We start from the raw sequence: 53,573 nt of genomic DNA on the forward strand, positions 1-53,573 counted from the left end.
GGGCCCCGCAGGCCCGACCACTGCCACGCGCATGGACGGCTTTACCGAGATGATGCTGTCCCAGACTGGTCTGATCGCCATGGTGGGCAAGGCCGAGCGCGGCCCGGTCGCCATCGAGGCCATCAAGAAGCACCAGAGCGCCTACCTGATGGCCGTGGGCGGTGCGGCCTACCTGGTCTCCAAGGCCATCAAGACCGCCAAGGTCGTGGGCTTTGCCGACCTGGGCATGGAAGCCATCTACGAATTCGACGTGGTGGACATGCCCGTGACCGTGGCCGTGGACGCCGGTGGCACCAGCGCCCACATCACCGGCCCGGCCGAATGGCAAAAGCGCATCGCCTCGGGCGAGTTCAAGGGCATCGGCGTCGCTGCGGCCTGAGGTCCCATCCGGTCGCCCCGGCGCCAGCGCTCGGCTCTGGCGCCAGGGCAATGACTCTCCTAACCGCCTTCGGGCGGTTTTTCTTTTGGGTCCAACCCTCTGCGGCACGAAGGCTGCGTCTTTCCTACAATCCACGCTTTCGTCCAACTGCCAGAGCTTGGTTCCTCGATGCCGCAGGCCTCTTTTCCCATCGGTGTTTTTGACAGTGGCGTCGGTGGGCTGAGCGTGCTGCGCGCCCTGCTGGCCGCCATGCCCCACGAGCGTTTCGTGTACCTGGCAGACAGCGCCAACGCACCCTATGGCGAGCGCGGCGACGCCTTTGTGGCCGCCCGCACCCATGCCATCACGCAGTACCTGCGCGAGCAGCACCACATCAAGGCCTTGGTGGTGGCCTGCAACACCGCCACGGCGGCGGCCATCCACGAGGTGCGCAGCAGCCACCCGGACTTGCCCCTGGTGGGCCTGGAACCCGCCATCAAGCCTGCCCTCGCGGTGACGAAGACCGGCCACGTGGGCGTGATCGGCACCCGGGGCACGCTGACCAGTGCGAAGTTCAGCAAGCTCATGGCCTCGCTGCAGGAGCAGGCGCATTTTGTGGTGCAGCCCTGTGACGGCCTGGCCCATGCCATCGAGCGCAGCGTGGCGCTGCCCGTGGCCGCCCCAGGCAGCCCCGTCGATGCCACAGAGACCGGCGCACTGTGCGCGCGCTATGTCCAGGCCATGGGCAGCTTCGGCACCGCCCCGGGGCAGATGGACACCCTGGTGCTGGGCTGCACGCACTACATCTTTGTAGCCCACGAGCTGCGCGCACTGGTCGGGCCTGGCGTGCAGTTCATCGAGACCGGCGAACCCGTCGCACGCCAGACGCGGCGCCTGCTGAACACTGCGGGCCTGCTGCACCAGCCAATCCATGCAACGGCGGACGAAACTCCCGCCACGCCCAGCATCCAGCTACTGACCACCGGCCCCGTGGCCATGCTGGAGGCCGCTGCACAACGCTGGCTGGATCTGCCCGCCAGCTGCTGCCGGTCTGTGCAAGTGCCTTGATATATAAAAAAAATCGGCTCTACCGCCCGTCCATCAAGCACTTTAAGCTATTAATTTAATAGCAATCTACCTAACGGCCGCGTCACCCTCAGGACGGCTCCGTGCCCCACAGCCGGGTGCCTGCGTGCTCCACATGCGTGAGGTACAGCCGCAGGTCGAACTCGTACTGGTGGTACTGCGGCTCCATGTGGGTGCATAGCTGGTAGAAGGCTTTGTCGTGGTCCTTTTCGCGCAAGTGCGCCAGCTCATGGACCACGATCATGCGCAGGAACTCATCGGGCGCCTGCTTGAACATCGAGGCAATGCGGATCTCATGCTTGGCCGCCAGCCGGTTGCCCTGCACGCGCGACACCGCCGTGTGCAAACCCAGTGCGTGGCGCACGACATGGATCTTGTTGTCGAACAGCACCTTGTTGACCGTGCCCGCGTTGCGCAGATAACGCGCCTTCAGCTCCTGCGCGTAGTCATACAGCGCCTTGTCGCTGCGCACGGCATGCGCTTGCGGGTATTTGCGCTGCAGCACCGCCCCGAGCTTTCCCTGCGCCAGCAGATCACGTGCCTGGTCCTGCAGGGCCGCAGGGTAGGAGCGCAGATAGGGAAGGTCGGAGTGCATGGAAAGCGAGATAGTTGCTGCCACACGGGGCAAGAAGGCTCGGCGGACCGGCCAGGGCCGCTTGCTTCACCACCTGTGCAGCCCTCGATGCCCGCCTCACCCGCCTGCGTGGAATGTTGTGAGCCCCGGAAGGCTCGGAGGATCAGTGCAAGTGGCGCGGACGGCGGCCACCGCCACCGTGGCCGCTGGCTGGCCCCCCCGGGCCACGGGGTGGCTTGCCGATTTCCAGCGAGTTCACCAGGGCATCAAAACGCTGGCTGAACAGCTTGTCGATCTCGGCGACCACACCGCCCAGCTCGGCACCATCAAAGTGGCGCTCCATCATGTTCACCACGTCCTGCACCAGCAAATCCCGCTGCACCTGCATGATGGCGGCCGGTGTTGGGCCGACAAAGAGCATCACAAAGTCATCGCGCGACTCGGCGCCCTGCTCTTCCTCTTCTTCGTCAAAGTCGGCGTCGTAGAACGTGACTTCGATCGCAGCCCCTTGCTCGGCCAGCTCGTTGAGGCTCATGCACATTTCGTCCAGCGACTGGCGAAAGTCGTCATCGCCCCGCACCGTCCAGCACATCTGCAGCAGATGCTCCTGCGCATCAAACTTGATGCCGGGCTCCTCCTCATAGGCGCTGGCAGCACCATCGGCCAGCGAACGGGCTCCAGCGTACTTCCACAAAGGTTTGAGCGCCTCCTGGAGCTGGTCAAAACTCACATCAGCGCGCAAAGGGACCTGTCCGTGGACATGGATTTCGAAGGGAGCGTTGTAACTTGACATGATTGAATCCTAGAGCCTGTTCAATGTCTTTTTGGAGTCGCACAAGTCCCTTGCCGGGATGGGCTGCTAGGCGCGGTGCGCAGTGGATAGCCTAGCTATCCACAAGCACCGCAACACCGCAGACCGCCCGGCAAGGCACTTGCCCGAAGGGTTGGAGTGAAATCGGGCGATTGGACGCCCCGGCTGCTTGCATGGGCATGAGCCCATACTGCGCAGCCGGAGCATCCACTCTTCCCGATTGCACTCCAATGCGATCTCCAAAAAGACATTGAACAGGCTCTTCGTGGTGCCCCGAGCCGGGGTCGAACCGGCACGCCCCTTTTCAGGAAAGCGGCGGATTTTAAGTCCGCAGTGTCTACCAATTTCACCATCGGGGCGCCGGCTGCTGAGCGCACACCTGCGGTGCAGCGTAACCCGGGCAGCACATGTGCGCAATGCCCTGTCGCATCCGTGGCCACCAGCTGCTGCATGAAAACAGCACACCCGGCGCCACCAAGAAAAAAGGGAAGCCTAAGCTTCCCTTTTCAAAATTGGAGCGGGAAAAGAGTCTCGAACTCTCGACCTCAACCTTGGCAAGGTTGCGCTCTACCAACTGAGCTATTCCCGCATTTGCTTGCTTCGCTTGACGTCTCTGTCAGTGCTCATCAGCAAGCCTCAAATTATATCGCTATTTTTGGCCTCATTCGATTGCTGACCAAAAATTTTCCAATTACCTACCAGCCTTGCCCATCTTCGGCGCAGCGCAGAATTCTAAAGATTCTGAGCTACCGACGGTATAGACCGTATCTGGAGGCGCGGTCCGGAGTCGAACCGGACTAACCGGATTTGCAATCCATCGACCGCCTTGTAAATCAACAAGTTAGACGATAACCACTCGATCAACCGCACCGCTTTGCGTCTGGGCTGAATTCTGCCACAGATCGAACAGCGTTTCGGCGTAGCCTCGCAAGAAAAAAGCACTGTATGCTTTAACAGTGTTTCAAAGATGAGCGCATGTACTGCACGGTTTACAGACTCTACGACGGCCAGGGCAACCGCCTGCAGAACGATGTGGCCAAGGCCAGCGGGCAAACCGGCTGGCTGGTGTACAGGCTGCGGCGACCCACCACTGGCGAGCCACTTTGCCACGCCTTGCTGCTACCCAAAGAGGGGGCGCCAGACCAATCTGCAGTGCTGCCCCCACTTAACCACGCGCGTCTGCGGATGCTGGAGGGCGGGATGCGCCTCACCGGCCAGGACTTTGACGCGCACCATCGCTACCTGAAGCAGTCCTGGTGGGTGGTGCCGTTGACGGTCTAAAGACTCACGGCCACCAGGCCGCCCCCACCACCGAAAGCAGGATGCCAGGCCACATGAGCGCCCGGAAAATGCCAACACGAGCCAATTCGTCGGGACGATCTCTGCCCCAGGAATTGTTGCCGTCAGCAAGGGCAAACCACGTCGCCCATCCAGCCAGGAGTGCTCCAGCAGACGCGCAAGCCCTGCCCCAGTGGAAATCAAGACCAGGACCGATACGGCCGGTGAGCCAGAGAACAACCCCCGATAGCACCGCGATCAAAACAATCGGGCGCGCACTGCGATAGAAGTCTCTGTGTACGGCCTCTGAGAACTCCGCATATTTGGCGTTTTCCACCTTTGCCGACTTGATTGCACAGATATGCACAAACGCCTGCCACAACTCGCTTTTGCTCATGTTTCCTTCTCACCACTGAAAAAGACCAGTTTGCGCTGACGCCTGGTCATAGCTATAGATGATCAGCTCCATCCGATCCACGGCCTTGGCCCCACCTCCGACGGTGTAGCTTATCGGCACCTCCTCCATCTGCAGCCCGGCAAAGCACGCCCGGATGTCCGGGTGGTCGTTGATGCTCAGGATGGCCTTGCCCTTGATGCCGCGCATCAGCTCGGCCATGGCTTCATATTCCGGCCAGGCAAACGGCACGCCATAGCCCTCGGTCTGCCAGTAGGGCGGGTCCAGGTAAAACAGCGTGTGCGGCCGGTCATATCGGCGTATGCACTCCTTCCAGTCCAACCGCTCGACGTAGGTACTCGCCAGGCGCAGGTGCGCGGCGCTCAGGGTTTCCTCCAGCCGCAGCAGGTTCACCGGTGGCGCCGTGGTCGCGGTGCCCCAGGTCTGCCCCTGCACCTTGCCGCCGAAGGCATGGTGCTGCAGATAGAAGAACCTGGCCGCGCGCTGCACATCGGTCATCGTGTCGGGCGGCGTGTCCTGCAGCCACTTGAACACATCGCGGCTGCTCAGCGCCCACTTGAACTGGCGCACGAACTCCTCCAGGTGGTGCTTCACCACCCGGTACAGGTTGACCAGCTCGCCATTGACATCGTTGATCACCTCAACGTCTGCCGGTGGGCGCAGGAAGTAAAGCGCCGCACCGCCAGCAAAGACCTCGACGTAGCAGCTATGCGCCGGAAAGCGCGGGATCAGGATATCGGCCAGGCGGCGCTTGCCGCCGAGCCACGGGATGATTGGGGTTGCCATAGGGCTCCAGGTTCGTCGTTTACACTCGCCCCGCCTGTACAGGTGGGCAGGGCCTTGGCTTGACTTACTGGGTACTTCAGTGGGTCAGGTGGCCGAGGGGGTGCTCCAACACCCTCTCGGTCGCCTTGTTCTTTTTTTCAGTCGATGCGGGGTGGTGGCCCCTCATCGTTTCGCGGGATGGCAAAACGCCGCGCTCTCTCCAGCACTCGCTGCTGCTCATCGCGCTGGTCTCGCCGCAGGCGCTCATCCATCCGTTTGACGGCCTTGCGGCCGAGGCCAGGGCGGGCGCCCTGGTGTGCATGCGTGTGCACCGCCATCACTTGGCTCCCTGCTGGCGGCGCTCCTCGATGTCCAGGATCTTGTTGACCTGGCTTGCCAGCTCATCGTGTCGCGTTCTGCAGATGGCTATCCACTCTGCCGTGTCCCGCTCGCTGGCGTAGCCGGAGGTAGGGGTATGGTCAGTTTCAGAGGCGGCAACGGCTGCGGCCGCACCTGCAGGTTCGCTGGCAGGGCTTCGTAGCCCGAGCGAAGAGGAGGTGCCGAGGTTGTTGAGCATGCCGACAGTGCGAGCGTCAAGGCACTGGCGATCAGCAGACAGGGTAGCGATTTGCGCACGGGCGTCTCCCAGCTTGTTGGATAGGGTAGCCACCGTGGCCGCGTGGCGGCCGCTGGCGGTGTCGTTGAACTGGCGCTGCTGCCTGGCGTCGGTCTGCCGGGCCTCTTCGGCCTGGCGCTCGATCTCCATGCGCTGCGCCTCTTTGGCGCCCCAGCGCCATTCCTGCACGCGCCAGGCGCCGGTGGCGGCGATGGCTGCGGCCACCAGGGCGGTGGCTGCGTAGGTGTAGAGGCCGGGGATCATGGCAACTCCTGAATGCCCAGCTGGGCGCCCTGGTCGGTAATGGTGATCACGCGGTTTGCAGGCTTGTCGGGCACGCGGGTGCTGACGTGCACCCACTGCTTGCCCTTCACGCCCTCCAGGATCAGCTGGCCGATGCCCAGCACCGACACCAGCGGCGCCAGGCTGCGGGCGATCTGGTACGGGGAGCCGTAGCCAGGCGCCACAATGTCGGCCGCGTGGCCTTGTGTGTGGTCGCTGCTGGTGACACCGCCAACGGCCGCGTTGAGCTGGCGCCCACGGTAGCCGCTGGTGACGGTGATGGGCACCTTCAGCGTGTTGCGGATGCGCTCCAGCATCTCGGCCGTGAGCACCAGGCGCGGCACGATCTCAGGCGGTGGCGTGTTGTCCAGCCCGAGCTGGCGGGCCTTGGTGCTGGCCGTCAGCTCGGCCAGGGTGAAGTGTTGTGTGAGCTTCATGGGTTGCTACCCTTCCTTGACGCGTGTACGAACGATGAGCACCGCGAAGCCCAACAGCACGCAGGCATCCTGCAGCGTGGGTGTCTCCAGCGGTAAAAGTGGCGTGATGAAGGCCCCGGCACCGCCGGTGGCCAGCAAAGCCCAGGCGATGGCTTTGAGCCATTCGGTAGCGCGCTCGCGCGGCGCAAGGCCACGCCTGCAGGGCGCAGTGCGCTCAAGCTTGTTCAGGGCCTCGGCCAGGACGATGACGCCCGAGAGCCAGTGCACCAGGCCCAGCGCAGTGACGGCAGACAGGGTGATGGTCATGGTGTGGCCCCTCCACCCGGCACCTGTGGCACGGTTTGCACCTGGCCGCTAAAGCGCTTGATGAAGAACACCAGCACCTGCTGCGCGCCGCCGCCCACAGCAAACGCGACCCCCATCAGCGCCGGGTCTTGCAGCTGGTGGACCAGCAAGGTCAGCGGCGCCAGGTAGCCCGCTGTCAGGCTGCTGGCGAAGGCCACAAACATGCGGCGCACGGTGGTGCGCAGCAGCTCGCGCCAGGTGTCGCTGCTGCCGGGCACTGCGTTGAGCAGGATGATGGCCACCAGCGCACCAGCAAAGCCAGCGATCAGGACATCCACCCGCAGGCCCAGTGACACACCAAACGCGGTGATCATGGTGCTGGTGGCGGTGGCCGTGGCCACTGTGAGCACACCGGCGGCGGTGGACGATACGGGTTCAGGCATTGGCATCCCTCAAAGTTATTTTTGTTGTTCAGCCGCCTAAGCCACCCGCGCGTGTGCCACGTACCCCAGCCGGGCATCTGGCGCGCTGCGCGGTGCGATCTGTTCCACGCAGCCGGTGTCCTTCGGCGCGACAAAGCCCAGGGCGATGCCGCCCAGGCTGGCGCGCATCTGCCCTGGCCAGGGCCACGCGGCCGAGGCTCCCGCGCCGTCGAACAGCACATCCCCGCCGATGCCCTTGCGCACGCGCAGGCTGATGCCGCCGCTGTAGTGGCAGCGCAGGCGCAGGGTGAGCAGATGGTGGGCCGCAGGGTCAAAGCTGCCCGCCACCTGGTTGGGCATGGGCACCAGCTCGGGAGAGAAGGTGCCGTTCCAGGTCTCGGCCAACACCGTGCCATCGCCCAGCAGGATGGCGCCGCGTGCGTGGGTGAAGAGGTTCTGCCCGTCACGCACGATGGGCCCGCAGTGCGGGTTGTTGCTGCCCGCCTCGCCCGAGGTATCTACCGCCAGCACGATGTGATGGGCGCCGTTGGCAAAGTAGCGCGACACGTCAACCACGGCCAGCAGCTCGGCATAGTCAGGCGTGGCGGCCTGCTCAACGGTGCGCAGGTAGCAGAAGTCCAGGTCGTTGGACTGCAGGTTAAAGCGTCCGATCTTCATGGCGCGGGCTCCCCAGTAAAAAGGCCCGCATCTGCGGGCCTGGTTGGATTGGTGGTGGCGTCAGGGGGCGGCTGCCTAGTGAGCGCCGCCCACAGGCTGCAGGGGTCAAACCGCCAGGCATCGGGCATGCACAGCATGGCGGCCACGGCCTCGCTGCAGAGCCAGCGGTCTTTGTCGTGCCCCAGCACGCGGGCGACGAAGCCCACCAGGCCAAGCACGTCATAGCCCCGGCCGTAGTGCTGCTGCAACCAGTCGCGCGCCTGGTGCACGCTGCCCATCACCTCGATCTGGTCCCAGTGCGCCGGGTCCAGCACCATGTGCTTGACGCGCACGCCGCCGTCCATGAACGAGCTGCTGGCGCAGATAGAGCGGCCTTGGGCATCAGTGCCCAGCACCAGCTCGCAATGGCTGTAGGAGCCACGCAGCCACCAGGACGTGACGCGATTGAACAGGCGCTTGCGGCCTTTGTAAAAAGCGATGCGCATGACCACCCCTCAGGAGAAGTACAGCTTGCGCAGTGCCAGGTTCTCGGCAAGCTGCACGGGGGTGGTGAGGATGTCGTCCTGCAGGGCTTCGGTGACTGCCGCCACTTTGGTGCCTACATAGGACAGCCCCTGAGCGACATCCGGGCGCTGCAGGTCGATCCACTTGCGCACCTGCAGATCAGACAGGATCGCCTTCACCCCAGCGTCTGCGCTTGTCAGCACAGCCATCTTTGCCGATCCAAAGCGGTCGAAGAACGGGCCGATGTCAATCAGCCAGTCGGTGGGGCCTGGCGCCGGGGCCTCAGGCGCTGGTGGCTCGCTGTAGGGCAACAGCACCCAGGCCTCGCCCGTGAAGTTGGGCCAGGGCTCGCCCACGATCCGCTCGGCGGGCACGTTGCTGGGGCCCAGCTCGGTGCTGCGATCGGGGATCTCGGCGGTGGAATACCAGCCGTGGTTGTCGTAGTGGTGCAGGATGGTTGTGATCATGGTCAAAGTGCCCGGATGAACGTGGGAGCTGAAGCAACGGGGTTACCGGAAACAGAGGGGACATACACATCCCCCATGGGCACGCAGAAGTCCGTCGCTGATTCAGTGAACGAGTAAGCCGTGGCGCTGCCTTGAATCTGCACAATGGCAGAGCCCTTTTTCGCAAAGCCCGAATTGAGCGTGCGGGCCTGCAGAGACTGGGCTTCGACGAACCACTCTTTTCCATCCAGGGACATTGCGACGCCCAGCGCGGTAGGAATAAAGAACCGGTCGCCCGAGTAAGTCACCTTCCACGCGGTCGAACTGGCCACGCCAGGGATGCCTACAGGGCACCATGTAGCACCGTGGTCGGTGCTGACCCACAGCCCTGACGCAGCCCCGGGCATAACGACCACGCCTGCGCCGTTGCTGGCAATGTCTCCAGACGATGCTGCGATGGCCTCAGGGATCTGCGATTCGGTCCAGGTAATGCCGTCCGCGGAAGAGCTGACTACAGCAGCGTTTTCGCACACGATGAGAAACTTTTGCCCGGACCAGCAGACCCCTCGGCGATTGAGCGATACCAGGCCGCTACGAGACACCCACGCGGTGGACCCGTTATCGAGTGTTTGGACGCTGGTGCTGCTGGCGCCGTTGACACTGACGATCCGCCCAGGCGTTGAGCCGTAGGCCAAGAGATTGAGAAGCCCGGTGGGTACGCTATTGAAACCGCCAGTTGTGTTCGTCCACGTCGAATTAGGGTTGTCTGCAGTCGTGACAAAGGGCACCGTCGTCGTGGTGTTCACGGCGCAGAATCGCGTGCCTGCCCAAATGAGGGCTGCCACGGACGAACTGGGCATGGACACAGATGCTGACGACCAGGTCGCGCCGTCTGTCGAATACTGAATGCCGGGGTTGTTGGCCGATGTTGGCACCACGAAGTAAGTTGGACTAGCAACCACGCCATAACCGGTCGGCGTATTGGGTAGCGTGCGAATCGTTCCGGTAAGACGCCCAAATGGAAACTTGGTGGACAGGCGCGGATATGCCGCACGGGAAAGTGCGCGGCCGTCACGGCGCACATACATCGGCTCGGTCAGGCCATAGCCCTGCACCACGCCGCCAAGCGGAACACCGCCACCGCTGAATTGAGTGCTGAACATCATTTGAAACCCCTCCAGGCGTTGTTTGTGAATCGCAAGGCGTAGCGCTTCGGCTCGATCAACGTCACATCGTCAAGAGCCGCCTCATCCTCGAACAAGCCCCCGTTGTGAAGCAACACGGTGTCGTTGCGCTTGTTTGTCACGGTGATGACCACGACAGCGCCCTCGATGGGGGCCGGCATGGTGAGCGTCACCTGGCCATTGCGATCCACGGAATACTCCTTGCCAGAGAGCATGGTCGCGGTGGCTGTGGAAACAGGCACCAGCGGCAGCACCACGTCATTGGCGCGCCAGTAAGGCGATGTGTTCGAGGGCTCAGCTGCAGCGACGTTGGGAAGGTCGGCCAAGAGCAACCAGGTGCGCCCAATATGCGCCACGCTCGCAGGTCGGTTCAGGGGACCGACTGGCAGTGCTGCCCAGTCCCCTTTGAAGTTGGAGCCAGCCAACGACGCAAGCGCCGAGGCTTCAGATGCAGCCGCGCTGGCAGCAGAAGCGATTGCACTTTCGTTGGCCGCCGTGGCGTTGGTGAAGGCGTTTTGCACCTGCGCGTCGATACCCGACACAACGCCGGGCATGCTGCTGCCGAAGGTGTAGGCTTCGGCGTTAAATGTCGGGCTACCAAGTGCTGGATACAGCGGCACTGTGGGCTTCGCTGGCGGAGCAACCGGTAAGGTCATACGTTTCCTTTCAAAGTGAGGGACACATCAGCCACCTCCCATGAGGTGCTGCGAATCTTCCCGGTGACTTTTGCGACGGTGGCAAGGTGGCTGTAGCGAGGCAAGTTGCTCACCTCAACGGCAACTGCTTTCCCGAGAATCTGATCGAGCAGCGCCTGTGCGGCCGGGGCCTGCTCGGCGTCGATAACGCAGGTCAACCCGATGTTGGTGGACTTGCGTCCCAGCTTCTCTATGTAGGTGCCGTCATCGTTGTCCTTGACGTAGCTGTAATCCTTGGTCTCGGACTCCATGCCGTACTGCGCACCACTGATGCTTTTCTTCGGAGCCAGCAGGCGCTTCCAGACACCAAAGCTGATGAACCCCACTGCAGCCTCAACACCTGGCGTATTTCGCGACACGGTGATGCTGATCTCAACATTGGGACGCAGTGGCAGGTCTTTGAGGGTGAAGTACGTACCGCGCTGCAGCTCACCAAAAAGGTACTCCCACTCACCAATGGCCTGCTGCCACAGGTCAATGGCGATTGGTGGCACGAGGTCTGTGCCGCCATCCTTGACCGTGATAGCAAGACGATCCGCCTCCAGGCCGTAGATGGCCAACCCAGTCACAAAGCCGGGACGAATCACATAGGTGAGGCTGGTAGCCTTTCGCGCCTTGGTGAACAGATACTTATCGAAGGGCGCCATGCGGTTGGTGGGTGCACCTTCGTCCTTGAGCCACCACCCGGACGAGCGGATGTCGCTGGGCGCGTAGGTGTTCTGCGGGGAGGTGTTGACATCCTTGACGCATTCGTAGATGTAGTCGCCGTCCACGCGGCGGTTGCCCGCCACGTAGTTGGTGCCAGACACCCAGGCCACTTCGCCCGCTGCGGTATCCACAGCAGGGATGGTGGTGCCCGCTTGGAACATCGCGGCGGTGATAGTTTTGGGGAGCAGGATGTTCATGCTGTTACTGCCACTGGCTGGTTGCGCAGCGCGTTGCCGCCACCGGTCACGCTGTCAAATTGGTCTGTCATCTGCGGCAGGCCTGCGGTGTTGCTGGCTGTAGTGCTGGCTGCCGCGCGAAGCTGGGCCACCTCGTCACGCAGAAGGCGGATCTCCTCCAAAAGCTCGCCACCGCCACCACCCAGAGCCTCACCCAGTTGATGCTGGTTCCAGATCCGCGAAGGCCCGGTGGCCTCAACCTCCCAACCGTTTTCGCCCACGATGCGCAAGCCACCGAAGTGATCGCCACCGCCCGCAAACTTGGGGATGTTGGTTGCACCGCCCGCGCGCAGGTTTTCTTCGAGCTGGGCCACGGTGATGCCGTAGGCTGCAGCCACGTCGGACATCGAGGCACCGGTCTGCGTGATGGCATCAGCGATGCCCTGCGCGGACATGCCGCCAGCAATGGCTGCGTCCAGGTTGGTCTTGATAGCGCCGTAGTAGTCAGCCTCACTCGCCCCGCCCTGCACCTGGCTGTTGTAAAGAGCCGAGCGCGTGGCGTCGCCATAGCTGCCGCCCGTGGTTCCCACGAAGGCCGCGCCATAGATGCTGCTCATCATTTCGCGGCTGGCCGTGCCCAGGAACTTACCCTCGGGCGTGTAGATCCGGCCGTCCAGATCCACCACGTTGCCGCTGGATGTATCCCACCGGGGGAGCTTGTAACCCTGGTACTGGGCGTTAGCGTAGGTCAGCGTGTTATTCGACTCCACAATGCCGCCCTCGGTCCACTTGTGGGTGCGCAGCCACTCCGTGAAGTTCTCGCGCTTGATGTCCAAGCCAAACTGACCAGGGCCGTCTTTGTAGAGCTTGTAGCCCAGCACGGGGTCTAGGCCAAACCCTTCGTAGCTCAGCAGTGAGTTTTGGTTGGCACGGAAATACTCAGCCACATCTGCAGGCATCTTTGACAGATCGCTGCGCACCAGAGTACTGCCGTCTGTGGGCTGGCTGGACTTGCCGGTCAGCATGATCTGTTCGAAGTCCTTAGCAAAGGTTGGGTTGTTCTTGAAATTCAAGTACGTCCCGAACATCTCCTTATCGCTGCCGTCCCCAGCCAAGCGCATAACGCGCATCCAATCGGGAACCTTGTAGCTGTCGCTTTGCAGCGCCGCCACGTTACCGTTCGAACTCAGCCCCTGATACCAGGCCTTGAACTTGTCAAAGCTGCTGAGTGCCTCGTCAGCGCCATAGCCTGCGAGCGGCACCGTGCCGCGATCACGGTAGCCAGGGCCGACAACACCGCCGCCAAGGCTACCGGTTGCAGCCGTTGGGCGCGTGCTACCAGCACCACCACCCAGCACGCCGCTCAGCTGCTGGATTGCGGACTCCACACTCAGGACGCCTTGATACGTTCCATTGGCGATGTCGATGGCCTGGCGCCAGTTGTCCAGCACCTGCTCGTTCTGCTCAATCTGCGTTTCGAGCGCGCGGACCGTCTTTTGTGCGTCGGTCAACTGCTTGCCAGCAATCTCCTCCAGCCCGGACAACTTGCCCGCCAGCACAAGACGGTCGCGGTCGGCGGCGAACTGGCTGGTGTATGCACCTGCGCCGATGCCGTCGCGCACAGCACCAATGGCCTCGGCCAGCTTGTCAGCGTCTGGCAGGTAGCCGGATGCCTTCGCGGCGGCCAGCGCCTGGTCGATGAACGCACTTCCCTGCGTGGCGAGCATGCTGCGCGTGCCGTCCACTTCGCCGTACAGCTCGCGCACGTTGGTGTGCAAGATGTCGAACAGGCTTTCGAGCGTGCTCTCGATTTCCTGCGCCGCGCTCAGCTGGCTCTGCAGGGCTTTATTACGGTCTGAAACGGAGCGCTGCACAGCGCTGTAGTAAGCCTCGCGCTGGTTTTCCAGCGTTTGGGTTGTCGTCGTGGCTGCATCGGTGATGGACGCAAAGGCGCCAGACAGGGCCAGCAGCGTGGCGTAGGTCTTGCGCCCGGACTCGCTCATGTCCTTCTCGGCAGCCGACACCAGGGCGCGGAACTGGTCGCGCGCGTTGCTGGCGTTGATGTCGGGCAGCTGCAGGCCAAGGGTGGACAGCTGCTCCGCCAGCGAGCGTTGCAGGTTGGCGCGCTGCTCTTCGCCGGTGAAGAAGTTCGTGTAGTAGGTCTGCAGGTTGCCCAGCAGCTTGTCGAACCCACCGGACACTTCGGCCAGGCCTGCGGCAGCGTCAAAGCTCAGCGCGGCCAGCGTGTCCAGGCCCATGCCCTTCAGGGCGTCTTTGAACTGGTTCACGCCCACGATCTGGGCATTGATGGTTTCCAGCAGCTTGTTGGCGACGTCTTCGGTCAGGCCCTCGGCGTCCACGCCCTTGAGCATCTTCTGCACCGCCTGTGGAATGTCCGAGACGGTCTGCAGCGCCTGAATGGTTGCCTGCTTCAGGTCAAGCGTGAAGTTCTCCAGCGCGGTCTTGAAGTCGGGGCTGTTGGTACTGAATTTCTCGTAAAGCGTGCCCGCGTAGTTGTCGCCCTTTCCGGATTCGCCGAAGGCTGCGCCAGTGGACAGCAGGCCGCCAGCGAACACGCCGCCCCGGCCCTTGCCGGAGGTTTCCAGGCCAGCAGAGAACCCGGTGAGGGTTGCAGCGCTGCCCAGGGCCTTGAGGAACCCATTGATGCCGCTGGCCGTGCCCGCCACTGCCTCGCGGATTGCGGATTCCTGCGCCACGGGGTCGCCTTCCAGGCGGTAGGCAATGCCATCCTTCAGCGCGGTCTGCAGGCCGTTGGTGAAATCGCGGTCGAACTGCTGGCCCTCAATGGTGTAGGTCTGGCCCCGGCGCTGGTTGGTCACGCTGCCGTCAAAAGCCACGCCGAACTGACCGCCCGTGCGGGTTTCGCCTTTGGTGGCTTTGGCAATGGCCATCAGCGCGCCCACGCCCAGGGCTATGGGGCCGAGAGCGCCCGCAATAGTGCCCAGGCCGCTAGCGATGGAGCCTGCGCCAATCATCTGGCCACCAGCCGCTAGGGTGCCCGTCAAACCATTGGCAAACAGGCTCTGGACACCGTAGCTTGCGCCAATACCGAATGCACTTGTGGCCGCAGAAACTGCAGAGCCAATGCCACCGACGGTGCTCAGAGCTGAGCCGCCTGTAGTCGCCGCAGCTGCGGTGCTGGCAACACCGCCACCGAGCACGCCCATAAGGCTGCCCACGAGCTTGATCACCAGAGGCTGGGCGAACATCTTGTAGATCTGGTCTGCCACGGTGGTCTTGAAGGTGGTTGCCAGCGAGCGAGTAAAGCTCTTCCAGCCGTCCTTGCCGCTGTTGAGCATGTCGGCGAAACCCTGGCGGAAGATGTCGTCGTACTTTTCCACGGAGCTTTTCCACTCCTGTAGAAACTGCTTGTTGGCAGCGTTGCTCATGGCAATGGCTGCGGCCGCACGCACGCGTGCGCGCTCTTCGTCGCGCTGGGTTTCGTTGAAGCTGGTGTTGGCATCAATCGCCGCGATCTGCTTTTTCAGATCCAGCTCGATGCGGTACTGCTCCAGCGCCACGGTGCGGGCACGCTCACTCAAGCCCATGAGCGAGATTTCGTACTGCAGGGCGTCGTTGCTCTCGCTGATGCCTTGGGAGTAGGCGGACACGGCAGCGCGGCCAGCACTGCGGGCCTTGTCTTCAGCCACGTAGGCCTGGGCCAGCTCTTCGGCGATCTGCAGGCGCTCTGCGTCCATGGCCTTGGTAGCGGCCAGGGCCTTCTTTTGCTGCTCCAGGACGGCAAGCTGGTCGATGGCGGCCAGCGCCTCACGCTTGTGCGCGTCGGTCAGCTTGAGCTTGCCGGTGGTCAGCTCTTCTTCGAGCTTGATTGCCAGCTTGCGGCTTTCGGTGAGCGCACCGGCGCCCGCCAGCTCGGCCTTGTCGGTCTCGATCTTGGTGCGGATCGTGGCCATCAGGGATTCGTAGGCGGTTTGCTCTGCCTTGATGGATGAGTCCACCTTGCCCGTTTCGGGCTTCTGGACCACAGGTGCGGCAATGCTGGTGTCACCCAGGACGCGCGGATCTGCTGCGGTGCCACGGCCTGCACCGGCCTTACTGGTGAGATAGCGGCTGTTGAGCAGGTCGCGCTGGAACTTGTCCAGCTCTTCGCGGGCGCGCTTCGCATCCTCCGTGACAGCATCGCTGATAGCTCGGAAGCCCTTGAAGTCGAGCTTCATGAAGGCCGCATACTGCGCGGCAATACCCCCGATCTCGCGGCCGATGCCCTTGAGCACGAACACCACATCGGAGTACAGCACCACCGCCGCCTCGACCACGGTGCGCACGCCACTGCCCAACGTGGTGGCAAGGCTCTGCGAACCGTCGCGCGTTTCGATGAAGGCCGTGGCCAGCTTGTTCAGCGTGGGCAGAAGCTCCCCAGCAACCGCCAGGCGCGCGCCTTCGGAGCTGAGCTGGATGCGCTTCAGGTTATCGTTGAAGTCAGCCGCCTGCTTGGCAACTTCGCCACCAAACACTGCGCCCAGCTTCTCGCCTTCGGCGCGCAGCAGTGCGATGCCCGCAGCGCCCTGGTTGAGCAACGGGATCAGGGCCTCGCCCTGCTTACCAAACAGTTCGATGGCCAGGGCGGTTTTTTCTGCGCCGTCGCGGTAGCCTGCGAACTTGGTCGCGATGTCGCCCAGCACGGCATCTTGCGAGCGCAGGGAGCCATCGGCCTCCTGAATGCTGACACCCACGGCCTTGAAGGCTGCGGCCTGCTCCTTGGCACCACCAGCGGCGGCGGCCATGTTCTGGCTGAGCTTGCGAATGCCGGTGCCCAAGGCCTCCAGCGGGGTCCCCACCACTTCGCCCGCATAGCGCAGGGCCGACAGCTCGCGCACTGCAATGCCGGTCTTTTCGGCCATGTCGTCCAGGCTGTCGGCCATGTCGGCGGCGGCCTTGATGCTGGCGCCCGAAAATGCGGCGGACACAACCAGGCCCAGGGCGCCCATGGCACGGGCAGCAATGGCGGAGCCATCGGCCACTGAACCGATGGTGTCTCGCAGGCCGTTCTGGGCCTTTCCTGCCGCCTCGGCCTTGGCGCGGGCTGCGTCCAGCTGGTCCAGGTAGGGCTTGAGTGCGTTGGTGTCGATGCCGCGCATGCGGGCCAGCGACTCCTGGTACTGGCGCGAGGCAGTTCCACCAGCCTCAAACGCAGCGATCTGGCGCTGGATGCTGGCGATGGTGTTTTTGGTGGCGGCCTCGACACGCCGGGCAGCGGCCTCGCCACCGGCGCCGATCTTCAGAATGCCCTCGCCCCCTGCCTTGCCCACCTGGTCGGCGGCCTGGCCCAAGGATGCGAGCGAGCGTTTGGCCTTGCCCACGCCAGCCTCCACCCCGGAGGCGTCGGCGCCAATCTTGATCTCTGTGCTCAGGTCTTCAGACATAGCGCCCCACAAAGCAAAAGGGCCCGCCAATGGCTAGCCCAGAAATAGAAAGGCCACCCGAGGGTGGCTATTTGGTTTTGGAGGCCATGGAGGCCCGGATAACCGGCAGCGCGGCCTGTTCCATGACTTCGAGCTGCTGCAGGAGGTCGGCCCAGTCGTCAGCCGACAGACCCAGGCGGTCCAGCAGCGGGTACACGGCCTCCCACTGCACGCCCGCAACGAACATGGCGCCCTGCATGCCGCGCGCCATGTAGCGCCAGCGGGTGCCGATGCGGCAGAACATCTGCACCGCCAGCTCGTTCTCGGGCCAGATCACGACCTCTTCGGTGTCGTAATCCTCCAGCTCGAAGCCCGCCTCGTGCGCTTCCGCCTCGGTAATAGGCGGCTCATGCAGCGCACGGGCGCAGTCCCTCAGTTTCCCAACTGCCCCTGGTAGATGGCCTTGTCATAGGCGTTGACGATGGCGGTGAGCGCTCCGCCGAAGCGGTCTTCCAGGTCCTGCAGGTTTTCCGCGTTGAATTCGTCTTCCAGGTCCCAGCCCTTGGCGATTTGCAGCACCAGGCTGGCGTCGTTCTCGATGCCCTTGCTGACACGCGGCGCGAGCTTGATGGGCTCAGGCTCTGCAGGTGCGGCATCTACGGCCTGCGCATCGCCAGCCGGGGCGACAAGGGCGGCAGCACGGGCTGCGGCGTCGGCGCGCAGCTTCTCGTGGAATTCGTCCTTAATGGTGGTCCAGGCCTTTTTACCGAAGGCGTGGAAAGTGATGCTCAGCTCCATCACCACGCCATCGAGGCGCTGCACGGGGATGGTGAGAGGGAACTCGGAGGCCTGGCCGCCTTTCAGGCTCTTGAGCTTGACGGGCTGGACGACTTTCGGTGCTTTGTTGGTCATGTGGATTTCTCTCGCAGGATGTAAATGCCCGTGCCCAGCCCTGCCGCTCCTGCGAAAGAGCGAACAAGGCCGGGTCGGTGCGGGGTTGAGGGCCACTGGGGCCCGGGGATTTATCAAGAGGCGTAGCGCGTGCTCTTGGCGTTGCCAGAGATCGCGACACGGCAGACCACGATCTGGCCTTCGGTCTCGATTTCTTCTTCGTTCAGGTTCACCGTGCAGGGCAGCAGGCTGATGGCGCCGTTCTTGGCAACGCTGCGCATGATGGTGTCGCTCTGGACCTCGGTCAGATCCAGCAGCGCCTGGTAGCCGGGCGTGCCGATGGTGTCCGCATCCATGTCGAACTGGCGATCCACTGCGGCAAAGCCGTCGGTGAGCGAGTACTCGACATTGCTTTCGGCGAACTTGTAGGTCACCTTCTTCGCATCACCGCCCGAGCTGCTGTGATTGAGCGTGCTGGTGAGCTGCACCCAGGTGTTGACCTTACGCAGTGACCCCACACCGCCGCCTGTGGGGTAGATCGTGGCGCTGGAGGTATTTGCCTTCTCCAACACCAACGTGTTGGCATCCGGCACAGTTTTCACGCGCCAGGCGCGCTTGTTGAGATTTGCCCACCCGCAGGTCACCTCTACGATGTCTCCAACCGAGCAGCCATGCGCGGTGGCGCTGACAGATGCCTCTGCCGCATTGGTGATGGCGGAAATGGTCTTCGCTGTAGCGAAGGCGGTAGCGATGGAACGAATGGTTCCAGAAGGGGTACGAGCCATATTGGGGCCTTTCAGAAGTGAAAAAACCCACGCGAGGTGGGCCGAAGAAGCGCCCTCGCGGGCAACGAAAAAGCCCGCCGGTTTGCACCTGGCGGGCTTTGCTGGGGTGGCAGTGCACACGTGTGCACTGCGCGGGGTTGGGTTAGCGCGGGCTCCAGACCGAGAAGTCCTGCCGCGCGCCGCGCAGGCCGGTGTCTTCCTCATAGACCGACACGCGCTTGCCGATGAGATGCACCGTGCAGCCTGGTGCGGCCACCAGGGCGTCTTCCACCTGCTTGGCCAGCGTGGTGGCGGCGTCGCGGGTGGTGGCCCAGCAGGCGATCTGCATGCGGGCGTTCTCCTCCTGAGGCAGGTTGCCTTCGGCGTATTGCGCTGCCGTGCCCCCGGCCTGCTGGTACACGATGCGCGGCAGCGTGGAGGACTCGGGCGCCACGTCGGGGTACACGCGGTCGGCGACCAGGCCGCGCAGGGCGGCAAAGATGATCTGTTCTGCGCTCATGTTGGGAGTACCTTCTGCAATTGCGCGGCCATCACCTGCTTGACAGCAGACAACGCCGCCGCCCGGCGAGCGTCATAGCTGGGCCGCAGGAAGGGCTGGGCGGCCGTCCTGCTGGTGCCGAACTCGACAAAAGCGCCGTAGAAGGCCTTCTTCTTGTTCCAGCTCACGCGGTAGACGGCTCGGCCATCGCCCGATTCGTCGTCGGCATAGGCCTGGTAGATGGCGGCGCGCAAGTTGCCAGGCTGGAAGGTGAACTTCTTGCCCTTGGTGCTGTGCACCTGCTTGCCCACCGGCACGCGCTGCAGCATCTCTTCATAGAACACCTGAGCACCCGCCTGGGCGGCAGGGCGCACGCCCTCTTCTGCTGCCTTGGTGATCTTGTCCAGCTTGGCGTTGATCTTGGAAAAGTCGAAGCTGGCGCTGATCATGTGATGACCTCGCACACCAGGTCGGTGTGGTCCTTGCCCACCAGGTCAGGCAACACGGCCAGGATGTTGTAGGCCACATCGCCGCACAGCACCCGCATGCCGGTGGTGATGCCGGTGCGGTAGCGCAGCCGGATGGATGCCTGCACCTTGGCCGTGACCGCCCCGGCCTTGATGGCCTCCAGGCCGCCCGTTTGCCGGATGTCTGCCCAAAAGCGGGCCACTTCCACCCAGCCCGTGAGCGGCTGGCCGATGGCGTCCTGCCCCGTCGCGGGCTGCTGCAGGATGCAGAGCCATTTCAGCTTGCCGGGGTCCATGGCTACACGCTCCAGATCTTGTAGGTGTCCAGCAGGCCGTCAGCAAACTCCTGCGGCAGCACGGGCCGCTCTGCGCTGCGGCTGCGGTTCTCATACAGCTCGGTCAGGGCCAGCTTGATCCACTGCATGATGGTCTTTGGCACCGCTGTGGCCGTGGTGCCGTAGCCTGCCTTGTATTGCACCTGCACCGCACCAGGCCGCTGCCGGGTGGCGGGCCAGCTGGTGCCGTAGGCGGGCATCAGCAGGCCGGGCTCGGCCGTGGGGTCCAGCTCATACGCAGCAGGGTCCAGCGTGGTGAGGGTGCCATCGGGCGCCAGGTACTTCACCCACTCAACCGACAGCACGCGCGGCTTGATCAGCTCGATGTGGCCGCCGCAGCGCGGGAAGGCGTCCATGGTGCGCAGCCAGGTGGTTTCGATCAGCGTGCGCTGCAGCCGGTCTTCTACCGTCTGGCGGGCCACGGTGATCAGGCTGGTGATCAGCAGATCGTTGTGGGTTTCGGCCTGCTCTTCGCGCAGGTGGGCCTTGGCCTCGGGCAGCGTGAGCGGCTCGACGGTGGCGTCGGTGATCTTGATGGTGGGCATGGTGGTTCCGCCTTTGGCTTGCGCCCGCCAGGGTGGCAGGCGCAAGGCGAAGGGAGATCAGGTCTTGGGGGTTTCGGCTGAGCCTGCGCCAGTGGCTGCAGCGGCCTGCTCGGCAGCTGCCTTGGTAGCGGCATCGGCGGCTTCCGCTGCTTCGCGTTCTGCCTTTTCTTGGGCTTCGCGCGCTGCCTCATCTGCAGCTTCCTGGGCTTCGCGGTCGGCCTTTTCTTGGGCCTCGCGCGCCGCCTTCGCTGCCTTGGACTCGGGCGCAACCTTGGGCACCTCGGCTTCGCCGCGCGCCTTCATGAGCAGCAGTGCGTCGGACTCGGGGTACAGGTTGCCTGCGGCGTACACCTTGGTACCGCCCTGGTAGAAGTCCACCAGGGCGCGCACCAGCTTGGGTGGGGTGGTCGCCATGGTGCGATCAACCCACCAGCTGCACTACGCTGGACAAGTCCACCGTGGCGGCGTTGCCCATGCGCGGCTGCGCCAGGATGACCGCAGCCACCGAACCGCCCGAGGCGCCGCCAGTGACCACACCCAGCTTGACGTAGCGCTTGCCGCTGGCCAGCAGGTCATCAGAGCGCACGTTGAGCACGATCTGCTTGTTGTCGTTGTTGCTGGCGTGGGCAGCCAGCTGCGTGGCGCTGTTGCCGGTGAGGGCCACGGCGTTGTTGCCGTCCGAGTCGCAAGCGTAGAGCTTGGCGTCGATGGTTTCAGCTGCCATGTCGCCCAGGGCTACGACGGCCAAGGCCTGGATGTGGGCGCCCATGTCCACCACGGTGGAGAAGCGCTCGACGTTGATGGTGGCGGCGGGCGACAGCACGCCGACCAGCGGGAACAGTTCCCGCAGCTTTGCATTGAGTTGCATGATGGTTTTCCTGTGAATGGAGGATCAAAACGAAAGGCAGGCCGCCGCAGCGGCCTGCACTACCTGCTGGCCCAGGCCGATCAGGAGCGAACGTCCAGCACCACGAACGGCGACAGGGTAGCGGTGCCGTTGTTGGGAGTGATGGGCTTGGTGACCAGAGGCTGGCCTGCCACACGGAAGATGGCGCGGAAGGCTGTGAGGCCCAGGTCGAACCACAGGTGCATGCTGGTAGCCGTCTCGACGCCGCCCGACTTGGTGATGGTGCGGTAGCTCTTCCAGTCCACCAGGGCGATGTCGCCCTGCGCGCCCACAGTGGGGTTGTGCTGGGTGACCATCACCGGGCGGCCCAGCAACGTGCCGTATCCAAAGTCACCGCCCACAGGGTTGTAGATGGCAGAGTTGGTGCCGACCTGGCCGTAGGCCAGCTCATCGAGTTGCGGCAACACGTCGTTGTTGATCATCCAGAAGGCGCGGCGGTAGCTGGCAGGTGCCATGCGGGCGCGCATCTTGGTGATGTTCTGACGCACCACGGTGCCACCACCCTGGCCCGACTCCTTGGCGACGGAAACCATTGCGCCGCCGAGGAAGAAGCCGCGCGGCTTGCCAATACCGTCACCGCCCCACAGCGCTTCGTTGGTGCGCCAGTTCATGGCCACAGGCGTTTGTGCATTGAGGTAGGAGCCGATGGCGCCACTGTCCGCCAGCAGTTCGTCCGTGACAGGCACCAGACAGGTGAGCTTCTGCAAGCGCAGCTGCATGGGGTCCAGCGCGGGCTTGCTCTTTGCCATCTCGGCGGCTTCGTTGGTCCAGAAGGCTTTGATGCCGGAGCTGCCCCAAGGAGTGGTTTCGTCCACCGGGAAGGCCATGCTGTTGCCCGTGACCGGGGTGCTGTCGGTGTAAGGCAGCAGTGCATCCACCTGGTTCTGGCTGGCCTGGAAGATGTTCTGGCTGTACTCCAAAGGCACCAGGAAGCCACCATCAGAACCAGCCGACTCATTGGCGTAGCTGCTGCCTGGCGCTGCAGCGTTAAAGATCAGCCGGTCATCGCGCACCTGGTGGCCGTTGACAGCCGCAACGCTGGCTGCATGCACGGCAGCAGCAAACTCACCCATGGAGCGGAAGCCGCCGCGTGGATCTGCAGCGCGGTTGTCTTCGACCGAGATGCGACCGTCAGGCACTTCGACCGAGGTACCGGTACGGGCCGCATCCAAGTTAGAGCGCACACGGGCGATATCGCCGTCCAGCGTTTTGATCTTGTCGGCGTGCGCGTCGAACTGGGTGCGTTCGTCTGCGGTGAGCATGCCATCCTCTCGCGCCTCGGCGGCAGCGGTGATGGCGGCCATGGCGTCCAGGGTGGACTTGCGCGAGGCCAGCAGCGCGTTGAGCTGCTTGATGCTGCCCGCAGCGGCAAAGGCCATCAGGTGGCCTGTGCCGAATGCGTCAGGCGGCAGGATGGCATGGGCCAGCAGCAAGTCAGGCGGTGCAGCAAAGGCAGCACCCACCGCAAGGGCGGCGATGGCCACGAAGGCCAGGAAGGAGCGGAAGTTTTTCATGGGCGTCTTTCAAAAATGAGAAAGCCCGCGCAAGGCGGGCCGGAACGGGGTGGGTTTGACAGCAGCCAGGCGGCGGCCTGCGCCACCGGCCAACGGGCCGGCAGCGGTGCGGCGCTGTCGTGCCGCGTACTGGGTTGCAGGGGTCAGCCTGCCTGCAGGATCTGCAGGCGGGCCGATGCGGTGGAGGCGCTCAGGCTGCTGGCGCTGCGGCGCGCGCTGGGCTTGCTTTGCTCGGCAAGCACCTGATCGAGCGTGGCGATGCGATTGGCCATGCCGCGCGTTACTGCGTCCTTTGCCATCACCATGCGGCCCTGGCCGAAGTCAGGACCGCGAGCGGTCTCCACGCTGACGCCACGGCCACGGGCCACAGCGCGCACGAAGCTGCTGTAAAAGCCGTCCACCATGGCCTGGGTGTATTCCAGCGCCTCGCCTTCCAATGGGCCGCTGTCGTTGCCCTCGACCTTGTACTTACCGGCGTGCACGTAGGTGCGCTTAATGCCCTCCTGCGCGTACTTTTGCGAGCGGTCTTCGTGCGCCATGAAGGCGCCGATGCTGCCTGCCATGCCGCTGGGTGTGATGACCACCTCGGTGGCCTGCGAGGCCACCCAGTAGCCGCCACTGGCTGCGATGGAGTTGACCACTGCGATCACCGGCTTGGCGCTGCGCGCCTTGTAGATGGCGTCGCCCACCTCCTGCACGCCGAACACCGAGCCGCCAGGGCTGTTCACATCGAGCACGATGCTGGACACCTCGGGGTTGACCTCGGCCGCGCGGATCTGCGCTGCCAGGCCTTCAGTGCTGGTGAGGGTGGTGCTGACCGACTGGGCGGCATAGGCGCGGTGCGTGAGCACACCGTACACCGGCACCACGGCCACGGCGCCGCCGCTGGCCTGGCTGGCCTGATCGCGGCGCTGTGCTGCAGTCTGGGGCGCAGTGCCCACAGCGGCCTGGATCTGGTCCGGCGTGAGGCGGGTGCCTGCGGCCCAGCGCTCCAGGATCATTTCCATCTGGGCGTGGATGGCGGGGTCCAGCGCCCAGGGCGTTGCGTAGAACTCTGCAAGTAGCAGCAGCATGGTCATCCTTCCAGCCGCAGCAAAGCGGCAATTTGTGCATCGGTCCAGGCCTGGGCGTCAAAGCCCTCGGCCAGGTTGAGCTGCTCGGCCTGGCGCAGCGCGGCGGCGGCATAGGCCTCGGCCGCAGCGTGGGGCACCGCCATCACCTCGGCCACGAAGCGGTCATGCCCTGCAAAGGCAGCAGCCAGTGGCTGGCCCTGCTTGGCGGCTGTCTGCAGCATGCCTACCTCTTTGCGGGCAATGCGGGCAGCGGCAGCGCCCAACAGAGCAGCGGCGCGGCCTGCGCTGCCACCGCCTCGGGGCAGCATTGCGGCGCCTGCCGTCGTCATGTTGAGCGGCTGCAGGGGTTCGTCCAGGCCAGGCAGCGGGTTGCGGTTTTCCAGGGCGCGGGCCTCGTTGCGGGTCATCCAGCCGTCCTGAATGGCCTTGCCATAGGCTTCGTACCGGGTCTTGGTGTCGCCGCGCAGGAGCAGCTCCAGCAGCATCTCCGAGAACTCTTCCGTGTCCTCCGGCAGCATGTCGCGGGCCACGGTCTGCTCCCAGCTCACCGCCAGGGGCAGCAAACAATCGGACACGAACTCGATGTTCATGTGCTCGACGTTGGCCCAGGTGGCGCGGTCCATGATGCCGATCTTGTGGGGCGGCATCCGCCACAGGCCGCAGATATCGACCTCGCTGTACTTGCGGAAGTCCAGCCACTGCGAGTCGCTGTTGTTCACGCCCAGCTCAGCGATCTCCATGCCTCGGTCCAGCACAGCCGGCCGACCGCGATTGGAGCCACCGTAGGCCACCTGCCACTCGCTGCGAAAGTTCTTGCGCGCTTCGTTGTCTTTGAAGGTCTGGGGCACCTTGATGTAGAACGGCGGGCGTGCGTCGTTGTTCCAGAACCGGCTACCGTAGTCGCGTGCTGCAATGGCGCTGCCGATGGCCTCGCGCTCGGCCTGGATGGGGTTGATGCCCACGTAGCCGTCCAGCGTGAGGCCCACCAGGTGGAACACCTCGCCCTGCAACAGGGTCTCGGTGCGCGTGCCATCCAGCGAGCGCACTTGGTAGCGTGGCAGGCCGTTGGCCGTCACCTCGACCGTCACTCGGTCAGGGTGCAGAGGCACGATCATTTCTGGGTCGCCGTTGTCGGCCCAGTAGATCCGGCCATAGCCGTTGCCGCGCAGTGAACGGTGCGCCTCCAGCATCTGCCGGAACTGCATCGGCGTTTGCCACTGGTTGGGCTTGGAGCTGAGCAGCCGGGCCACAGGGTGGGCGCGCATGCGTTCGCGCTGCTGCGGCCCCAGGGCTTGGTACATGTGCATCGGCAGCATGCCGATGGTTTCGCTGATGACCTTGATCACCTTGAACACAGTGCTCAGGCGCATGGCCGTTTCAGCGGTCACCACGGCGCCGGACTGGGTGTGTCCCAGTGCTGCGCCAGGCTGAAACCAGAAGTCGTCGCTAGGGTTGCGCTCCTCCGATACCGCCTGCAGGTTAGTCAGAAACATGGCTTTCCTTCTTCGGCGCAGGCGCCTTGACCCCGGCCCAGCGTGCCAGCAGGATGGTGATGACCAGCAGCAGCAGGCCACCGGCCAGCAGCCCGGCCGCAAGCGAGTGAAGCCCCACCACACCGGCGACGGTGAGCAGCCAGCCCAGGGCCAGGCATGTGTTGAAGATGTTGCTGTTCATGCGAAGGAGTAGTCGCTGTCAATGGTTTCTTCGATCTCCACCCCAGCAAGCGCACGGCCGAACGCCATCAACATGCCCATGGGCGCGTCGATCTTGTTCTCCTCGCGCTCTTTGGTGGGCGACTTCAGTTCGTTGTATTTGGATGTGATCACCACCAGGTTGCTCATCATCCAGTTCATCAGCGGGTTGTTGTCGTGCACCAGCTGGCCGCTGAGCACCAACGCCTGCACCTGCAGCAGCGGCTGGGTGTAGAAGGTGGACCGCTGCGTGATCTCGACCATGGGCAGCCCCTTCTCCAGCAGCGTGCGCGCGAAGTAGCCAGCCAGGGCCGGGTCATAGGCGCATTCACGCAGGTCATGCAGGTTGCGATCCTTCAGCAGGTCATTGCCCACCATGTCGAAGTCCGTCTGGTTGCCCGGACTGACTCTCACGAACCCCTCTTCGATCCAGCCCGGCAACTGCGCGATCTTGCTTTCTGCCGCCGCCTGTTCGTTGTAGTACACACGTGTGAACACGTGCCACTTTCCGTCGCGCTCGATCACCTTCACCTTGGCGGCAAAGTCGTGCTTTTCCGCGAGGTCCATGCCGGTGACGGCTTCGCAGCCCTCGAAGTCTTCTTCGCGCAGGGTGCTGTCGCCGCACTTGTTCCAGGCCTCCATGTCCATCCAGGCCACCCCGGCGTTGGTCCACACGTTCAAGTGCTTCGTGAGGAAGTTGCCGCGTGCCGATGGTGTGGCGATGGCCTTGGTGCAGGTGGCGATCAGCTTCTCAACCTTGGCACTGATCCCCATGTTGGGGTTTGCCTTGCGCCAGATCTTCTGGTCTTTCCAGTCGTCGCCTTCGTCGATGGTGTAGATCACACCAAACCAGGTCTCATCGACGTGGGTGCCTTCCAGCACCTTGATGGTGTACCCGCGCAGCTCGTAGCCGATGCCGCCGGTGTCTTTGCCCGCCGTGGTGATGGCGCTGATCAGCGGCTGGCTGCGGGCGCCGTCGGCGGATTCGATCACGTCCCACAGGTCGCGCTTCTTGTGCGCGTGGACCTCATCCACGATGCCGCCGTGCACGTTCAGGCCGTCCTGCGTGGACGCCTCGGCGTTCATGATCTTGAAGCTGCTGGCCGAGCTGGCGCAGGTGATGTCGTAGCGGCCGACCGTCACGCCGAAGCGTGCGCGGAACTCGCTATCGCGCAGCACCATCTCGCGCGCGGTGTCGAACACCTCTTTTGCCTGCTCTGCCGTGGTGGCAGCGCTGTACACCTGGGCGCCTGGTTCATCGTCGGCAAACGCAAGGTACAGACCCCGGCCCGCAGCGCGGGTGGACTTCGCGTTCTTGCGCGCGATCTCCTCATAGGAGCGGCGGAACCGGCGCAGCTCGGTCTCAGCGTGCACCCAGCCGAAGAGCTGGAACTCCGCGAAGATCTGCCAGTCTTCCAGCCTGATCTTGGCGTAGGTGACCATGCCATCTACGTAGATCGGCTTGGCCCACTCGCCCTTGATGTGGCACAACAGCTCCTGGAACTGGCACGCCCGGCCGCCCTTGCGCACGTCGATGACGTAGGGGAAGCCATCGGAGCCCTGGCGGTCCAGGTCGTTCAGGAAGCGCTTGCACGCCAGGCGCTCAAACTTGCCCGCGACCTCCACCCCTTCGATCACGCGGCGGGCGTAGGCCTTCGCGCGCTCGAAGTACTCGGCGTGTGGTCGGGTCATGGTGAATCAATCGAAGTCGGCGAACCCCTTGGGCGCGGCAGCGGGCGCCGTTGGTTTTTCCTCGGTGGGCTTGTCGCCTCCCTCACCCTCGAACAGCTGCAGCTGCGCGCGGATGGCGGTGGTGACGTTCGCCTGCTCTGCTGGGCTCAGGCCGAACTTGGCGAGCAGCGACAGCATCATCTGGCGCTCGCTCTTCAGGATCTGGTAGAGCGGGTGCTGCTGGGGCATGCCGTTGGGCGTCAGCACGGTGAACGCCGCCATCGGGTCTTTGCCCTCGGACCGCAGCAGGTTCTGCTTGGCGCGGATGGAGTGCCGCAGCTCCTTCACATCGGCAACGGTCTCGCACAACTCCTCGAAGATGTCGCTGTACACCACCGAGATAAGGTTGTAGCGCAGCAGCTCGGCGCCGAGGCGCTTCCACACCTTGCGCGCACCAGGGCTCAGGCCCTTGGGCACGGTGGGCATACCGGTTTCTGGTCGGAAGGTGCTGTCCAGGTTGACGGCCAGCGGCCGTTTTCCCCGATTTCCCTCCAGCACTTTCAGCTCGGTGGGCTTCGCCGCCGGTCCTCGCTTTCCCATATCGTCCTCCTGGGCTACCCCCCCCACCCCCTAAAACCCGCGCACGCAAAAATTTGGGGAACCGGTCGGTTTCCAGGCCAAAGGCTCCAAAGTTCAGACCACCCCCTCCCCCTCGGGCCGGGCGCGCGGGCTGGGTTCAGCCGTCGCGGTAGTTTCCCCAGGCGCGGCGCACACCGCGCGCCGTCTCTGCCTTGGTCTTCTTGTCATGGCAGGGGCCGCAGATCGACTGCTCATTGCTCGGGTCATCGGCGCCACCCTCGGCAAGCGGGATGCGGTGGTCGCGGATGGTGGCGAGCGTTACGCGCCCTTCCTCCTCGCATGGCTCACACAGCGGTCTGCGTTTGAACAGATCAGCGCGCATCGCCTGCAGCCTGCGGCCGGTGACGCGCTTGGTTTCCTTCGCCGCTGGCGCCCAGGACTTCTTCGGATGCTTGGGGCAGCGGCCTGTGCCATCACGCACCAGCACCCCGCAGCCGGGGTGATTGCAAGGGCGAGGGGCGGCAATGGGCATGAATAGTCGCCGGTTACTCGATCCGGCTCCACAAAGGGAAGAGTTAGGCCCAAGCTATGACGCTCTGAGGCAATCCAGGATGTAAGGCTCTACTTATGCGTTAAGGGCTCGCCAGACCCAAGTACCCCGCGCCGCTCAGTGCCGCCTGTGTCCGGGTAACTCGCCTATCGACACAAAGAAAAACCCCGACAAGCTCAACACTTGCCGGGGTTCCCACTGATGCATTGCGGGTGGAGGCGCAATACACACACAGTGCCTGAAATGTACCCAAAAGGTCTATGTTGTAAAACTCCTTTCGGTGTCTATAGCGCCTTGGCTTTTGCTTCGGATACACGGGCCGCAACCCGCTTGCGCTCATGCTCCTCGGCACGCGCCTCCAACCAGGCGGCAATGGCGTGGTCAGCCTGTTCCAGCTGCGCCTTGATGGTGGACTGCGCCCGCTGCATACGCTGCGCCGTGGCACTGATCCCCAGGTCTTTCAGGTAGATGCACTCCAGCGTCAGGAACAGATGGCCCTTGCCCAGCTTCAGCGCGCGCACCGCCTCATCAGTCAGCGCCGCCTCCTCATCCTCCACCGGGATGGCCACATGGTTGTATGACCCACGGGACCACACCTCACTGGCCAGCACCGACCGCGTAGCAAACCCACGCCCGCCGCTGGCGCCGCGCGAAGACCAGATGGCCCAGTTCTCCAGCCGCCGCTGGATGTGCCTAAGCCGCGCCATACTGCCGCGCCTCTTCTTCGCTCAAGGGCCAAATGCACACGTGTGCACAACCAAACTCGACCATCGCCCGCGCCGCGATCTTCATGTCCGGGTGGGCCTTGTCAAACGGCGCACCCACCACGCGGCCCGCCTCCATTGCGTAGAAGCACCCACGCTCACCACGCAGGCCGCGCCGCACCAGCGTGAATGCATCGCCCCCAATCTCACGGGCCTTGCGCTGGATCGAGGCGTACACATCAGGCATATGCGCCTTGATCTCAGCAATCTTGTCGTCCACTGACTTTGCTGGGGTAGCAGTGTCCATACTGTCCATCCTTTTCTATAGAGATCACGGGAAGGGTGAAGGCGCTTGCGCGCACGTGCCCGTGGGTGTGCCTGCCTATGCCCGCCCGCCTTGGTGAATTGCGCCGGGCACCGCCTTCAGTCCCACCGGGCAATGCAGCAGCCTCAACCCCCAGTTGCTGGGGAAGTAGGGGTGCTGGTGGTGTCCATGCAAAACGCTGGACACCTTGGACACTTGGACACTCAGGTCATAGGCGCATGCAGTGACATCCCCGCCACCGCGCCGCAACGAGGGCGCACAGCGCTCCCCTGCCCTTCGGGCACGCTGGCGCGAATCACGCCTCCCCCAGCGTTTGCAGCACGGCGCGATTCAAGCGCCGTGAGCTTTTGCTCAAAACGGCGCATCGTCACCTTCCTGTGTGTATGGGCTCGACGCTGGCGGTGGGGCCAGCGGTGCCGGTGGCGTGGGCGCATCGGGCGGCAACATGCCCGCATCCAGCCCATCGTCCTTGTCCTGCGGCGGCCAGTTCTTGGGGCGCACATACCCCCAGGCCCTGGCACCGTTGATCTGTTTCTTGGCCCGCTCCCAGCCCTCATGGTCCAGCCAGCTGCGGATCTGCCCCTCCAGCGCGGGCGTGCTCTTCGCCGCATCCACGCCCAGGGCCAGGGTGAGCTGCGCAATGGTCACGAATTCCGTCAGGTCGTTGACCACCGCGCCAATGCCCGCCGACGTGGGCGCCCTGGTCAGCACATGCAGCAGCTCAGACAGCACCGCCGTCTCCACCAGGCGGCTTTCCTGCATCGGCACAAACAGCCTGCGCTCCTGCTCGGTTGTGGGCGTGTACACCGCCCCCTGCAGGTACAGCGCAAACGCCTCGGCCAGCAGCTGGTCGCGGTACTTCTTCAACCAATCGGTGTTGATGATGTGCCGCACCGGGATGGGCCAGAACCGCCGATTGCCCGTGCGGTCGCGTAGATACGTGTTCTCGTTGGTGGTGCCCACCAGCAGGCACTGCCGTGCAAAGCTGCCCACCGTGGCGCCATAGGCCACACGGTAGCGGTCCACCTTGCTGCTGATAAACGCCTTGATGGCGCCCACCTCGGCCTTGCTGAAGTGCGTCAGCTCGGCAATCTCATACAGCCACAGGCCTTGCACCTGCTCCTGCGCTTCCTTGCCGCGCCCCACTTCAAACGGGGTGTCGCTGAAATACTCGCTGCCCGCCAGCACTTCCACCAGGGTGGATTTGCGCAGCCCGCCCGCGCCCTCCAGCACCGGGCAGTAGTCAAACTTGCAGCCCGGCTCCATCACCCGGTACACCATGCCCAGCAGCCAGCACCGGCCCACGATCTGCAGGTACTCCAGCATCGGCTTGCTCAGCGTGTCCGGGCTCTCACCCAGCACATGCACCAGCCAGTTATCAATGCGGCTCTTCTGGTCCCACTGCAGGCCCCGCAGCATCTCGCGGATGGGGTGAAACCGCCGTGTGTGCGCCACCGTCTGGATGGCCTCAGCCAGGGCCGCGCGCGAGATGCTCGGCAGGCCGTAGGTGTCGGTCAGGTACTTGCCCAGTAGCAGGTCCACCGCATCGGTCACATCCCCGGCCTTGGCATAGGCCCAGGGCCACGCCACACGGGCCTGCACGTTGTTGCTCAGCTCGTTGTAAGCCAGCACATCACGCAGCGCCGGGTCGCGCTCCAGGATCAGGATCACCATCTTGCGGCTGGCCAGCCAGCGCTTGTTGGCCTTGTCGTAGTACGGCACCAGCCAGTCGGGCACCATGTACGCGCCAATGCGCGTCATGCCCGCATCGTCGTCATCATCGTCATCACCCAGGGCCGCGCTACCGCCAGGGCCCCCGCTCCCGCCATCCCCGCCGTTACCACCGCTCCCGGTGCCAACGAGACCATCGATTTTTTTTCCAGCCGCTGGCTCTGGCGCCGCCACGTCCTGCGGCAATGCATACGCCTGCGCAAAGAACGCCTGCACGCGCGCAAAGTCCCAGCCGTCCGACTCGATGGCATCGCGCGCATCCCAGCCATCAGGCACATCACCAGGGGCAGGGATGGGCAGCAGCTGGACCGTGCAGCCGTGTGCATCCCTCAACCGCGCGCCAATGCCCAGCATCGCCTTCATCCCCGGCTGCTCATGCACCGGCAGCAGCGGCTTGGCTTGCTGAATGACCAACTGCGCGGCCTTGTCAGGCGTGGCCTTGCGCTCGGCAGCGGTCAGCGGCTCATGCTTGGCATCGCAGTCCGGCCAGGCCAGCACCGTGCAGCCAGCCAGCCAAGACCAGTCGGCCCGCTGCCACGCCTTGCTGCCACCCGGCCAACTCACCACGCAATACACGCCAGGCGCGCCCCGGTGCAGCAGCACCTGCAGGCACTCGCCCTTGCGCTCCCCCTCCACCAGCACTACCGTGCGGCCATGGGGCAGCAGGCCATCCGGCAAGAACAAGGGGCGCGGCTCATCCCACTGACGCCAGTGCCACTTGGCAGCACCGTCGCGGGCGCTCTGGCACCAGGTGTAAGGCAGCGCGTCCTTGCCGCCGTCAGACGTGCGAAAGCGCACCACATACCCATACACCTCACCGTCCACGCAATAGGTGGCCGTGTGCTCAATATCCTGCGGCTGGCGATGGTAGTGCCTGAATGTGGGCTCTGCGGCATGCGCAGGCACCGGCACCACTGTGGTCCAGCCCTCGGGCTCTGCCTTGGGCTTGGGCGGCAGCGCAGGCCTGGGCGGCGCAGGCGGTGGTGGCGTGCCACCAGCAGGCGCCATCACCAGCCCGGCCACGCTCTCCAGCCCTTCTTCGCGCGCAACCCGCACAGCCGCCTTCGCCATGCTCAGGCCATGGATGGCCGCATACAGGCTCAACAGGTCGCCGCCCTGCTCATCACTGGCAAAGTCGGCCCAGCGGCCGTTGACCATGTTCACCGAGCAGCTGCTGCCCTTGCCGCCACTCAGCGACCCGCAAACATACTCATGCCCCCGGCGTTCGCCATCAGGCAACCATAGGGGCACCAGCCGGTCCGCGCTGGTCAGCAGCGCTTCTGCCAGGGCAGCAAATTGAATCGGGGGCAATGGGGCACCGCTCATGCACGCACCCCACCGCAAAAGTCACAGAAGCCAGCGTCTCCACCGCCAGCGGCGTTCAGTGCAAAGGTCATAGGGTGTCAGCCGCCCCATGCCCGCAGCACTGCGCTCAAGTCCACAAAGCCGTCACCCTGGTCATCTACCAGGGCAGCAGGCACATACTCGGCCACCGGCTTGTTGCGGTAGTCCACCTGCCGCGCGCGTGGGCTGCGCAGCTGCTTGGCCCGCACCATATTTGGCAACGTGTTGCGCGCGGCCTGCAGGCCCACACAGGCGCGGGCCGCAATCTCCTTCAACGTGGGGCCACGCTCAACAGTCGCCAGCTCACAGCAGGCATTGAACAGCGCCTGGCGCACTTCACCGGCGGGCCGCATCACTTGCCCTCCCACTTGGCCATCGTGCGGTCGTGCTTAGCCTGCATCATCTGCAGCAGCGCCTGCCCTGCGCCCACCAGCTCAGCCCACTTCGCCTGAATGTCGCGCAGCTCGCGGGTGCTGATCTCGTTGTCCTTGTCGGCGTTGGTCACCGTGGTCACCACCTCGGCCAGGTCGCGCATCAGCTCGGCAACCGCCGCAGCCGTCACCTCATCCAGGCCGTGGCCGTGGGGCGGCAAGGCCAGCAGCGTGCAGCCCACCGCCTCGGCCACCCGCGTGGGGTACTCCAGGCAATGCTGCGTGCCAGCGTCGGCACACATCGCCGCAATCTCCGCCGCGTCTACCGCACCCAGCTTGTACTGGGGCGCCGCGCGCAGTTCCTTTTCCAGCGTGCTAGGGCTCTTGCCCAGCCGCGCAGCAACGGCCTCCAGGCCGCCGGGGTAATGGCGCACCTGGCGCCGCACCGAATCAAGAATGTCCATCTGCTCCACCTGTCAAAACGCTACAGACACACACGGCCGCGCAGCAAGACACTGCGGGCCATGACAACGAGAAAAGAAAAGCGCACCACCACGCAGCCGCACAAAGCGCCGCGCACCTGCCCGCGCGCGGCACACCTTGTGGAGGGGTGGGAGAGAGGCCCCGGCAATGCGGCCTGGGGCGTGGTGGGCGCTGAAAGTGAATCGCTAGGCATGTGCCATGCCCTGCCCGGCGGGCGCAGTGATTGCCATCCGCCGCGCCAGGTCGGCCAGCTTCAAGGCGTCATCAGCGGCCTTCGGCACATCCCCCTTTTCCCAGCGCGAGATACGGCACTGGGGGACACCGCTTTGCTTCGCAATCTCGGTCTGAGTCATTCCAGCCTTGCGAAGGGACTGGATGTTTTCGGAGGTTTTGCTCATGCGCGCATTATGCACATTTGCGTAATTAAGCAAAGACAATTTGCATTATTCAATGGTGCATAGTTGCGTGACCATGGAAGGCAAAGAACTGCTGAGACTGCTGCTGGAGAAACGCGGCCTGAACGCGAATGCGCTCGCGGACGCATTGCGCGACCGCTCCCTGCAGTCCCAGATCCAGCGCTACCTGGGCGGCAAGACGAAAAACCCGCGCCCAGACACACTGGAGCCCATCGCCAAGTTCTTCGGGATAGGCATCGAGGCGTTCTATCAGCCGCTCATCGCGCAAGAGATTGCAGAGCGTCTACTGCTGGCGCCCCGCACCCACCAGGCAGAGGAGCGGACGGCGCCATACGGCGCAGACAGAGTGGCAAGCGCACCCACCCCCATCAGGCCCAAGGCAGGCCTGCGCGAGAACATCTTGCACCTAGGCAAGTCGCTGGAGGTGTACGACGAATCGGCACGCAAAGCCGTCGCCTCGCTGCTGGCCGACCTAGCGCTGCATCCCGAGAATGCAGCCCTCATCGCCAATCGCATCACAGCGTTGCTGGACGCGCCGGGAAACGGCAGCCAGCCAAAATCTACTGCTTCCCCTTAGATCGGGTACGCCCCCGCGCATGAGCGCAGGCGCGCCCAGCCTATCCCGCCATCGACTTTTTCAACGCCACCGCCTTGGGTGAGTTGGGGGGTATCAAGCTACTGCTCCCGCAGCTGGAGCAAACAGGGTGGCGCTTGTTCAACCGCCACAGACTGTAAACCAGGCCGGGGATCAGGAAGAACAGCCACAGCACCACCTCGATGGCCATGGAGCCAGGCGTAGAGCTGACCGGCTCCCCCTGGTGCCCGCAGTCAGCACAGAACATGTGAGAGTCCGGAACAACCGGCGGACGATTAGCAGCCTGGCCTGCAGCACTGGCCTCTCGCGCGGCACGAGCAGCACGTGCCCTCCGCACTCCGCCCATAGCTCCTTTTAGCCCGCCCAGCAATCCCGCCATACGCCCCTCCGTCACTACGTTGTGAGGGCAAGCCTACCGCAAGACCCTACTAAGCCAAAGCTTAAAAACAACCCCCCTCGATTCAAAAAATGCAAATTTGCATTGCATGAATTACGCACATATGCATAATTCGCCCACGTTCACCAAACGAGGGCCGAAATGCAAACCCAACCTTCCCCCAGTGCACACGTGTGCACACCCGCCCCGACGCGGCAAATCAGCCAACAAGAGGCTGATCTGCTGGAGCGGTACAGCAACACGCAGACCAACGCGTTCCTGCAGCTGTTCCGCCTGGCACAGCGCCACCCTGGCACTGGCGGTGGCGACACCGCCGCCATGGTGCTGCTGGGCCTGTACAACGGCCCTCGCTTCCCGTTGGATCTGACGGAACTGCGCCGTCTTGATGCGGGCAACCTGAACGCGGCCATCACCGCCATCGCCACCGACGCGGGCCACTGCTGCGCAGAAGTGCACGAGGTACTCAACGCCCTGCTGGGCCGCACGAGCGTGGGGCACGAGCTGGAGATCTGGGCATATGACCTCCGTCTGCCCAAGCGCTGCAAGGCAGCAGAGCTGGCAGAGCTGCGCCGCCTGGTCGCAACGGACGCAGGCGGTGCAGCATGAGCGTCACGGTAGGCACCGACACCAAGCTGCTGCACATGCTTGGCATCACGCAAAAGAACGTGCTGAAGGCAGACATCCGGCTGCGCCACGATGAAATCGCCACCGTCACGCTGACCTGCGCGGCCGACCTGGACGACACCCAGCTCACCACTGCGCAATTCACTCTGTGGGCGCTGGACCCGCAACCCAAGCCTGCAACACCCCCATCGCTTGATCTGGACGCCATGTGCGCAGCCGCGCAAGAGCGCCTCGCAAAGGCTACCCACCTCAGCGCCGAGTGGGCCAAGCAGTACCAACAGGAAGAGTCGGACGCCATCCACGTGCGAATGAACCGGGCGCTGCGGCACTACAAGGCTGCCGCCACCCTGGCGCTTTCCCAGCTCCACCCCAAGGGTGAGCGACTCACTGCGCTGGAGGCAGTCAGGGCAGATGCCATCGAACTGCTTTTCGAGGCAAAGACCAACGTCGAGAAGGTGGACGACATCATCCGCTCCGACTTCCTGCGGATGAACGCCACAAAGTCACCTGCTGCGAGGGCCTTCCAATGATTCCCTGCACCATCACCGTGGGCGCCATCACCTACGCGGGCATGTTCCCCAGCACCTGCGCGGCCGTCATCGACGCCATGGACCGCTTCCCCGGCGCCACACGCATCACCGCGAGGCCGCTGCCATGAGCGCCCCCATTCAGCTCATCCGCCTGCGCACCCGCCGCACCCGGCACCAGGGCCTGCGCATTGCCGCTCGCATCGGCATGGGCGCCCTGTGCGTGGCCGTGTTCGCCACGGTCTTTGCCTCGGTGTACCTGAACCTGCCCCGCTGGTAGAGGCCCGCCATGCCCACGCAAACCACCGCCATCACGCTGCAGGTACGCGGCTTGGTCACCAGCAGCGTCTGCCGCTTCACCCGCCACGGCGTGCCCGTGGTGGAGCTGGAGATCGCAGACCGCGCCACCGGCCAAACCGTGTGCATCAGACACCACTACCCCAACGCGGGCACCGCCAGCTGCACCGCTGCCCGCGCCCTTGCAGCCCGCATGCGCGGCCAGCTGGCCGACCTGCAGGCCATCAACCCCAAGTTCAAAGCCAAGCGCCTGGAGTGCGAGGCCGACCTGATCAACCCCAACCAAACCAGCGCAGAGCGCGCAGATCTCGCATGAATTCCAACACCATCACCATTCATATCATCGACCAGCCAGGCGGCGGCGTCATGGTTTACACCACGGGCGGCGCACCCATCCCCGGCCAGCGCCTCACCCCAGGCCACGCCCTGGCCACCGACCTGCTCAACCTGTGCACCCACCGCGCCAGCGATGTGCGCTACTGGCATGGCACCGACAAGGCCATGGAGCTGGTGCAAGACCTGCTCAACCCCGACCAATACGGCTACGCCGTCAGCCCCGAGGTGCACCGCGCGGCCCGCCGCGTGATGGGCCTGCCCCTGGACCCCACCGCACAGGTGCCAGCATGACCCGCGCCCGCCCCACCCGTGGCACCGACAGCATCACGCTGGCCAAGCCCAACGAAACCAGCGTGCACATCGTGCGCCCCAAGCCCGCACCACTGCGCCAGGCAGGCCTGCAGGCCATCGGCACCACCACCACATCGGCCCACGGCAAGCCCCTGATCAGCCCCGTGGCCAGCCAGGCCGAGCTGCTCGCCCGCCGCAAGAGCGAACGGCTGGAGATGGCCACCGACTGCACCCCGGTGCGCAACAGCACCCAGCGCGGCAAACCCTACACCTGCCCCGAGCTGCGCACCAACCCCTACCGCCCAGGCAGCGCCGACGCGTTCCGCCTGCCCAGCCGCACCAGCTTTGCAAAGAAGGGATGAGCACTATGGCAACCGATCAGCACGACACCGTAACCACCGCCCTGCCCACCCCGGCCGCAGGCCCGCAGATGCGCATGGTGGAGGTGGCCCTCATAGAAGAGAGCCTCACCAACCCCCGCAAGACCTTCGACGCCACCAAGCTGCAAGAGCTGGCCGACAGCATCAAGGCCAGCGGCGTGCACCAGCCCATCCTGCTGCGGCCGCTGCCCGGCACGCGCCTGGCCGAGACCTTCGGCTTTCGCCGCCAGGGCGCCCCCCTGCCCGCCTACGAACTGGTGGCCGGTGCCCGCCGCCTGCGCGCCTGCCGCCTCGCCAAGGTGGCCGAGGTGCCCGCCATGATCCGGGAGCTGACAGATGACCAGGCGCTGGAGATCCAGCTCATCGAGAACCTGCAGCGCGTGGACATGAGCGAGCTGGAGGAAGCCGAGGGCTACCGCGCCTTGATGGAACACAGCCACCTCACCGTGGAACAGGTGGCCGAAAAGATCGGCAAGGGCGACAGCAAGAGCAAGGGCAAAAGCTATGTCTACGCGCGCCTCAAGTTGCTGGACCTGTTCCCCGAAGCCACCCAGGCCCTGCGCGATGGCGCAATCGACGCCAGCCGCGCCCTGCGCATTGCCCGCATCCCAGACGCCAAGCTCCAGGCCAAGGCCCTGGCCGAAGCATCGCGCAAGGGCTACAGGGGCGACCCCGCCATGGGTGTGCGTGAGTTTGAAGGCTGGCTGCAGCAAAACGTCATGCTGCGGCTGGACAGCGCACCCTTCAACATCACCGCCATCGAGCTGGTGCCCGCCGCTGGCAGCTGCAAGGATTGCCCGAAGCGCACCGGCGCCAACCCCGATCTGTTCGCCGATGTGAACAGCCCAGACCTGTGCACCGACCCCGCCTGCTACCACGGCAAGGAAGCCGCCCACAGCACCGCCTTGCGTGCCCAGGCCGAGGCCAAGGGCATGCGCGTGATCGATGGCAAAGAGGCCAAGGGCATCGTCAAACTGCAATCGTGGGATGGCCATGGCAACAAGCTCGACGGCTACACCAGGCTGGACACCATCCGGCACGACGTAACCCACGAGAAAGACCGCGCAACACTGCGCGAGCTGCTGGGCGACAAAGGCCCCCAGCCCGTGCTCATCGAGCACCCCACCACCAAGGAGCTGATCGAGGCCGTGCCCACCGAAGAGGCCGAGGCCGTGCTGGTGCAGCGTGGCGTGCTCAAGACCACGGTAAAGCAGATCAATCTGGAAGAGCGCATCAGCCAGCTCAAGCAGCAGTCCGCCCACCGGCAAGCCCGCGCCGCCGCCACAGCACTGCAAAGTGCGTTGACCCAAGCCGCCCTTAAATCGCCGCAGCCCGCCAAGGTGCTGGTAGATGCCGAGCTGCTGCGCGAGTGGCTCAAGCTCAAGATCAAGGATCTGGACCAGGACGATCTGCACACGGTGTTCTCGCTGGAGACCATCGAAGACGAAAACTACCAGGACACCGAGGCCCGCGCCACGGCCCGCATTGACCGAGCAAGCGACGGTGAAGTGCGCAACTACATGCTGGCCTGGGTAATCACCGAGAACGCCTACAGATACGGACACGACGACGGCACGCCCCTGGTGACAGCCGCAGCCCGCGCCCTGTGCATTGATGCACACGATGTAGAAGCCCAAGCCGTCGCCCGCGAAAAGGAGGAACTGGCCGAAGCCATTGCCAACTTGCGCGCCGCCGCAAAAGCCCAGGCCAAGCCCGTCAAAGCTGCAGCCCCGAAAACCGCCTCTACCCCTAACCCCGCTGCGCAAGCTATACCTACGCGCGAGGGAGGCAAGGCCAAGGGGGCCAAGGGCAAAACCACCCCCGCTGCGCAAGCCCGCGCTACCGCGCCCAAAACCACGAAGGCCGAGGCGGCTGCGCAAATCGCCGCTGCGCTGGCCGAGGCCGAAGGGAATCAGGACCAGGCGCCTGCGGCGCATGGCAACGAAGGCGCCCCCGCTCCTGCGGGCGGTGGCGCGGGTGACGCTGCGCCCAGCAACAGCGCCGCGCCGGTAGGTCCGTCGGTCGCGTGGCCATTCCCGAACGGCTGGACCGAAGCAACGGCGACCGACTCCGCAGCCGCGCCCGCTGGTGAGGCCGGTGCAGACGCAGAGACAGGGGCAACAGTGGAAGGGGGCGAGGCGCTGGTGATCACATCGGGCATGGTGCTCATGGTCAAAGACACCTGCGACGCCGTGAGCTGGCGCGGCCGCACGGTCACCGTCACCGGCGTGAAAGGCGCCAGCATAAAGGCCCGCGAGTCCAACAAGCCACCGGCCCACGCCGAGCGCGGCACTTTCTTCGCCGAGGATCTGGAGGCACTGAAATGAGCCGCGCCAAGACCAGCCACCGCATCCGCCGTGCCAAGAACGCGCGCACCGGCAACCAAATCTTGCTGCGCAAGATCGGCGCCATCTACGGCCGCGCAGCCGCCAAGATCACCTGCGAGCGCATCGAGCTGCGGCTGCAACAGATACGCGCGTTCCACCAGGCCAGCCGTGAAATCGTGAAGGCCCTGCACAAGATGGCGCAGGGCGCAGCACTGGTGGCCCAAGGAATCCGCAATACGTGGGGTGCCCGATGATCCGCAAAGCCATCAGCATCCGCCAGCCCTGGCCATGGCTCATCACCATGGGCTACAAGCCAGTGGAAAACCGCACCTGGGAAACGCTCTGGCGCGGCCCCGTGGCCATCCATGCCAGCCAGGGCATGACGCGCGATGACTACGACGACTGCGTGGCCTTCCTGCTCAGCCACCCCAGCCTGCGCCACATCGTTGACGCGCTGCCAGCGCCCAAGGATCTGCCACGCGGCGGCATCGTCGGCAAAGCCAACCTGGTGGCGTGCACACGTGCGCACGAATCCCCCTTCTTCACCGGCCCCTTCGGCCACGTGCTGCAGGGCGCCGAGCCCGTGCCCTTCCAGCCCTGCAAGGGCGCGCTGGGCTACTTCAAGTTGCCGCAGGGAGTGGTGCTATGAAGGCCCGGCGCGCAACCAGGATCGCCCCCAGCGCTCCTGCCGCATCGCCCGAGCGCTGCGCGGCATGTACCACCCCAACGCGGTGCAAGGCCCCGGCGCTAGGCACAAAGGGCAGCGCTTGCGTAGGCCGCGCCGCTGGTGCCGACGACTGCGGCTGTCTCAACGCCTGCGGTGATGACCCGTGGCTGAAGGATGGGCGCTCTCAGCCCTGCGCACAGCGCAAGGAGGATCTGCGGCGGGAGGCGATGGACCAGCACAGCTACGACGCGCGCTGGACCTACGTGGTGCCCCCAGGGCACACCCGGCGCCTGGTCATCACCCAGCGACAAGACGGCCCGTTCAGGGCGGACAGCCTCAGATTGCGCGGCTTTTACTACGTCTCTATTGAGCAGCTCGACCCCGCAACGTCGCGCTGGACGCACGTGGACGGCTCCACAAGAGGCGCATTCACTGATTTCGATGTCGCCCACCAACGGGCAAGCGATATCTGGTTTGGAGAGTCTCAACAATGACCCACGGCCGCAAGAAACCCCGCCAGCGCCGCGAAATGCGCTCCCCCTTCGTCATCGCCCTGATGCGCGCCACCAAGCACACGCCCGAAGAGCTGGCCAGCATCATGGGCCCCATGCGCGCCTGCCTCAAGGCCGTGCGCGAAGGCGTGGCCACACAGCTGCAGTTCGAGGTGCTGCAGTCCAGCATGGTCATCGCCGAAGCCATCGAGCACAGCGGCATCGTGCGCGGCCTGGCAGACCACATCGCCAGCGCCCTGCAGGCCTGCAGCGCCATCGAGGCCCGCGCCCTCACCTCCGGTGCATGGCAACAGACCGAACTCGCCTTCACCGAGCTGGACGCCCTGGCCACAGCCGTGGATCTGCACGAATACCAGCTCCAGCAGCTCAGCGCAGGCGAACTGCACCGCATCGTCCAGCAAACCATGGCCCGCACCGCCAGCACCGGCGGCAACGTGGTCCGCGTCTCCGAAACCGACCTGGCCCTGATGGCCGCTTGAAGGATCAACCATGACCACACCAACCGCCCTCACCGCCATCCACCGCGCAGCCCTCAACCTGGTCACCGAGGCTCAGCGCTGCGGCGTGGTGGTCACCATCGAGACCACGCCCCACCAGCCCCTTGCCATGGGCAACCACGACATGAGCGTGTCGGTGCGCGAAGCCCGCCGCCCGCCCCCGTTCGCGGCCGACTACAGCGCCCGCCTGGGCACCGAGCTGCTCGACATCGTCGCAACCGCCCGGGCCCAGGCCAAACGCATCATCGGGGGAACCGGCACCCTGAGCGACCGCACCCAAGATCGGCGCGACCTGCCCGAAACCCTGCTAGTGATCCACCACGCCGTGCAGCACGGGCTTGTGTCGCTCACAGATTCCAGCTCCACCGACTACGCCCACGAGCTGCAGGCCCTGCGCAAGAAGGTGGCCACGTATGAAGCACGCGACGCACTGGGATGGCTCCCGCCGTCAGCACTCGCCACCATAGAGCAGGCCCTCCGCGACTATTACTTCGCCCTTGACTCCCGGCAGCACGGCGGTGTGGCAGCTGATCTGGCGCTGAACACCATCTCCCAAGCCATGGGCATGCGCTGGAAGCAGGGAGAGGAAGCAGCCAGGCGCGCGGCCCAGCTCGAACAACAGGACAAGGCGGCATGACCACCGACTGGTACACCGCCGACAAGGCCTATCAGGCCCACCACAGCCAGTGCAACACCTGCAGGGCTGCAGGCGCCCGCCCCGGCCAGCTGCAGCGCTGCCCCACCGGGCAGGCGCTGTGGGACACCTATAACCAGGCGGGCACACCGCCGCACCTGCTGTCACCAGCCGCACGGAAAGGCCCAGCACCATGATCGGAACCACCCCCGTGGCCGAAGGCCACACCCTCACCATCGAGCAGGCCGCCGAAGTCCTGCAGTGCGACACCGACACCGCAGCGGTGCGGTTCAACAGCGGCGAGCTGCCGGGCGTCAAGTTTGGCCGCCGCTGGGTCATCCCCGCACCGGCGTTCTACCGCCGCCTGAATGAGCTGGCACTGGAGGAGGCCGAGCGCCGCCGCACCGAGCTGGCGAAGGATCGAGCGGCCGCAGCCGCAAGAGCCTCAGCCCCGCAGGTCATCGTGGTCAAAGCACAGTCGCCACAGCGTGGCCGCCGACGCCAGCCCCTGCCCACGCTACCGGCGCTGCCGGTGGGCGTGTAACTACCAAATGCGCGCCGCCAGATCTTCCGCTCGGAAGCTGGCGTAGCGCGCCCCCATGCGGCTGCCAGGCGCCCAGCCCATGATTCGGTCGATTTCCGCTTCACGGAACACCCAGGCGCCAGTCTTGGGGTCGCGCAGCTCATACCACCGGCAGGTGGCTTCGTGCCGCAGATCGTGCTCGGTCAGGCCCTCGCACTTCGCGTAGTTGAAGATCCGCTCAAACTGCGTGGACAGCCGGGACGAAACCCGGTCCATTTCCGCATTCGTACGCTCACCACTCCACCAGGGGAAGATCAGCCCCTCCGGGTCCGCTGGCAGCGTGGCCAGGTAGTCCTGCAGCACCTGGTGCAGCTCGCGCCGCATGGGCACATCCCTGAACTTCACCTTGCCTCGCCACTGCTTGCCTGATCGCACACGTATGGACCGGCGCTCCAAGTCCACCTGGCCACGCGTCAACGTGTAGGCCTCACGCAGCCGCATACCCGTGTTGTAGATCAGCAGGAACAGCACGCGCAGTGCCGCCTGGTGGCGCAGTTCCAGCGGCCGCTCGCGGTCATCGCGTTTCTGGCCATCGATCACGGCCAGGATCTGATCCAGCTCGCCAGGCTGCAGGCGGCGGTCGCGCACCACATCCTCCTTCACCACCTTGATTTTTTCGTCTGGCTTGGCGTTTTCGGCCATCTTGGCCAGCACCTCGGCATCGCGCTCGCTGTAGCTGGCGGCGCCTCGGGGCAGCAGCTTCAGCGGGTTGCCCACCAGCGCATCCGGGTGCTTACGCAGCCACCAGTCCAGCGCCCTGGACAGCGAGCCCACACGCTTGCGAATCGTGCCTGGCGCGAAGTTGCGCTCGATCTTGAGCGACTGCACCCAGGACTCTGCCCACTGGTAGGTCACGTGGTTGATCTTCACATCCCCCACCTCGCCCACCAGCAGCTCCAGCACCGGCACATCGGTGCTAGCCGGGTGGCCCGAGTTGATCCAGGCCGTCAGCACAAAGCGTAGCTTTTCCTGCGGTGTGGTGGCCTGGGGGGTTAGCAGGTCCGCAGGCACCACGCCAGCGGCCAGCAGAAGATCAAGCTGCTCACCGAAGGCAAGCGCCTCGGCTTCAACGTCAAAGGTCCGGTAAAAGGGTTTGGGCAACAGCTTGTTGCGCACGCACAGCTCATAACGCCCCGTGGGGGTCTTCCTCACACTTGCCACAGCTCCACCCGCGTCAGTTTGATTGGCCGCGAGTGTACTGGCGTGCTCGGACAAAACGAGACTTAATGCGTGGTTCTCCCGCAGATCGTGCGCGGTTGAGAACGATTTGGAGCGATTCCAGAGCCGGAAAACAAAAACGGACCGCTGGGGTCCGTTCGTAAGTCGTTGATTCGACTGGCTTTTTTTGGAGGCGCGGTCCGGAGTCGAACCGGACTAACCGGATTTGCAATCCGGGGCATAACCGCTTTGCTACCGCGCCAGGAATTCACATTCCCCTGACAAAAAAGGGAAGCATTTGCTTCCCTTTTTGTGGAAATTGGAGCGGGAAAAGAGTCTCGAACTCTCGACCTCAACCTTGGCAAGGTTGCGCTCTACCAACTGAGCTATTCCCGCATTTACCGAAGCCTTACATTGTACAACGTTTGCTGCGATGGAGTGAATTGTAGCGCATTTTTTGGGGCTCCCCAAAAAATTTTGCGTCAATGTTTCAAGCCATCCGCAGCAGCCGACGACACGGCCGCTTTTTCGGCCGACGCCGGCGCAACCACGGCCACTTCCTCGTCCGTCAGCGGCACGGGTTTGCTTTCCAGTGCGACCTCCAGCACCTTATCGATCCAACGCACCGGAACGATTTCCAGCCCGCTCTTCACGTTGTCAGGGATCTCCTGCAGATCCTTCACATTTTCCTCAGGGATCAACACGGTCTTGATGCCGCCACGCAAAGCAGCCAACAGCTTTTCCTTGAGCCCCCCGATGGCGGTGACTTCACCGCGCAGCGTGATTTCACCCGTCATCGCCACATCGCCGCGCACAGGGATGCCCGTGAGCGCCGACACAAACGCGGTGGTCATCGCAGCACCCGCACTCGGGCCGTCCTTGGGCGTGGCACCGTCTGGCACGTGGATGTGGATGTCGCGCTTTTCGAAGGCTTCGTCCTTGATGCCCAGAATACGCGCGCGGCTGCGCACCACCGTACGCGCCGCCTCCACGGATTCCTTCATCACATCGCCCAGCGAACCCGTGCGCGTGATCACCCCCTTGCCAGGCATGATGGCCGCTTCGATGGTCAGCAGGTCGCCACCCACTTCGGTCCATGCCAGGCCCACCACCTGGCCCACCTGGTTCTGCAGCTCGGCACGGCCGTAGGTGTACTTGCGCACGCCCAGAAAGTCGGGAAGGTTGTCGGCCGTCACCACCACCTGGGGTTCCAGCTTCTTGAGCTGCAGGCCCTTGACCACCTTGCGGCAGATCTTGGACAGCTCGCGCTCCAGCGAGCGCACACCCGCTTCGCGCGTGTAGTAACGCACCATGTCACGCACAGCAGGCTCGGTGATGAGCAGTTCTTCGTCCTTCACGCCATTGTTCTTGAGCTGCTTGGGCAGCAGGTACTTCATGGCGATGCTGGTCTTCTCGTCTTCGGTGTAGCCCGACAGGCGAATCACTTCCATCCGGTCCAGCAGCGCTGGCGGAATGTTCATCGAGTTCGATGTGGCGACGAACATCACATCGCTCAGATCGAAGTCCACCTCGACATAGTGATCACCAAACGTGTGGTTTTGCTCGGGGTCTAGCACCTCCAGCAGCGCGCTGGACGGATCGCCACGGAAATCCGTGCCCAACTTATCGATCTCATCAAGCAGGAACAGCGGATTGCGCGTGCCCACCTTCGACAGGCTCTGCAGCACCTTACCCGGCAGCGCGCCGATGTAGGTGCGGCGGTGCCCCCGGATCTCGGCTTCGTCGCGCATGCCGCCCAGGGCCATGCGCACATACTTGCGGCCGGTGGCCTTGGCGATGGACTGACCCAGCGAGGTCTTGCCCACGCCCGGGGGACCCACCAGGCACAGGATGGGCGCCTTCACCTTGTCCACGCGCTGCTGCACTGCAAGGTATTCAAGGATGCGGTCCTTGACCTTGTCGAGGCCGTAATGGTCTTCGTTGAGCACGCCCTCGGCATTCACCAGGTCATGCTTGATCTTGGTCTTCTTGCTCCAGGGCAGCGCCGTGAGCACGTCGATGTAGTTGCGCACCACCGTCGCCTCGGCCGACATGGGCGACATCAGCTTGAGCTTCTTGAGCTCGGCATCGGCCTTCTTGCGCGCTTCGGCGGGCATCTTCGCAAGCTTGATCTTTTTCTCGATCTCCTCGATGTCGGCGCCTTCGTCGCCTTCGCCAAGTTCCTTCTGGATGGCCTTGACCTGCTCGTTCAGATAGAAGTCGCGCTGGTTCTTCTCCATCTGGCGCTTCACACGGCCGCGGATCTTCTTGTCCACGTTGAGGATGTCCACCTCGCGGTCGAGTTGCTCGAACAGGTTTTCGAGGCGCGCCTTCACATCCGACAGGTCCAGCACCACCTGCTTGTTTTCGAGCTTGAGCGGCAGGTGGGCGGCGATGGTGTCGGCCAGGCGGCCCGGATCATCGATGCTGGAGATCGAGGTCAGGATCTCGGGCGGAATCTTCTTGTTGAGTTTGACGTACTGGTCAAACTGCTGCATCACGGCACGGCGCAGGGCCTCGATCTCACTGGGCTTGTTGGCCTCGGGCGTGGCCTCGACCGGTGTAACAGTCGCCATGAAATGCGTTTCGGTGTCCTCGATGGAGGCCACCAGCGCGCGCTGCTGCCCCTCGACCAGCACCTTCACCGTGCCGTCGGGCAGCTTGAGCATCTGCAGGATGGTGGAGACACAGCCGACGTCGAACATGTCCGACACCGAGGGCTCATCCTTGGCTGCCGCTTTCTGGGCCACCAGCATGATGCGGCGATCCGCCTCCATGGCCATTTCAAGGGCCTTGATGCTCTTGGGGCGGCCCACGAAAAGCGGAATCACCATGTGGGGAAACACCACCACATCGCGCAATGGCAACAGGGGCAGGTCAATGGGGGTGGCTGGCAGGGGGGTATGTCCGGACATGGAAATCCTCAAAGTGCTCTGTGGAAGTGGTTCCACATGTGGGGATTTTCAACCCTTGCGCGCAGCCGTACTGGCGCAAGGGTTGATGGTTCAGGGGGCGACAACAGGGCGCCCGCTCCGGTCATTCAGAAGGTGCGAATGAGCCCGGCGTGACCGAGCGGGTCGCACAAACGTGCCCCACCAAGGCGTAAAGCGCAGCCATAGCTTGGGCTATGGCGAGCATTTGCAACGCAGAGGGGGCGCGTTTTTGCGGGACGAGCGGACATGGCGGGTTCGTTCACACCTTCTCAGGCCTTCTTGGCCGCTTCGCGGTAAACGAGCAGCGGCGGCTTGTTTTCTTCGATGGTGGATTCGTCCACCACCACCTTTTCGACGTTGCTGGTATTGGGCAGGTCGAACATCGTGCCGATCAGCGATTGCTCCAGGATGGAACGCAGCCCCCGGGCACCGGTCTTGCGAGCCAGGGCCTTGCGGGCAATGGCCTTCAGGGCCGCAGGGCGGATCTCCAGATCCACACCTTCCATCGACAACAGCTTGCTGTATTGCTTGACGAGCGCGTTCTTGGGCTCGGTCAGGATCTGCACCAGGGCGTCCTCGCTCAGTTCGGCCAGCGCCGTCACCACGGGCATGCGGCCCACCAGTTCGGGGATGAGGCCGAACTTGATCAGATCCTCGGGTTCAATCTCGGTGAACACTTCGGTCAGCGAGCGCTGCTTCTTGCTCTTGACCGATGCACCAAAGCCGATGCCCGACGCTTCGGTACGGTTCTCGATGACCTTTTCCAGGCCCGCAAACGCACCGCCGCAAATGAACAGGATGTTGGTCGTATCGATCTGCAAAAAGTCCTGGTTCGGGTGCTTGCGCCCACCCTGGGGTGGCACGCTGGCCATGGTGCCTTCGATGAGCTTGAGCAGCGCCTGCTGCACGCCCTCGCCGGACACGTCGCGCGTGATGCTCGGGTTGTCGGACTTGCGCGAGATCTTGTCGATCTCGTCGATGTAGACAATGCCGCGCTGGGCGCGCTCGACTTCGTAGTTGCAGCTTTGCAGCAGCTTCTGGACGATGTTCTCCACGTCCTCGCCCACGTAGCCCGCCTCCGTCAGCGTGGTGGCATCGGCCATCACGAAGGGCACGTCCAGCATGCGCGCCAGGGTCTGGGCCAACAGCGTCTTGCCCGAGCCCGTGGGGCCGATCAGCAGGATGTTGCTCTTGGACAGCTCCACGTCGTCCTTGTGGGCCTTGTCCTTGTGGCGCAAGCGCTTGTAGTGGTTGTACACCGCCACCGCCAGCGTGCGCTTGGCCACTTCCTGGCCAATCACGTAGTTGTCGAGGTTGGTCTTGATCTCCACCGGCGTGGGCAGGTCGCTGCGGCCTTCGCGGGCCAGATCTCCGGCCGGAAGCTCGTCACGAATGATCTCGTTGCACAGGTCAATGCACTCGTCGCAGATAAAGACCGACGGGCCAGCGATCAGCTTCTTCACTTCGTGCTGGCTTTTGCCGCAAAAAGAGCAGTAGAGGGTTTTTTCGCTGGAAGAGCCTTTTTTCTCGGCCATGGGGGCAATGCCTTGTTACGTACGGAAAGTTGTCGGGATGATAACCAAATAAAAAACGGCGTCTTCCCCGAGGGAAAACGCCGCTGTGTGAGCCTCTGGCGATCAGGAGCGCTTGCTGATCACCTGGTCCACCAGGCCGTATTCCTTGGCCTCATCCGCCGACAGGAAGTAGTCACGTTCGGTGTCGCGCTGGATCTTCTCCAGCGATTGGCCCGTGCGCTCAGCCAGGATGTTGTTGAGTTGCTCGCGGGTCTTCAGGATTTCGCGCGCGTGGATCTCGATCTCGGTGGCCTGGCCTTGCATGCCGCCCAGGGGCTGGTGGATCATGACCTTGGAGTTGGGCAGCGCAAAACGCTTGCCCTTGGCGCCAGCCGCCAGCAGGAAGGCGCCCATGCTGGCCGCCATGCCCGTACACAGCGTCGAGACATCGGGCTTGATGAAGTTCATGGTGTCAAAAATCGCCATGCCCGCGCTCACCGAACCGCCGGGAGAGTTGATGTAGAACGAAATGTCCTTGTCGGGGTTTTCGCTCTCCAGAAACAGCAGCTGCGCCACCACCAGATTGGCGGTCTGGTCGTTGACCGGCCCGACCAGGAAAATCACGCGCTCCTTGAGCAGGCGCGAGTAGATGTCATAGGACCGTTCGCCACGGCCCGACTGCTCGATGACCATGGGGACCATGCCCAGGCCTTGTGTTTCCAATGCACTCATGTTTTCTCCAGTCAAGCAGGTACTGTACCCAGAAATGAATTGGGGCTTGTGCACAAAAGCACAAGCCCCCTGGTGTGGCAGTTCGATCACCGAACCAGCAGCCACGCCGCCAGCCGGTGAGGCCAGGGCCTATCAGCCCTGCTGCTGCGCCATCAGGTCGTCGAACGAGACAGCCTTCTCGACCACCTTGGCCTTGCTCAGCACGAATTCAGTCACGTTGTTTTCAATCACAACGGCTTCGACTTCGGCCAGACGCTGACGGTCGCCGAAGTACCAGCGCACCACGTCTTCAGGCTTCTCGTAGCTGGCGGCCAGCTCGTCGATGTGGGCCTTGAGCTGCTCGGGCTTAGCCTGCAGTTCGTTGGCACGCACCAGTTCGGCCAGCACCAGGCCCAGACGCACGCGGCGCTCGGCCTGGGGACGGAACACGTCTTCAGGGATTTCAGCCTTGTCGGCGTCCTTGATGCCGCGTTGCTTCAGCTCGGCACGGGCGCCTTCCAGCAGGCGGGCAATTTCAGCCTGGATGCTGGCGTTGGGCAGGTCCAGCTCGGCCTTGGCCACCAGGGCGTCCATCACGGCTTGCTTGTTGCGGGCCAGCAGACGGAACTTGACTTCACGCTCCAGGTTCTTCTTGATGTCGGCGCGCAGGCCATCCACAGAACCGTCGGCGATGCCCAGCGACTTGGCCAGGGCGTCGTTCACTTCGGGAAGGTGGGCGGCTTCGATCTTCTTCACGGTCACGAGGAAGTCGGCGGTCTTGCCAGCCACGTCCTTGCCATGGTATTCGGCAGGGAACGCCAGAGGGAAGGTCTTACTTTCGCCCGACTTCATGCCGCGCACTGCGTCTTCGAATTCCTTGAGCATCTGGCCTTCGCCGACCAGGAACTGGAAGTCTTCGGCCTTGCCGCCGTCAAAGGGTTCACCGTCGATCTTGCCTTCGAAGTCCACGGTCACGCGGTCGCTGTCTTGCGCAGCGGCGTCGATGGCACGCTGGGCAAAGCTGCGGCGCTGCTTGCGCAGGATGTCGATGGTCTTGTCGATGGCGGAGTCGGTCACTTCGGACGACAGCTTCTCAACTTCGGCGTCCGACAGGTCGGCGATCTTGACTTCAGGGAACACTTCGAAGATGGCGTCGAACGTGACCTGGCCTTCAGGAGCGCCTTCCTTTTCGGTGATGCGGGGCTGGCCGGCAACACGCAGGTTGGCTTCGTTGGCAGCCACGGCAAAGGCTTCACCGACCTTGTCGTTGAGCACTTCGTACTGCACCGAGTAGCCATAACGCTGGGCCACCACGTTCATGGGGACCTTGCCTGGACGGAAGCCGTCCATCTTCACGGTGCGAGCCAGGCGCTTGAGGCGCGTATCGACTTCGGACTGGATCAGGGTGACGGGCACGCTCAGCGTGATCTTGCGCTCGAGCTTCTCAAGGGTTTCAACAGTAACGGCCATGGCTATTCCTCTTATGAATGTGGATCGTGCTGGCTGCAGCGCAGCAGCGCCGTGTTCCGCAAAGTCTCACATGGGTGGTGCGCGGGGGGGGACTCGAACCCCCACACCATTGCTGGCGTCAGGACCTAAACCTGGTGCGTCTACCAATTTCGCCACCCGCGCGGTTCTACAACAAACAAACAGGCGGCAACCTCAGCTGCCGCCTGCGTGAAATCGGTCAACCTTCTATTTTACCCTGATGCGGGCTGGGTGGGAATCAAACCCCTCCAAGAACCTCCGGCGCGGGCCGTTTGACCCGGAACCAGGCGGCATACATCGCGGGCAGCGCCAGCAGCGTGAGCACCGTGGCCACGATGAGCCCGCCCATAATGGCCACGGCCATCGGGCCCCAGAACACACTGCGCGACAGCGGGATCATGGCCAGCACCGCCGCTGCAGCCGTGAGCACGATGGGGCGCAGGCGGCGCACGGCCGATTCCACGATCGCATCCCAGGCCGGCACGCCGCGCGCACGGTCCTGCTCGATCTGGTCGATCAGGATCACGGAGTTGCGCTGGATCATGCCCATGAGCGCAATCACGCCAAGCAACGCCACAAACCCGAAGGGCCGGTTCAGCACCAGCAGCGCCGCCGCTACACCCGCCAGGCCCAGCGGCCCGGTCAGGAAGACGAGCATCGCGCGGCTGAAGCTGTGCAACTGCAGCATCAGCAGCGTGAAAGTGAGGAAGAGCATCACCGGGATACCCGCCGCAATCGACGCCGAGCCCTTGGAGCTTTCCTCAACGGCCCCCGCCACCTCGATGCGGTACGCCCCTTGGCCCGATGCACGCCATTTCGCCTCAATATCCTTGAGCGCAGGCTGCAGTGCAGCCGTCACCGTTGCGCCCTGCAGGCCCTCGGTCACATCGCCCTGCACGGTGATCGCGTAGTCGCGGTTTTCGCGCCACATCACGCCAGGCTCCCACGTGAACACGGGTTTGGCGATCTGCGTGAGCGGGATCGACTTGCCCGAGGCCGTGGGCAGGTAGGCATTGGCGATGTCGGTGATGGCATTGCGCTCATCCAGCGGCTGGCGCAGCAGGATGTCGATGAGCTTGTCGCCCTCGCGGAACTGCCCCACCTGCGTGCCCGACAGGATGGTCTTGGACGCCTGGGCAATCGACTGGCTGGTGACGCCCAGTGCGCGCGCCTTGGCCTGGTCCACCTCCAGGCGCAGCACCTTCACGGACTCGTTCCAGTTGTCATTCACGCCGCGCATGTCGGGGTTCTGGCGCAACTGGGCCTTGACCTCGTCGGCACGCTCACGCAGCACCAGTGGGTCCGGCCCCACCACGCGGAACTGCACGGGGTACGGCACCGGTGGCCCGTTGGGCAGCAGCTTGACGCGGCCGCGCACCTCGGGGAACTCCTCGGCCAGCAAGCCGGGCAACTTCACGCGCAGCGATTCGCGCAGCTTCAGGTCCTGCGGCAACACGATGAACTGCGACACGTTGCTTTGCGGGAACACCTGGTCCAGCGGCAAATAGAAACGCGGCACACCCGAGCCCACCCACGTGCTCACGGCCGTCACACCGGGCTCGGCCAGCAGACGCTGCTCCACGCGCTTGGTGACTTCTTCGTTGCCCGCAAACGAGGTGCCCTCTGGGAACCAGATGTCCACCAGGATTTCAGGCCGGCTCGAATCCGGGAAGAACTGCTGCTGCACCTTGCCCATGCCCACAATGCCCAGCGCAAAGGTGAGGATGGTGGCGCCAATGGTGAGCCAGCGGTGCTGCACGCACCAGTCCACCAGACGGCGGAAGGTGCGGTAGAACGGGCTGTCGAACACCTCGTGCGGGTCGTCCGTCACGCCCTTGTTGGCCTGGGCCGCCAGCACATGCGGCGGCACCTTGAGCAGCAGCGTGCCCAGGTACGGCACGAAGTACACCGACACGATCCAGCTGAGCACCAGCGCGATCACCGTCACGGCAAAAATCGCAAAGGTGTACTCACCCGTGGTGGACTTGGCCAGGCCAATGGGCAAGAACCCGGCTGCCGTGATCAGCGTGCCCGTAAGCATGGGCATGGCCGTAAGTTCATAGGCAAAGGTGGCGGCGCGCACCTTGTCGTAGCCCTCTTCGAGTTTGAGCACCATCATCTCCACGGCAATGATGGCGTCGTCCACCAGCAGGCCCAGCGCGATGATGAGCGAGCCCAGCGAGATCTTGTGCAGGCCGATGCCCCAGTACCACATGGCCAGGAAGGTCACGGCCAGCACCATGGGGATGGTGATGCCCACCACCAGGCCGGGGCGCGGGTCGATGTACCAGCGCTTCCACAGCGGGTTCTTGCCCGGCCGCTTGTGAAAGCCCAGGCTGATGAAGCTCACCGCCAACACGATGACCACGGCCTCGATCAGCACCTTCACAAACTCGTTCACCGAGGTGGACACGGCCTTGGGCTGGTCCTGCACATTGACGAGCTTCACGCCCGCTGGCAGCGTGCCGCCGATGCGGTCGGTGGCCGTGTGCAGCGCCTTGCCCAGCGCAATGATGTCGCCGCCTTTGGCCATGGACACGCCCAGCGCAATCACCTCACGGCCCTGGTGGCGCACCTTCACGGTGGCCGGGTCCACATAGCCGCGCTTGACTTCGGCAATATCGCCCAGGCGCAGCTGCGCCCCCGAGGGGCCCCGGATCGGCATGGCCGCCAGGTCTTCCACGGCGTTGAACTGGCCTTGCACGCGCACCTGCACCTGGTCTTGCGGCGTCTGGATGGCACCTGCGCTCTCCACAGCGTTCTGCTGGCCCAGCTGGGCCAGCACCTGGTTCATGTCCAGGCCCAACTGCGACAGGCGCTTTTGCGAGATTTCGATGAAGAGCTTTTCGTCCTGCACGCCAAACAGCTCGACCTTGGCCACATCGGGCACGCGCAGCAGCTGCTGGCGTGCGTCGTCGGCAAACTGCTTGAGTTCGGCGTAGCTGAAGCCTTCGGACTCCAGCGCATAGATCACGCCATACACATCGCCAAAGTCGTCATTGAAGAACGGCCCCTGGATGCCTTGCGGCAGGGTGTAGCGCATGTCGCCCACCTTCTTGCGCACGGTGTACCAGACGTTGGCCACATCGCCGGGCTTGGACGAGTCCTTGATCTGGAAAATGATCTGCGACTCGCCGG

At 64.2% G+C, this 53,573-nt stretch carries 62 protein-coding genes and 6 tRNA genes (2 of these 68 running past the window's edge); 19 read left to right on the plus strand and 49 right to left on the minus strand.

What is annotated here, in order from left to right; all coding sequences use genetic code 11:
- Positions 1-379: the end of a fumarate hydratase gene (locus tag ACSQ3O_RS18240; RefSeq protein WP_436139955.1), read on the plus strand. The gene continues 1,199 nt to the left of window position 1, outside the view; only the last 379 of its 1,578 coding nucleotides appear in the window; its start codon lies beyond the left edge, outside the window; its stop codon occupies positions 377-379.
- A 168-nt stretch (positions 380-547) separates the two neighbouring features.
- On the plus strand, positions 548-1,426 hold the full coding sequence (murI, locus tag ACSQ3O_RS18245) for a glutamate racemase (protein ID WP_436139956.1): 879 nt from the start codon (positions 548-550) through the stop codon (positions 1,424-1,426).
- An 88-nt stretch (positions 1,427-1,514) separates the two neighbouring features.
- Here the strand turns inward: murI and ACSQ3O_RS18250 are convergent, their stop codons facing one another.
- From ACSQ3O_RS18250 to ACSQ3O_RS18270, 5 genes are all read right to left on the minus strand, one after another.
- The gene (locus ACSQ3O_RS18250; RefSeq protein WP_137748548.1) at positions 1,515-2,039 is read right to left on the minus strand and encodes a M48 metallopeptidase family protein; all 525 of its coding nucleotides are present in this window, start codon (positions 2,037-2,039) and stop codon (positions 1,515-1,517) included.
- A gap of 142 nt (positions 2,040-2,181) precedes the next feature.
- The gene (locus tag ACSQ3O_RS18255; RefSeq protein WP_137748549.1) at positions 2,182-2,811 is read right to left on the minus strand and encodes a DUF6806 family protein; all 630 of its coding nucleotides are present in this window, start codon (positions 2,809-2,811) and stop codon (positions 2,182-2,184) included.
- Between the two features lie 284 nt (positions 2,812-3,095).
- A tRNA-Leu gene (locus ACSQ3O_RS18260) sits at positions 3,096-3,188 on the minus strand.
- A 154-nt stretch (positions 3,189-3,342) separates the two neighbouring features.
- A tRNA-Gly gene (locus tag ACSQ3O_RS18265) sits at positions 3,343-3,418 on the minus strand.
- A gap of 180 nt (positions 3,419-3,598) precedes the next feature.
- Positions 3,599-3,700 (minus strand) — tRNA-Cys (locus tag ACSQ3O_RS18270).
- A gap of 104 nt (positions 3,701-3,804) precedes the next feature.
- Here ACSQ3O_RS18270 and ACSQ3O_RS18275 point away from each other — a divergent pair.
- Positions 3,805-4,110 (plus strand): hypothetical protein, encoded by a 306-nt coding sequence (locus ACSQ3O_RS18275; protein ID WP_436139957.1) that lies wholly within the window; start codon positions 3,805-3,807, stop codon positions 4,108-4,110.
- Positions 4,111-4,114: 4 nt separating this feature from the next.
- Here ACSQ3O_RS18275 and ACSQ3O_RS18280 read toward each other — a convergent pair whose 3' ends face one another.
- From ACSQ3O_RS18280 to ACSQ3O_RS18450, 35 genes are all read right to left on the minus strand, one after another.
- Positions 4,115-4,504, minus strand: coding sequence for a hypothetical protein (locus ACSQ3O_RS18280; RefSeq protein WP_436139958.1), 390 nt, complete (start codon positions 4,502-4,504; stop codon positions 4,115-4,117).
- A gap of 9 nt (positions 4,505-4,513) precedes the next feature.
- A complete protein-coding gene (locus ACSQ3O_RS18285; protein ID WP_436139959.1) occupies positions 4,514-5,308 on the minus strand; it encodes a DNA adenine methylase in 795 nt (264 codons plus the stop codon).
- Positions 5,309-5,624: 316 nt separating this feature from the next.
- A complete protein-coding gene (locus tag ACSQ3O_RS18290; protein WP_436139960.1) occupies positions 5,625-6,167 on the minus strand; it encodes a hypothetical protein in 543 nt (180 codons plus the stop codon).
- Entirely contained in the window at positions 6,164-6,622 is a 459-nt protein-coding gene (locus tag ACSQ3O_RS18295) for a D-Ala-D-Ala carboxypeptidase family metallohydrolase (RefSeq protein WP_436139961.1), read from the minus strand. The genes ACSQ3O_RS18290 and ACSQ3O_RS18295 overlap by 4 nt, the downstream gene beginning before the upstream one ends.
- Positions 6,623-6,628: 6 nt before the next feature.
- A complete protein-coding gene (locus tag ACSQ3O_RS18300; RefSeq protein ID WP_436139962.1) occupies positions 6,629-6,928 on the minus strand; it encodes a hypothetical protein in 300 nt (99 codons plus the stop codon).
- Positions 6,925-7,350: a hypothetical protein gene (locus ACSQ3O_RS18305; protein ID WP_436139963.1), complete on the minus strand. Its 426-nt coding sequence runs from the start codon at positions 7,348-7,350 to the stop codon at positions 6,925-6,927. Before ACSQ3O_RS18305 ends, ACSQ3O_RS18300 begins: the two co-directional genes overlap by 4 nt.
- A gap of 36 nt (positions 7,351-7,386) precedes the next feature.
- Positions 7,387-8,007, minus strand: a complete 621-nt coding sequence (locus ACSQ3O_RS18310; protein ID WP_436139964.1) for a hypothetical protein — start codon at positions 8,005-8,007, stop codon at positions 7,387-7,389.
- Positions 8,004-8,492, minus strand: a complete 489-nt coding sequence (locus tag ACSQ3O_RS18315; RefSeq protein ID WP_436139965.1) for a hypothetical protein — start codon at positions 8,490-8,492, stop codon at positions 8,004-8,006. The genes ACSQ3O_RS18310 and ACSQ3O_RS18315 overlap by 4 nt, the downstream gene beginning before the upstream one ends.
- Positions 8,493-8,501: 9 nt before the next feature.
- A complete protein-coding gene (locus tag ACSQ3O_RS18320) occupies positions 8,502-8,978 on the minus strand; it encodes a hypothetical protein (RefSeq protein ID WP_436139966.1) in 477 nt (158 codons plus the stop codon).
- A 2-nt stretch (positions 8,979-8,980) separates the two neighbouring features.
- Positions 8,981-10,123, minus strand: a complete 1,143-nt coding sequence (locus ACSQ3O_RS18325) for a hypothetical protein (RefSeq protein WP_436139967.1) — start codon at positions 10,121-10,123, stop codon at positions 8,981-8,983.
- Positions 10,120-10,797 (minus strand): hypothetical protein, encoded by a 678-nt coding sequence (locus tag ACSQ3O_RS18330; protein ID WP_436139968.1) that lies wholly within the window; start codon positions 10,795-10,797, stop codon positions 10,120-10,122. The genes ACSQ3O_RS18325 and ACSQ3O_RS18330 overlap by 4 nt, the downstream gene beginning before the upstream one ends.
- Positions 10,794-11,741: a hypothetical protein gene (locus tag ACSQ3O_RS18335; protein WP_436139969.1), complete on the minus strand. Its 948-nt coding sequence runs from the start codon at positions 11,739-11,741 to the stop codon at positions 10,794-10,796. Before ACSQ3O_RS18335 ends, ACSQ3O_RS18330 begins: the two co-directional genes overlap by 4 nt.
- Positions 11,738-17,125, minus strand: coding sequence for a hypothetical protein (locus ACSQ3O_RS18340; RefSeq protein ID WP_436139970.1), 5,388 nt, complete (start codon positions 17,123-17,125; stop codon positions 11,738-11,740). The genes ACSQ3O_RS18335 and ACSQ3O_RS18340 overlap by 4 nt, the downstream gene beginning before the upstream one ends.
- 67 nt (positions 17,126-17,192) lie before the next feature.
- On the minus strand, positions 17,193-17,540 hold the full coding sequence (locus ACSQ3O_RS18345; protein ID WP_436141147.1) for a DUF1799 domain-containing protein: 348 nt from the start codon (positions 17,538-17,540) through the stop codon (positions 17,193-17,195).
- On the minus strand, positions 17,537-18,016 hold the full coding sequence (locus ACSQ3O_RS18350) for a phage tail assembly chaperone (RefSeq protein ID WP_436139971.1): 480 nt from the start codon (positions 18,014-18,016) through the stop codon (positions 17,537-17,539). The genes ACSQ3O_RS18345 and ACSQ3O_RS18350 overlap by 4 nt, the downstream gene beginning before the upstream one ends.
- 113 nt (positions 18,017-18,129) lie before the next feature.
- Positions 18,130-18,780: a phage tail tube protein gene (locus ACSQ3O_RS18355; protein ID WP_436139972.1), complete on the minus strand. Its 651-nt coding sequence runs from the start codon at positions 18,778-18,780 to the stop codon at positions 18,130-18,132.
- A 142-nt stretch (positions 18,781-18,922) separates the two neighbouring features.
- Positions 18,923-19,279, minus strand: coding sequence for a DUF3168 domain-containing protein (locus ACSQ3O_RS18360; RefSeq protein WP_436139973.1), 357 nt, complete (start codon positions 19,277-19,279; stop codon positions 18,923-18,925).
- Positions 19,276-19,707 (minus strand): HK97-gp10 family putative phage morphogenesis protein, encoded by a 432-nt coding sequence (locus ACSQ3O_RS18365; protein WP_436139974.1) that lies wholly within the window; start codon positions 19,705-19,707, stop codon positions 19,276-19,278. The genes ACSQ3O_RS18360 and ACSQ3O_RS18365 overlap by 4 nt, the downstream gene beginning before the upstream one ends.
- On the minus strand, positions 19,704-20,021 hold the full coding sequence (locus ACSQ3O_RS18370; RefSeq protein ID WP_436139975.1) for a phage head closure protein: 318 nt from the start codon (positions 20,019-20,021) through the stop codon (positions 19,704-19,706). The genes ACSQ3O_RS18365 and ACSQ3O_RS18370 overlap by 4 nt, the downstream gene beginning before the upstream one ends.
- Positions 20,022-20,023: 2 nt before the next feature.
- Entirely contained in the window at positions 20,024-20,605 is a 582-nt protein-coding gene (locus tag ACSQ3O_RS18375; protein WP_436139976.1) for a head-tail connector protein, read from the minus strand.
- Between the two features lie 57 nt (positions 20,606-20,662).
- Complete coding sequence (locus tag ACSQ3O_RS18380) at positions 20,663-21,019, minus strand: hypothetical protein (protein ID WP_436139977.1); 357 nt, start codon at positions 21,017-21,019, stop codon at positions 20,663-20,665.
- Positions 21,020-21,026: 7 nt separating this feature from the next.
- The gene (locus ACSQ3O_RS18385) at positions 21,027-21,473 is read right to left on the minus strand and encodes a hypothetical protein (RefSeq protein WP_436139978.1); all 447 of its coding nucleotides are present in this window, start codon (positions 21,471-21,473) and stop codon (positions 21,027-21,029) included.
- Between the two features lie 80 nt (positions 21,474-21,553).
- Entirely contained in the window at positions 21,554-23,026 is a 1,473-nt protein-coding gene (locus ACSQ3O_RS18390; protein ID WP_436139979.1) for a phage major capsid protein, read from the minus strand.
- Positions 23,027-23,169: 143 nt separating this feature from the next.
- Complete coding sequence (locus ACSQ3O_RS18395; RefSeq protein ID WP_436139980.1) at positions 23,170-24,099, minus strand: S49 family peptidase; 930 nt, start codon at positions 24,097-24,099, stop codon at positions 23,170-23,172.
- A gap of 2 nt (positions 24,100-24,101) precedes the next feature.
- The gene (locus tag ACSQ3O_RS18400) at positions 24,102-25,592 is read right to left on the minus strand and encodes a phage portal protein (protein ID WP_436139981.1); all 1,491 of its coding nucleotides are present in this window, start codon (positions 25,590-25,592) and stop codon (positions 24,102-24,104) included.
- On the minus strand, positions 25,579-25,773 hold the full coding sequence (locus ACSQ3O_RS18405; RefSeq protein WP_436139982.1) for a hypothetical protein: 195 nt from the start codon (positions 25,771-25,773) through the stop codon (positions 25,579-25,581). Before ACSQ3O_RS18405 ends, ACSQ3O_RS18400 begins: the two co-directional genes overlap by 14 nt.
- A complete protein-coding gene (locus ACSQ3O_RS18410) occupies positions 25,770-27,482 on the minus strand; it encodes a terminase large subunit (protein ID WP_436139983.1) in 1,713 nt (570 codons plus the stop codon). Before ACSQ3O_RS18410 ends, ACSQ3O_RS18405 begins: the two co-directional genes overlap by 4 nt.
- 6 nt (positions 27,483-27,488) lie before the next feature.
- Positions 27,489-28,061, minus strand: a complete 573-nt coding sequence (locus ACSQ3O_RS18415; RefSeq protein ID WP_436139984.1) for a P27 family phage terminase small subunit — start codon at positions 28,059-28,061, stop codon at positions 27,489-27,491.
- A 136-nt stretch (positions 28,062-28,197) separates the two neighbouring features.
- The gene (locus ACSQ3O_RS18420; RefSeq protein ID WP_436139985.1) at positions 28,198-28,572 is read right to left on the minus strand and encodes an HNH endonuclease; all 375 of its coding nucleotides are present in this window, start codon (positions 28,570-28,572) and stop codon (positions 28,198-28,200) included.
- A 302-nt stretch (positions 28,573-28,874) separates the two neighbouring features.
- Positions 28,875-29,297: a hypothetical protein gene (locus tag ACSQ3O_RS18425; RefSeq protein WP_436139986.1), complete on the minus strand. Its 423-nt coding sequence runs from the start codon at positions 29,295-29,297 to the stop codon at positions 28,875-28,877.
- Complete coding sequence (locus ACSQ3O_RS18430; RefSeq protein WP_436139987.1) at positions 29,284-29,601, minus strand: hypothetical protein; 318 nt, start codon at positions 29,599-29,601, stop codon at positions 29,284-29,286. Before ACSQ3O_RS18430 ends, ACSQ3O_RS18425 begins: the two co-directional genes overlap by 14 nt.
- Positions 29,602-29,970: 369 nt before the next feature.
- On the minus strand, positions 29,971-32,661 hold the full coding sequence (locus ACSQ3O_RS18435) for a VapE domain-containing protein (RefSeq protein ID WP_436139988.1): 2,691 nt from the start codon (positions 32,659-32,661) through the stop codon (positions 29,971-29,973).
- A 92-nt stretch (positions 32,662-32,753) separates the two neighbouring features.
- Entirely contained in the window at positions 32,754-33,047 is a 294-nt protein-coding gene (locus tag ACSQ3O_RS18440; RefSeq protein WP_436139989.1) for a hypothetical protein, read from the minus strand.
- Entirely contained in the window at positions 33,047-33,529 is a 483-nt protein-coding gene (locus tag ACSQ3O_RS18445; protein WP_436139990.1) for a phage regulatory CII family protein, read from the minus strand. Before ACSQ3O_RS18445 ends, ACSQ3O_RS18440 begins: the two co-directional genes overlap by 1 nt.
- Positions 33,530-33,733: 204 nt before the next feature.
- Positions 33,734-33,946, minus strand: a complete 213-nt coding sequence (locus tag ACSQ3O_RS18450; protein WP_436139991.1) for a helix-turn-helix domain-containing protein — start codon at positions 33,944-33,946, stop codon at positions 33,734-33,736.
- A 73-nt stretch (positions 33,947-34,019) separates the two neighbouring features.
- Between ACSQ3O_RS18450 and ACSQ3O_RS18455 the strand changes: the two genes are divergently transcribed.
- The 16 genes from ACSQ3O_RS18455 to ACSQ3O_RS18530 all read left to right on the plus strand — a co-directional run bounded on the left by ACSQ3O_RS18455 (position 34,020) and on the right by ACSQ3O_RS18530 (position 42,592).
- Complete coding sequence (locus tag ACSQ3O_RS18455) at positions 34,020-34,541, plus strand: hypothetical protein (RefSeq protein ID WP_436139992.1); 522 nt, start codon at positions 34,020-34,022, stop codon at positions 34,539-34,541.
- A 556-nt stretch (positions 34,542-35,097) separates the two neighbouring features.
- A complete protein-coding gene (locus ACSQ3O_RS18460) occupies positions 35,098-35,562 on the plus strand; it encodes a DUF7673 family protein (protein WP_436139993.1) in 465 nt (154 codons plus the stop codon).
- Entirely contained in the window at positions 35,559-36,110 is a 552-nt protein-coding gene (locus ACSQ3O_RS18465; RefSeq protein WP_436139994.1) for a hypothetical protein, read from the plus strand. Before ACSQ3O_RS18460 ends, ACSQ3O_RS18465 begins: the two co-directional genes overlap by 4 nt.
- A complete protein-coding gene (locus tag ACSQ3O_RS18470) occupies positions 36,107-36,238 on the plus strand; it encodes a hypothetical protein (RefSeq protein WP_436139995.1) in 132 nt (43 codons plus the stop codon). Before ACSQ3O_RS18465 ends, ACSQ3O_RS18470 begins: the two co-directional genes overlap by 4 nt.
- Entirely contained in the window at positions 36,235-36,387 is a 153-nt protein-coding gene (locus ACSQ3O_RS18475; RefSeq protein ID WP_436139996.1) for a hypothetical protein, read from the plus strand. The genes ACSQ3O_RS18470 and ACSQ3O_RS18475 overlap by 4 nt, the downstream gene beginning before the upstream one ends.
- Before the next feature lie 9 nt (positions 36,388-36,396).
- Positions 36,397-36,720, plus strand: coding sequence for a hypothetical protein (locus ACSQ3O_RS18480; protein WP_436139997.1), 324 nt, complete (start codon positions 36,397-36,399; stop codon positions 36,718-36,720).
- Positions 36,717-37,031, plus strand: coding sequence for a hypothetical protein (locus ACSQ3O_RS18485; protein ID WP_436139998.1), 315 nt, complete (start codon positions 36,717-36,719; stop codon positions 37,029-37,031). Before ACSQ3O_RS18480 ends, ACSQ3O_RS18485 begins: the two co-directional genes overlap by 4 nt.
- Entirely contained in the window at positions 37,028-37,393 is a 366-nt protein-coding gene (locus ACSQ3O_RS18490; RefSeq protein WP_436139999.1) for a hypothetical protein, read from the plus strand. The genes ACSQ3O_RS18485 and ACSQ3O_RS18490 overlap by 4 nt, the downstream gene beginning before the upstream one ends.
- Before the next feature lie 5 nt (positions 37,394-37,398).
- Positions 37,399-39,738, plus strand: coding sequence for a ParB/RepB/Spo0J family partition protein (locus ACSQ3O_RS18495; RefSeq protein ID WP_436140000.1), 2,340 nt, complete (start codon positions 37,399-37,401; stop codon positions 39,736-39,738).
- Positions 39,735-39,992, plus strand: a complete 258-nt coding sequence (locus tag ACSQ3O_RS18500) for a hypothetical protein (RefSeq protein ID WP_436140001.1) — start codon at positions 39,735-39,737, stop codon at positions 39,990-39,992. The genes ACSQ3O_RS18495 and ACSQ3O_RS18500 overlap by 4 nt, the downstream gene beginning before the upstream one ends.
- Positions 39,989-40,387: an ASCH domain-containing protein gene (locus tag ACSQ3O_RS18505; RefSeq protein ID WP_436140002.1), complete on the plus strand. Its 399-nt coding sequence runs from the start codon at positions 39,989-39,991 to the stop codon at positions 40,385-40,387. The genes ACSQ3O_RS18500 and ACSQ3O_RS18505 overlap by 4 nt, the downstream gene beginning before the upstream one ends.
- A 245-nt stretch (positions 40,388-40,632) precedes the next feature.
- On the plus strand, positions 40,633-40,899 hold the full coding sequence (locus ACSQ3O_RS18510) for a hypothetical protein (protein WP_436140003.1): 267 nt from the start codon (positions 40,633-40,635) through the stop codon (positions 40,897-40,899).
- Positions 40,896-41,396: a hypothetical protein gene (locus ACSQ3O_RS18515; RefSeq protein WP_436140004.1), complete on the plus strand. Its 501-nt coding sequence runs from the start codon at positions 40,896-40,898 to the stop codon at positions 41,394-41,396. The genes ACSQ3O_RS18510 and ACSQ3O_RS18515 overlap by 4 nt, the downstream gene beginning before the upstream one ends.
- Before the next feature lie 10 nt (positions 41,397-41,406).
- A complete protein-coding gene (locus ACSQ3O_RS18520; protein WP_436140005.1) occupies positions 41,407-42,051 on the plus strand; it encodes a hypothetical protein in 645 nt (214 codons plus the stop codon).
- Positions 42,048-42,245 (plus strand): hypothetical protein, encoded by a 198-nt coding sequence (locus tag ACSQ3O_RS18525; protein ID WP_436140006.1) that lies wholly within the window; start codon positions 42,048-42,050, stop codon positions 42,243-42,245. The genes ACSQ3O_RS18520 and ACSQ3O_RS18525 overlap by 4 nt, the downstream gene beginning before the upstream one ends.
- Positions 42,242-42,592 carry a helix-turn-helix domain-containing protein gene (locus ACSQ3O_RS18530; protein WP_436140007.1) on the plus strand — a complete coding sequence of 117 codons (351 nt, stop codon included), beginning with the start codon at positions 42,242-42,244 and terminating at the stop codon, positions 42,590-42,592. The genes ACSQ3O_RS18525 and ACSQ3O_RS18530 overlap by 4 nt, the downstream gene beginning before the upstream one ends.
- On the opposite strand, the gene ACSQ3O_RS18535 is transcribed toward ACSQ3O_RS18530, so the two are convergent.
- From ACSQ3O_RS18535 to ACSQ3O_RS18575, 9 genes are all read right to left on the minus strand, one after another.
- Positions 42,593-43,783 carry a tyrosine-type recombinase/integrase gene (locus ACSQ3O_RS18535; protein WP_436140008.1) on the minus strand — a complete coding sequence of 397 codons (1,191 nt, stop codon included), beginning with the start codon at positions 43,781-43,783 and terminating at the stop codon, positions 42,593-42,595.
- 194 nt (positions 43,784-43,977) lie between these two features.
- Positions 43,978-44,051: transfer RNA gene (locus tag ACSQ3O_RS18540), tRNA-Cys, on the minus strand.
- A 58-nt stretch (positions 44,052-44,109) separates the two neighbouring features.
- A tRNA-Gly gene (locus ACSQ3O_RS18545) sits at positions 44,110-44,185 on the minus strand.
- Positions 44,186-44,271: 86 nt separating this feature from the next.
- Positions 44,272-46,704 (minus strand): endopeptidase La, encoded by a 2,433-nt coding sequence (gene lon / locus ACSQ3O_RS18550; RefSeq protein WP_436140009.1) that lies wholly within the window; start codon positions 46,702-46,704, stop codon positions 44,272-44,274.
- A 287-nt stretch (positions 46,705-46,991) separates the two neighbouring features.
- A complete protein-coding gene (gene clpX, locus ACSQ3O_RS18555; RefSeq protein WP_124512862.1) occupies positions 46,992-48,257 on the minus strand; it encodes an ATP-dependent Clp protease ATP-binding subunit ClpX in 1,266 nt (421 codons plus the stop codon).
- 102 nt (positions 48,258-48,359) lie between these two features.
- The gene (gene clpP, locus ACSQ3O_RS18560; RefSeq protein WP_063461792.1) at positions 48,360-48,968 is read right to left on the minus strand and encodes an ATP-dependent Clp endopeptidase proteolytic subunit ClpP; all 609 of its coding nucleotides are present in this window, start codon (positions 48,966-48,968) and stop codon (positions 48,360-48,362) included.
- Positions 48,969-49,100: 132 nt separating this feature from the next.
- Complete coding sequence (tig, locus tag ACSQ3O_RS18565; protein WP_137748551.1) at positions 49,101-50,417, minus strand: trigger factor; 1,317 nt, start codon at positions 50,415-50,417, stop codon at positions 49,101-49,103.
- 75 nt (positions 50,418-50,492) lie between these two features.
- A tRNA-Leu gene (locus ACSQ3O_RS18570) sits at positions 50,493-50,579 on the minus strand.
- 94 nt (positions 50,580-50,673) lie between these two features.
- A protein-coding gene (locus ACSQ3O_RS18575) for an efflux RND transporter permease subunit (RefSeq protein WP_137748552.1) crosses the window boundary here: on the minus strand, positions 50,674-53,573 show its 3' portion. The gene runs 283 nt beyond the window's last position; only the last 2,900 of its 3,183 coding nucleotides appear in the window; its start codon lies beyond the right edge, outside the window; its stop codon occupies positions 50,674-50,676.

Source organism: Acidovorax sp. LjRoot74 (assembly GCF_964254355.1).
GTDB lineage: Bacteria > Pseudomonadota > Gammaproteobacteria > Burkholderiales > Burkholderiaceae_C > Acidovorax.

Coding starts and splice junctions, on each gene's coding strand:
- ACSQ3O_RS18305 (WP_436139963.1), bottom strand. CDS start 7,350: ATGCCTGAACCCGTATCGTCCACCGCCGCCGGTGTGCTCACAGTGGCC.
- murI (WP_436139956.1), top strand. CDS start 548: ATGCCGCAGGCCTCTTTTCCCATCGGTGTTTTTGACAGTGGCGTCGGT.
- ACSQ3O_RS18385 (WP_436139978.1), bottom strand. CDS start 21,473: ATGCAACTCAATGCAAAGCTGCGGGAACTGTTCCCGCTGGTCGGCGTG.
- ACSQ3O_RS18280 (WP_436139958.1), bottom strand. CDS start 4,504: ATGAGCAAAAGCGAGTTGTGGCAGGCGTTTGTGCATATCTGTGCAATC.
- ACSQ3O_RS18300 (WP_436139962.1), bottom strand. CDS start 6,928: ATGACCATCACCCTGTCTGCCGTCACTGCGCTGGGCCTGGTGCACTGG.
- clpP (WP_063461792.1), bottom strand. CDS start 48,968: ATGAGTGCATTGGAAACACAAGGCCTGGGCATGGTCCCCATGGTCATC.
- ACSQ3O_RS18330 (WP_436139968.1), bottom strand. CDS start 10,797: ATGACCTTACCGGTTGCTCCGCCAGCGAAGCCCACAGTGCCGCTGTAT.
- ACSQ3O_RS18310 (WP_436139964.1), bottom strand. CDS start 8,007: ATGAAGATCGGACGCTTTAACCTGCAGTCCAACGACCTGGACTTCTGC.
- ACSQ3O_RS18430 (WP_436139987.1), bottom strand. CDS start 29,601: ATGGACACTGCTACCCCAGCAAAGTCAGTGGACGACAAGATTGCTGAG.
- ACSQ3O_RS18325 (WP_436139967.1), bottom strand. CDS start 10,123: ATGATGTTCAGCACTCAATTCAGCGGTGGCGGTGTTCCGCTTGGCGGC.
- ACSQ3O_RS18420 (WP_436139985.1), bottom strand. CDS start 28,572: ATGCCCATTGCCGCCCCTCGCCCTTGCAATCACCCCGGCTGCGGGGTG.
- ACSQ3O_RS18315 (WP_436139965.1), bottom strand. CDS start 8,492: ATGCGCATCGCTTTTTACAAAGGCCGCAAGCGCCTGTTCAATCGCGTC.
- ACSQ3O_RS18335 (WP_436139969.1), bottom strand. CDS start 11,741: ATGAACATCCTGCTCCCCAAAACTATCACCGCCGCGATGTTCCAAGCG.
- ACSQ3O_RS18295 (WP_436139961.1), bottom strand. CDS start 6,622: ATGAAGCTCACACAACACTTCACCCTGGCCGAGCTGACGGCCAGCACC.
- ACSQ3O_RS18530 (WP_436140007.1), top strand. CDS start 42,242: ATGATCGGAACCACCCCCGTGGCCGAAGGCCACACCCTCACCATCGAG.
- ACSQ3O_RS18515 (WP_436140004.1), top strand. CDS start 40,896: ATGACCCACGGCCGCAAGAAACCCCGCCAGCGCCGCGAAATGCGCTCC.
- ACSQ3O_RS18470 (WP_436139995.1), top strand. CDS start 36,107: ATGATTCCCTGCACCATCACCGTGGGCGCCATCACCTACGCGGGCATG.
- ACSQ3O_RS18425 (WP_436139986.1), bottom strand. CDS start 29,297: ATGGCGCGGCTTAGGCACATCCAGCGGCGGCTGGAGAACTGGGCCATC.
- ACSQ3O_RS18380 (WP_436139977.1), bottom strand. CDS start 21,019: ATGGCGACCACCCCACCCAAGCTGGTGCGCGCCCTGGTGGACTTCTAC.
- ACSQ3O_RS18290 (WP_436139960.1), bottom strand. CDS start 6,167: ATGATCCCCGGCCTCTACACCTACGCAGCCACCGCCCTGGTGGCCGCA.
- ACSQ3O_RS18520 (WP_436140005.1), top strand. CDS start 41,407: ATGACCACACCAACCGCCCTCACCGCCATCCACCGCGCAGCCCTCAAC.
- ACSQ3O_RS18400 (WP_436139981.1), bottom strand. CDS start 25,592: ATGTTTCTGACTAACCTGCAGGCGGTATCGGAGGAGCGCAACCCTAGC.
- ACSQ3O_RS18495 (WP_436140000.1), top strand. CDS start 37,399: ATGGCAACCGATCAGCACGACACCGTAACCACCGCCCTGCCCACCCCG.
- ACSQ3O_RS18255 (WP_137748549.1), bottom strand. CDS start 2,811: ATGTCAAGTTACAACGCTCCCTTCGAAATCCATGTCCACGGACAGGTC.
- ACSQ3O_RS18445 (WP_436139990.1), bottom strand. CDS start 33,529: ATGGACATTCTTGATTCGGTGCGGCGCCAGGTGCGCCATTACCCCGGC.
- ACSQ3O_RS18475 (WP_436139996.1), top strand. CDS start 36,235: ATGAGCGCCCCCATTCAGCTCATCCGCCTGCGCACCCGCCGCACCCGG.
- ACSQ3O_RS18395 (WP_436139980.1), bottom strand. CDS start 24,099: ATGCTGCTGCTACTTGCAGAGTTCTACGCAACGCCCTGGGCGCTGGAC.
- ACSQ3O_RS18510 (WP_436140003.1), top strand. CDS start 40,633: ATGGACCAGCACAGCTACGACGCGCGCTGGACCTACGTGGTGCCCCCA.
- ACSQ3O_RS18525 (WP_436140006.1), top strand. CDS start 42,048: ATGACCACCGACTGGTACACCGCCGACAAGGCCTATCAGGCCCACCAC.
- ACSQ3O_RS18275 (WP_436139957.1), top strand. CDS start 3,805: ATGTACTGCACGGTTTACAGACTCTACGACGGCCAGGGCAACCGCCTG.
- ACSQ3O_RS18250 (WP_137748548.1), bottom strand. CDS start 2,039: ATGCACTCCGACCTTCCCTATCTGCGCTCCTACCCTGCGGCCCTGCAG.
- ACSQ3O_RS18320 (WP_436139966.1), bottom strand. CDS start 8,978: ATGATCACAACCATCCTGCACCACTACGACAACCACGGCTGGTATTCC.
- ACSQ3O_RS18405 (WP_436139982.1), bottom strand. CDS start 25,773: ATGAACAGCAACATCTTCAACACATGCCTGGCCCTGGGCTGGCTGCTC.
- ACSQ3O_RS18360 (WP_436139973.1), bottom strand. CDS start 19,279: ATGAGCGCAGAACAGATCATCTTTGCCGCCCTGCGCGGCCTGGTCGCC.
- ACSQ3O_RS18370 (WP_436139975.1), bottom strand. CDS start 20,021: ATGGACCCCGGCAAGCTGAAATGGCTCTGCATCCTGCAGCAGCCCGCG.
- tig (WP_137748551.1), bottom strand. CDS start 50,417: ATGGCCGTTACTGTTGAAACCCTTGAGAAGCTCGAGCGCAAGATCACG.
- ACSQ3O_RS18390 (WP_436139979.1), bottom strand. CDS start 23,026: ATGAAAAACTTCCGCTCCTTCCTGGCCTTCGTGGCCATCGCCGCCCTT.
- ACSQ3O_RS18355 (WP_436139972.1), bottom strand. CDS start 18,780: ATGGCTCGTACCCCTTCTGGAACCATTCGTTCCATCGCTACCGCCTTC.
- ACSQ3O_RS18375 (WP_436139976.1), bottom strand. CDS start 20,605: ATGCCCACCATCAAGATCACCGACGCCACCGTCGAGCCGCTCACGCTG.
- ACSQ3O_RS18485 (WP_436139998.1), top strand. CDS start 36,717: ATGAATTCCAACACCATCACCATTCATATCATCGACCAGCCAGGCGGC.
- ACSQ3O_RS18340 (WP_436139970.1), bottom strand. CDS start 17,125: ATGTCTGAAGACCTGAGCACAGAGATCAAGATTGGCGCCGACGCCTCC.
- ACSQ3O_RS18450 (WP_436139991.1), bottom strand. CDS start 33,946: ATGAGCAAAACCTCCGAAAACATCCAGTCCCTTCGCAAGGCTGGAATG.
- ACSQ3O_RS18415 (WP_436139984.1), bottom strand. CDS start 28,061: ATGGGAAAGCGAGGACCGGCGGCGAAGCCCACCGAGCTGAAAGTGCTG.
- ACSQ3O_RS18350 (WP_436139971.1), bottom strand. CDS start 18,016: ATGACCAACAAAGCACCGAAAGTCGTCCAGCCCGTCAAGCTCAAGAGC.
- ACSQ3O_RS18505 (WP_436140002.1), top strand. CDS start 39,989: ATGATCCGCAAAGCCATCAGCATCCGCCAGCCCTGGCCATGGCTCATC.
- ACSQ3O_RS18460 (WP_436139993.1), top strand. CDS start 35,098: ATGCAAACCCAACCTTCCCCCAGTGCACACGTGTGCACACCCGCCCCG.
- ACSQ3O_RS18455 (WP_436139992.1), top strand. CDS start 34,020: ATGGAAGGCAAAGAACTGCTGAGACTGCTGCTGGAGAAACGCGGCCTG.
- ACSQ3O_RS18410 (WP_436139983.1), bottom strand. CDS start 27,482: ATGACCCGACCACACGCCGAGTACTTCGAGCGCGCGAAGGCCTACGCC.
- lon (WP_436140009.1), bottom strand. CDS start 46,704: ATGTCCGGACATACCCCCCTGCCAGCCACCCCCATTGACCTGCCCCTG.
- ACSQ3O_RS18465 (WP_436139994.1), top strand. CDS start 35,559: ATGAGCGTCACGGTAGGCACCGACACCAAGCTGCTGCACATGCTTGGC.
- ACSQ3O_RS18285 (WP_436139959.1), bottom strand. CDS start 5,308: ATGGCAACCCCAATCATCCCGTGGCTCGGCGGCAAGCGCCGCCTGGCC.
- clpX (WP_124512862.1), bottom strand. CDS start 48,257: ATGGCCGAGAAAAAAGGCTCTTCCAGCGAAAAAACCCTCTACTGCTCT.
- ACSQ3O_RS18365 (WP_436139974.1), bottom strand. CDS start 19,707: ATGATCAGCGCCAGCTTCGACTTTTCCAAGATCAACGCCAAGCTGGAC.
- ACSQ3O_RS18490 (WP_436139999.1), top strand. CDS start 37,028: ATGACCCGCGCCCGCCCCACCCGTGGCACCGACAGCATCACGCTGGCC.
- ACSQ3O_RS18480 (WP_436139997.1), top strand. CDS start 36,397: ATGCCCACGCAAACCACCGCCATCACGCTGCAGGTACGCGGCTTGGTC.
- ACSQ3O_RS18500 (WP_436140001.1), top strand. CDS start 39,735: ATGAGCCGCGCCAAGACCAGCCACCGCATCCGCCGTGCCAAGAACGCG.
- ACSQ3O_RS18440 (WP_436139989.1), bottom strand. CDS start 33,047: ATGCGGCCCGCCGGTGAAGTGCGCCAGGCGCTGTTCAATGCCTGCTGT.